Origin of the sequence: Salinicoccus albus DSM 19776, from assembly GCF_000385175.1 — a bacterium.
GTDB lineage: Bacteria > Bacillota > Bacilli > Staphylococcales > Salinicoccaceae > Salinicoccus > Salinicoccus albus.
The window spans coordinates 115,343-168,471 of the sequence record NZ_ARQJ01000029.1 but is presented as its reverse complement, the minus strand read 5'-3'; the positions used below and the strand labels follow the sequence as shown (position 1 = coordinate 168,471).

56 protein-coding genes, 1 tRNA gene, 1 other RNA gene, 1 pseudogene and 1 riboswitch (1 of these 60 cut by a window edge) are annotated in these 53,129 nt (G+C 46.0%); of the genes and pseudogenes, 49 read left to right on the top strand and 10 right to left on the bottom strand.

Annotation, left to right across the window (positions count from 1 at the left end; translation table 11 throughout):
* The 6 genes from G343_RS15580 to G343_RS0109385 all read left to right on the top strand — a co-directional run.
* The coding region (locus tag G343_RS15580) for a hypothetical protein (RefSeq protein ID WP_020007890.1) at nt 1-525 on the top strand (525 nt) is incomplete at its 5' end.
* A gap of 64 nt (nt 526-589) precedes the next feature.
* Entirely contained in the window at nt 590-1,534 is a 945-nt protein-coding gene (trxB, locus tag G343_RS0109410) for a thioredoxin-disulfide reductase (RefSeq protein WP_020007889.1), read from the top strand.
* A 211-nt stretch (nt 1,535-1,745) separates the two neighbouring features.
* Nucleotides 1,746-2,630 carry an RNase adapter RapZ gene (gene rapZ / locus G343_RS0109400; RefSeq protein ID WP_020007887.1) on the top strand — a complete coding sequence of 295 codons (885 nt, stop codon included), beginning with the start codon at nt 1,746-1,748 and terminating at the stop codon, nt 2,628-2,630.
* Nucleotides 2,617-3,609, top strand: coding sequence for a gluconeogenesis factor YvcK family protein (locus tag G343_RS0109395; protein WP_020007886.1), 993 nt, complete (start codon nt 2,617-2,619; stop codon nt 3,607-3,609). The genes rapZ and G343_RS0109395 overlap by 14 nt, the downstream gene beginning before the upstream one ends.
* Before the next feature lie 23 nt (nt 3,610-3,632).
* Nucleotides 3,633-4,580 carry a DNA-binding protein WhiA gene (gene whiA, locus G343_RS0109390; protein ID WP_020007885.1) on the top strand — a complete coding sequence of 316 codons (948 nt, stop codon included), beginning with the start codon at nt 3,633-3,635 and terminating at the stop codon, nt 4,578-4,580.
* A gap of 322 nt (nt 4,581-4,902) precedes the next feature.
* Nucleotides 4,903-6,180 (top strand): hypothetical protein, encoded by a 1,278-nt coding sequence (locus tag G343_RS0109385; RefSeq protein ID WP_020007884.1) that lies wholly within the window; start codon nt 4,903-4,905, stop codon nt 6,178-6,180.
* Nucleotides 6,181-6,358: 178 nt separating this feature from the next.
* Here the strand turns inward: G343_RS0109385 and G343_RS0109380 are convergent, their stop codons facing one another.
* Nucleotides 6,359-7,282 (bottom strand): TIGR01777 family oxidoreductase, encoded by a 924-nt coding sequence (locus G343_RS0109380; protein ID WP_020007883.1) that lies wholly within the window; start codon nt 7,280-7,282, stop codon nt 6,359-6,361.
* 128 nt (nt 7,283-7,410) lie between these two features.
* On the bottom strand, nt 7,411-8,007 hold the full coding sequence (gene clpP, locus G343_RS0109375) for an ATP-dependent Clp endopeptidase proteolytic subunit ClpP (RefSeq protein ID WP_020007882.1): 597 nt from the start codon (nt 8,005-8,007) through the stop codon (nt 7,411-7,413).
* 169 nt (nt 8,008-8,176) lie between these two features.
* Between clpP and G343_RS0109370 the strand changes: the two genes are divergently transcribed.
* From G343_RS0109370 to G343_RS0109300, 16 genes are all read left to right on the top strand, one after another.
* A tRNA-Arg gene (locus tag G343_RS0109370) sits at nt 8,177-8,248 on the top strand.
* A gap of 21 nt (nt 8,249-8,269) precedes the next feature.
* On the top strand, nt 8,270-9,055 hold the full coding sequence (locus G343_RS0109365) for a threonine/serine exporter family protein (RefSeq protein WP_169336673.1): 786 nt from the start codon (nt 8,270-8,272) through the stop codon (nt 9,053-9,055).
* Between the two features lie 12 nt (nt 9,056-9,067).
* Nucleotides 9,068-9,520 carry a threonine/serine exporter family protein gene (locus G343_RS0109360; protein WP_020007881.1) on the top strand — a complete coding sequence of 151 codons (453 nt, stop codon included), beginning with the start codon at nt 9,068-9,070 and terminating at the stop codon, nt 9,518-9,520.
* A gap of 2 nt (nt 9,521-9,522) precedes the next feature.
* Entirely contained in the window at nt 9,523-9,786 is a 264-nt protein-coding gene (locus tag G343_RS0109355; RefSeq protein ID WP_020007880.1) for a glutaredoxin family protein, read from the top strand.
* Nucleotides 9,787-9,902: 116 nt separating this feature from the next.
* The gene (locus G343_RS0109350) at nt 9,903-10,928 is read left to right on the top strand and encodes a sugar-binding transcriptional regulator (protein WP_026366347.1); all 1,026 of its coding nucleotides are present in this window, start codon (nt 9,903-9,905) and stop codon (nt 10,926-10,928) included.
* A gap of 31 nt (nt 10,929-10,959) precedes the next feature.
* On the top strand, nt 10,960-11,961 hold the full coding sequence (gene gap / locus G343_RS0109345; RefSeq protein WP_020007878.1) for a type I glyceraldehyde-3-phosphate dehydrogenase: 1,002 nt from the start codon (nt 10,960-10,962) through the stop codon (nt 11,959-11,961).
* Nucleotides 11,962-12,061: 100 nt separating this feature from the next.
* Nucleotides 12,062-13,249 carry a phosphoglycerate kinase gene (locus G343_RS0109340; protein WP_020007877.1) on the top strand — a complete coding sequence of 396 codons (1,188 nt, stop codon included), beginning with the start codon at nt 12,062-12,064 and terminating at the stop codon, nt 13,247-13,249.
* Between the two features lie 41 nt (nt 13,250-13,290).
* On the top strand, nt 13,291-14,046 hold the full coding sequence (tpiA, locus tag G343_RS0109335) for a triose-phosphate isomerase (protein WP_020007876.1): 756 nt from the start codon (nt 13,291-13,293) through the stop codon (nt 14,044-14,046).
* The gene (gpmI, locus tag G343_RS0109330) at nt 14,043-15,578 is read left to right on the top strand and encodes a 2,3-bisphosphoglycerate-independent phosphoglycerate mutase (RefSeq protein WP_020007875.1); all 1,536 of its coding nucleotides are present in this window, start codon (nt 14,043-14,045) and stop codon (nt 15,576-15,578) included. The genes tpiA and gpmI overlap by 4 nt, the downstream gene beginning before the upstream one ends.
* Before the next feature lie 51 nt (nt 15,579-15,629).
* Entirely contained in the window at nt 15,630-16,931 is a 1,302-nt protein-coding gene (eno, locus tag G343_RS0109325; RefSeq protein WP_026366346.1) for a phosphopyruvate hydratase, read from the top strand.
* A gap of 187 nt (nt 16,932-17,118) precedes the next feature.
* The gene (gene secG / locus G343_RS0109320) at nt 17,119-17,349 is read left to right on the top strand and encodes a preprotein translocase subunit SecG (RefSeq protein WP_020007873.1); all 231 of its coding nucleotides are present in this window, start codon (nt 17,119-17,121) and stop codon (nt 17,347-17,349) included.
* A gap of 95 nt (nt 17,350-17,444) precedes the next feature.
* Nucleotides 17,445-18,188: an alpha/beta hydrolase gene (locus G343_RS0109315; RefSeq protein ID WP_020007872.1), complete on the top strand. Its 744-nt coding sequence runs from the start codon at nt 17,445-17,447 to the stop codon at nt 18,186-18,188.
* Between the two features lie 16 nt (nt 18,189-18,204).
* Nucleotides 18,205-20,529, top strand: a complete 2,325-nt coding sequence (gene rnr / locus G343_RS0109310; RefSeq protein ID WP_020007871.1) for a ribonuclease R — start codon at nt 18,205-18,207, stop codon at nt 20,527-20,529.
* Between the two features lie 6 nt (nt 20,530-20,535).
* A complete protein-coding gene (smpB, locus tag G343_RS0109305; RefSeq protein WP_020007870.1) occupies nt 20,536-21,000 on the top strand; it encodes an SsrA-binding protein SmpB in 465 nt (154 codons plus the stop codon).
* 75 nt (nt 21,001-21,075) lie between these two features.
* Nucleotides 21,076-21,438, top strand: a transfer-messenger RNA (tmRNA) gene (gene ssrA / locus G343_RS15195).
* Nucleotides 21,439-21,645: 207 nt separating this feature from the next.
* Nucleotides 21,646-22,515, top strand: a complete 870-nt coding sequence (locus G343_RS0109300; RefSeq protein ID WP_425413872.1) for a cation diffusion facilitator family transporter — start codon at nt 21,646-21,648, stop codon at nt 22,513-22,515.
* Between the two features lies 1 nt (nt 22,516).
* Here G343_RS0109300 and G343_RS0109295 read toward each other — a convergent pair whose 3' ends face one another.
* Entirely contained in the window at nt 22,517-22,870 is a 354-nt protein-coding gene (locus G343_RS0109295) for a DUF488 domain-containing protein (RefSeq protein ID WP_020007868.1), read from the bottom strand.
* 232 nt (nt 22,871-23,102) lie between these two features.
* Here G343_RS0109295 and G343_RS0109290 point away from each other — a divergent pair, with 232 nt between their 5' ends.
* Nucleotides 23,103-24,317: a NupC/NupG family nucleoside CNT transporter gene (locus G343_RS0109290; protein WP_020007867.1), complete on the top strand. Its 1,215-nt coding sequence runs from the start codon at nt 23,103-23,105 to the stop codon at nt 24,315-24,317.
* 137 nt (nt 24,318-24,454) lie between these two features.
* Nucleotides 24,455-25,204, top strand: coding sequence for a type I 3-dehydroquinate dehydratase (gene aroD, locus G343_RS0109285; protein WP_020007866.1), 750 nt, complete (start codon nt 24,455-24,457; stop codon nt 25,202-25,204).
* A 90-nt stretch (nt 25,205-25,294) separates the two neighbouring features.
* Here aroD and G343_RS0109280 read toward each other — a convergent pair whose 3' ends face one another.
* Nucleotides 25,295-25,612 (bottom strand): thioredoxin family protein, encoded by a 318-nt coding sequence (locus tag G343_RS0109280; RefSeq protein ID WP_026366345.1) that lies wholly within the window; start codon nt 25,610-25,612, stop codon nt 25,295-25,297.
* Nucleotides 25,613-25,771: 159 nt separating this feature from the next.
* Here G343_RS0109280 and G343_RS0109275 point away from each other — a divergent pair, with 159 nt between their 5' ends.
* The 10 genes from G343_RS0109275 (at nt 25,772) to sufB (ending at nt 33,203) form a co-directional block, all read left to right on the top strand.
* A complete protein-coding gene (locus G343_RS0109275) occupies nt 25,772-26,128 on the top strand; it encodes a Spx/MgsR family RNA polymerase-binding regulatory protein (protein WP_020007864.1) in 357 nt (118 codons plus the stop codon).
* A 68-nt stretch (nt 26,129-26,196) separates the two neighbouring features.
* Nucleotides 26,197-26,577 (top strand): glycine cleavage system protein GcvH, encoded by a 381-nt coding sequence (gene gcvH, locus G343_RS0109270; RefSeq protein ID WP_020007863.1) that lies wholly within the window; start codon nt 26,197-26,199, stop codon nt 26,575-26,577.
* A 65-nt stretch (nt 26,578-26,642) separates the two neighbouring features.
* Nucleotides 26,643-27,053, top strand: coding sequence for a toprim domain-containing protein (locus tag G343_RS0109265; RefSeq protein WP_020007862.1), 411 nt, complete (start codon nt 26,643-26,645; stop codon nt 27,051-27,053).
* Nucleotides 27,004-27,324: a thioredoxin family protein gene (locus tag G343_RS15015; protein ID WP_083931379.1), complete on the top strand. Its 321-nt coding sequence runs from the start codon at nt 27,004-27,006 to the stop codon at nt 27,322-27,324. The genes G343_RS0109265 and G343_RS15015 overlap by 50 nt, the downstream gene beginning before the upstream one ends.
* Nucleotides 27,325-27,450: 126 nt before the next feature.
* Entirely contained in the window at nt 27,451-27,786 is a 336-nt protein-coding gene (locus G343_RS0109255) for a DUF4870 domain-containing protein (RefSeq protein WP_020007860.1), read from the top strand.
* 214 nt (nt 27,787-28,000) lie between these two features.
* Nucleotides 28,001-28,780 carry a Fe-S cluster assembly ATPase SufC gene (sufC, locus tag G343_RS0109250; protein WP_020007859.1) on the top strand — a complete coding sequence of 260 codons (780 nt, stop codon included), beginning with the start codon at nt 28,001-28,003 and terminating at the stop codon, nt 28,778-28,780.
* 15 nt (nt 28,781-28,795) lie between these two features.
* A complete protein-coding gene (gene sufD, locus G343_RS0109245) occupies nt 28,796-30,112 on the top strand; it encodes a Fe-S cluster assembly protein SufD (protein WP_020007858.1) in 1,317 nt (438 codons plus the stop codon).
* A gap of 21 nt (nt 30,113-30,133) precedes the next feature.
* Nucleotides 30,134-31,354, top strand: a complete 1,221-nt coding sequence (locus tag G343_RS0109240; RefSeq protein ID WP_020007857.1) for a cysteine desulfurase — start codon at nt 30,134-30,136, stop codon at nt 31,352-31,354.
* Complete coding sequence (gene sufU / locus G343_RS0109235; RefSeq protein WP_020007856.1) at nt 31,344-31,784, top strand: Fe-S cluster assembly sulfur transfer protein SufU; 441 nt, start codon at nt 31,344-31,346, stop codon at nt 31,782-31,784. The genes G343_RS0109240 and sufU overlap by 11 nt, the downstream gene beginning before the upstream one ends.
* A gap of 21 nt (nt 31,785-31,805) precedes the next feature.
* Nucleotides 31,806-33,203 (top strand): Fe-S cluster assembly protein SufB, encoded by a 1,398-nt coding sequence (sufB, locus tag G343_RS0109230; protein WP_020007855.1) that lies wholly within the window; start codon nt 31,806-31,808, stop codon nt 33,201-33,203.
* A gap of 169 nt (nt 33,204-33,372) precedes the next feature.
* Here sufB and cyoE read toward each other — a convergent pair whose 3' ends face one another.
* Nucleotides 33,373-34,314 (bottom strand): heme o synthase, encoded by a 942-nt coding sequence (cyoE, locus tag G343_RS0109225; protein ID WP_020007854.1) that lies wholly within the window; start codon nt 34,312-34,314, stop codon nt 33,373-33,375.
* 330 nt (nt 34,315-34,644) lie between these two features.
* Between cyoE and G343_RS0109220 the strand changes: the two genes are divergently transcribed.
* Complete coding sequence (locus G343_RS0109220; protein WP_020007853.1) at nt 34,645-35,424, top strand: VLRF1 family aeRF1-type release factor; 780 nt, start codon at nt 34,645-34,647, stop codon at nt 35,422-35,424.
* 138 nt (nt 35,425-35,562) lie between these two features.
* The gene (locus tag G343_RS0109215) at nt 35,563-36,861 is read left to right on the top strand and encodes a D-serine ammonia-lyase (protein WP_020007852.1); all 1,299 of its coding nucleotides are present in this window, start codon (nt 35,563-35,565) and stop codon (nt 36,859-36,861) included.
* A gap of 45 nt (nt 36,862-36,906) precedes the next feature.
* Here G343_RS0109215 and G343_RS0109210 read toward each other — a convergent pair whose 3' ends face one another.
* A complete protein-coding gene (locus G343_RS0109210) occupies nt 36,907-37,440 on the bottom strand; it encodes a M15 family metallopeptidase (protein ID WP_020007851.1) in 534 nt (177 codons plus the stop codon).
* A gap of 356 nt (nt 37,441-37,796) precedes the next feature.
* On the opposite strand from G343_RS0109210, the gene G343_RS0109205 reads away from it, so the two are divergent.
* From G343_RS0109205 to G343_RS0109185, 5 genes are all read left to right on the top strand, one after another.
* The gene (locus G343_RS0109205) at nt 37,797-38,450 is read left to right on the top strand and encodes a helix-turn-helix transcriptional regulator (RefSeq protein WP_020007850.1); all 654 of its coding nucleotides are present in this window, start codon (nt 37,797-37,799) and stop codon (nt 38,448-38,450) included.
* Between the two features lie 12 nt (nt 38,451-38,462).
* Nucleotides 38,463-39,569, top strand: a complete 1,107-nt coding sequence (locus tag G343_RS0109200) for an alanine racemase (RefSeq protein ID WP_020007849.1) — start codon at nt 38,463-38,465, stop codon at nt 39,567-39,569.
* A gap of 14 nt (nt 39,570-39,583) precedes the next feature.
* Nucleotides 39,584-40,684 carry a threonine synthase gene (locus G343_RS0109195; protein ID WP_020007848.1) on the top strand — a complete coding sequence of 367 codons (1,101 nt, stop codon included), beginning with the start codon at nt 39,584-39,586 and terminating at the stop codon, nt 40,682-40,684.
* Nucleotides 40,685-40,752: 68 nt separating this feature from the next.
* Nucleotides 40,753-41,088, top strand: coding sequence for a PH domain-containing protein (locus G343_RS0109190; protein WP_020007847.1), 336 nt, complete (start codon nt 40,753-40,755; stop codon nt 41,086-41,088).
* A 39-nt stretch (nt 41,089-41,127) separates the two neighbouring features.
* Nucleotides 41,128-41,688 (top strand): thioredoxin family protein, encoded by a 561-nt coding sequence (locus G343_RS0109185; protein ID WP_020007846.1) that lies wholly within the window; start codon nt 41,128-41,130, stop codon nt 41,686-41,688.
* A 151-nt stretch (nt 41,689-41,839) separates the two neighbouring features.
* Here G343_RS0109185 and G343_RS0109175 read toward each other — a convergent pair whose 3' ends face one another.
* The 4 genes from G343_RS0109175 to G343_RS0109160 form a co-directional block, all read right to left on the bottom strand.
* Nucleotides 41,840-42,496, bottom strand: coding sequence for a hypothetical protein (locus G343_RS0109175; RefSeq protein WP_020007844.1), 657 nt, complete (start codon nt 42,494-42,496; stop codon nt 41,840-41,842).
* Nucleotides 42,497-42,642: 146 nt separating this feature from the next.
* Nucleotides 42,643-43,131, bottom strand: coding sequence for a hypothetical protein (locus G343_RS0109170; RefSeq protein ID WP_020007843.1), 489 nt, complete (start codon nt 43,129-43,131; stop codon nt 42,643-42,645).
* The gene (locus G343_RS0109165) at nt 43,124-43,882 is read right to left on the bottom strand and encodes an ABC transporter permease (RefSeq protein WP_020007842.1); all 759 of its coding nucleotides are present in this window, start codon (nt 43,880-43,882) and stop codon (nt 43,124-43,126) included. Before G343_RS0109165 ends, G343_RS0109170 begins: the two co-directional genes overlap by 8 nt.
* Nucleotides 43,879-44,583 carry an ABC transporter ATP-binding protein gene (locus tag G343_RS0109160; RefSeq protein WP_020007841.1) on the bottom strand — a complete coding sequence of 235 codons (705 nt, stop codon included), beginning with the start codon at nt 44,581-44,583 and terminating at the stop codon, nt 43,879-43,881. Before G343_RS0109160 ends, G343_RS0109165 begins: the two co-directional genes overlap by 4 nt.
* Nucleotides 44,584-44,633: 50 nt before the next feature.
* Here G343_RS0109160 and G343_RS0109155 point away from each other — a divergent pair, with 50 nt between their 5' ends.
* From G343_RS0109155 to G343_RS0109120, 8 genes and pseudogenes are all read left to right on the top strand, one after another.
* A complete protein-coding gene (locus G343_RS0109155) occupies nt 44,634-45,482 on the top strand; it encodes a DUF72 domain-containing protein (protein ID WP_020007840.1) in 849 nt (282 codons plus the stop codon).
* A gap of 90 nt (nt 45,483-45,572) precedes the next feature.
* A complete protein-coding gene (locus tag G343_RS0109150; protein WP_020007839.1) occupies nt 45,573-46,394 on the top strand; it encodes a sulfite exporter TauE/SafE family protein in 822 nt (273 codons plus the stop codon).
* A 10-nt stretch (nt 46,395-46,404) separates the two neighbouring features.
* Entirely contained in the window at nt 46,405-47,712 is a 1,308-nt protein-coding gene (locus G343_RS0109145; RefSeq protein ID WP_020007838.1) for a bifunctional metallophosphatase/5'-nucleotidase, read from the top strand.
* A gap of 215 nt (nt 47,713-47,927) precedes the next feature.
* Nucleotides 47,928-49,235, top strand: coding sequence for an L-lactate MFS transporter (locus G343_RS0109140; RefSeq protein ID WP_020007837.1), 1,308 nt, complete (start codon nt 47,928-47,930; stop codon nt 49,233-49,235).
* Nucleotides 49,236-49,302: 67 nt separating this feature from the next.
* Nucleotides 49,303-49,469, top strand: a riboswitch (Lysine riboswitch).
* Nucleotides 49,470-49,552: 83 nt separating this feature from the next.
* Entirely contained in the window at nt 49,553-51,136 is a 1,584-nt protein-coding gene (locus G343_RS0109135; RefSeq protein ID WP_020007836.1) for a Na+/H+ antiporter NhaC family protein, read from the top strand.
* Nucleotides 51,137-51,351: 215 nt separating this feature from the next.
* Nucleotides 51,352-51,631 (top strand): annotated as a pseudogene (locus tag G343_RS15955) (YutD family protein); the annotation flags it as partial.
* 346 nt (nt 51,632-51,977) lie between these two features.
* On the top strand, nt 51,978-52,409 hold the full coding sequence (locus G343_RS0109125) for a DUF86 domain-containing protein (RefSeq protein ID WP_020007834.1): 432 nt from the start codon (nt 51,978-51,980) through the stop codon (nt 52,407-52,409).
* Nucleotides 52,399-53,129, top strand: the 5' portion of a protein-coding gene (locus tag G343_RS0109120; protein ID WP_020007833.1) for a TIGR01457 family HAD-type hydrolase. The gene runs 34 nt beyond the window's last position; only the first 731 of its 765 coding nucleotides appear in the window; the start codon lies at nt 52,399-52,401; its stop codon lies off the right edge, out of view. The genes G343_RS0109125 and G343_RS0109120 overlap by 11 nt, the downstream gene beginning before the upstream one ends.

The following is a 53,129-nucleotide window of genomic DNA, read 5'->3' as shown; positions in this document are numbered from 1 at the left end:
TGGAACAAAATGCAGACATTTCACAGAGTCAGCGAAGCATACAGTCCATGGAAAAAGGATGAAGCAGCACAGAAAATTACAGATCTTGAACTTGAGTATTTAACAGATGATGATGCCTACAGGCGCCTTCTCGGCATATACAGAATATATAATGTGTTTCCCCGCGATGCGATACTCGGGCATGCGGTGTGGGACACGATTGAATCTCTGGATGACTATGAGAAGCTGTACATTTCATTTTTATTCCAAGGATTGAAACTCGTGCGGCTCGGGCGCATGCATCAGGGGCTCGAAGCGATGAAAAAGGCGGGGTACATTGCAGAAGAAGATCAGCTGGCATGGATTGAAACATTCCACGATCTCTACGAGGCGAAAGAGGACGTTGAAGATGTGACCGCACTGGCAGCAGCAACGATGCATTTTCACCAGAGAAACAGGCGTATGACGAAAAAATCACTGGTTGAAGATTTTAAAACGAGTACTTATCGTTTGAACAAGGCAATCGACAGGATCAAGCATATTTGATGAAAGATTGTAATATTCCATTTATAATATTATAAATGAGAGAGTAAAAAAGGAGTTATTTATAATGACTGAAGAAAATGTTTATGATGTAGTCATTGTCGGAGCGGGACCGGCAGGCATGACAGCAGCACTATATGCATCCCGTGCGAACTTAAAAACAGTGATGCTTGAACGCGGCATGCCCGGCGGCCAGGTCGCGAACACCGAAGAAGTGGAAAACTTCCCGGCATTCGATTTCATTACAGGACCGGACCTGTCCACAAAAATGTTCGAGCATTCACAGAAGTTTGGCGCTGAATATAAATATGGTGATATCAAATCTGTAACAGTTGAAGGGGATATTAAAGTTCTTAAAACAAGCTCAGAAGATATCCGGACGAAAACTGTCATCATCGCTACAGGCGCAGAGTACAAAAAAGTCGGTGTAGACGGGGAAGATGCACTGGGCGGACGCGGTGTCAGCTACTGTGCCGTTTGTGACGGTGCTTTCTTCAAGGAAAAGGAACTTGTTGTTATCGGCGGCGGAGACTCCGCAGTTGAAGAAGGTGTCTTCCTGACTAAGTTTGCAGATAAAGTTACAATCGTCCACCGGAGAGATGATCTGCGCGCTCAGAAAATCATTCAGGACCGGGCATTCAAAAATGATAAAATTGATTTCATCTGGGATACACAAATTCAATCGATCAATGGTGAAAACCGCGTGGAAAGTGTCACTCTGATGAATAAGAAAGATGGTTCAATCTATGATTTCAAAGCAGATGGTGTATTCGTATATGTCGGCATGAAGCCGCTCACCGACCCGTTTGAAGATTTAGGCATTCTTAATGAAGAGGGCTATGTCGATGCCAATGAAGAGATGGAAACATCCATTCCGGGAATATTTGCAGCAGGCGATGTCCGCGTGAAAACACTGCGCCAGATTGTCACAGCAACGGGTGACGGCAGTATTGCCGCACAAAATGCAGAAAGTTATATTGAAAAGCTTGCAGATATGCAGGAAGTAAAATAGATATTGATGCTGTCAAATGTGAACCGGTGTTCTTTGGGAAGAGCACCGGTTTTTCAGGGTTTTGCGTTCGGGGTGCCGGACAGTATCGCTGAAACAGGCAATGAGAATGGAATGAACTGATCCAAACAGTATTATTTTTTATTGGCAAACTTTTTGAAACGTCAATTATAATGTAAAGTAGTCATTAGAATGACAGGAGGAGGCGGGGTATTTGAAAGAGCTTAAAATTTTAACCGGTATGAGTGGTGCAGGTAAGTCCGTAGCGATTCAGGCACTTGAGGACATGGGCTATTTCTGCATCGATAACCTGCCGCCGATTCTGCTGCCGAAAGTTGTGGAACTGATGCGCACAACAGACGGGCAGATGGGACGTGTAGCGCTTGGCATCGACCTGAGAGGCAAGGAATTATTTGAAGATCTTGTCAAAGAGGTGGAAATTTTGAGGGAGAACAATGATATTGTGCTTGAAATCATCTTCCTCGATGCTTCTGATGAAGTATTGGTCAGCCGCTACAAGGAAACACGCCGTGTACATCCGATTGATAACGAGATGAATCTGCTTGATGCGATAAGGACAGAGCGGGAACTCCTGTCTGAACTCAAGGGACGTGCAAATGATATTGTGGACACTACGAACACAACTGAAAAATCGCTTAGGAAACACCTGTTAGAAAAGAGTTCCGGAGCCAATGAGCGGCCTTTCAACGTGAACATCATGAGCTTTGGCTTCAAGCACGGTCTGCCGATTGATGCCGACCTTGTATTCGATGTCCGCTTTCTCCCAAACCCGCATTACGTTGATAATCTAAGACCAATGAACGGGATGGATCAGCCGGTTTTTGACTATGTCATGAAATGGCAGGAAACCCGCACCTTTTATGAAAAGTTACTTGATTTATTAAAATACACCATTCCGCAGTTCATGAAGGAAGGGAAATCCCAGCTGGTCATTGCCATCGGCTGCACCGGGGGACAGCACCGTTCTGTCACACTTGCCGAAAAACTTGCCGCAGACCTGTCTGACAGCCTTGACTTCAAAATGAAAGCAATGCATCGGGATGCAGAAATCGAGAGCCGTGTTAATGAAGAAAATTAAGGTTACACTCGTCGGCGGCGGTACGGGTCTCAGTGTTTTGGCAAGGGGGCTGAGGCGTTACCCGGTGGATATTTCAGCAATCGTATCTGTCGCCGATGACGGTGGTTCAACAGGGTTGGTTCGTGATCAGATTGACATGCCGGCACCCGGTGATATCAGAAATGTGATGAGTTCACTCAGTGATGTTGAATCGAAACTGGAGAATCTTTTCGTATACAGATTTAAGAAGGACAGGTTTGGCGGTCATGCGCTCGGCAACCTGATGCTCGCGGCAATGTATGATATGACAGGGGATTTTGCGATGGCGGTCAAAGAGCTCAGCAAAATTTTAAACGTCAAGGGAACTGTCATTCCCTCCACAAACTTCAGCCCGAAACTGGCGGCACGGATGGATGACAATTCAATCATCGTCGGGGAGAGCTATATTCCCGAAGTGAAACAGAAGATAGAAGAAGTGTATCTGCTTCCGAATGATACGGTGGCCACGGCTGAAGCCGTCCAGGCGATAGAGGATTCGGATGTGATTGTATTCGGACCGGGAAGCCTCTATACGAGTGTGATTCCCAACCTTCTGCCCGGCGGTATCAAAGATGCCATACTTGGTTCACAAGGGATTAAAGTATATGTCTCCAACATCATGACCCAGGTTGGAGAGACACTGGGGTATACCGCGGCAGATCATCTGGAAGCGATCGATTTTCACCTGGGTCAGAAAACAGGCAGGAGCATCATGGATTTTATTATTCTTAATGAACAGGATATTCAGGGTCAGATCTCTGAATACTACAGCCGGAACCACATGTCGATAGTCAGCAGTGATAAACAGCGCATCAGGGAAATGGGTGTGGAAATTGCCACGGATCACCGGCTGGTTTCAATCGATGATCAGGGTGCGGTGAGACATAATAATAAAGTGCTGGCTGAAAAGATCTATGACATTGCACTCAGGGAAATCAGCACATTGCAGTATAAGAAATAACATAATGATAAGGGCGTGATTGCATGTCATTTGCTTCCGATATGAAGAACGAACTGACCAGGATCGAAGTGGATACGTGCTGCATGAAAAGCGAACTCTCCGCACTCATTAAAATGAACGGTGCGCTCAGCCATTTCAATGGCGGGTGGATTTTAAACATACAGACTGAAAATGCCGCGATTGCCAGAAGGATTTTTACGCTGATAAAAAAGGTGTACGGGGTTGAGATCGAACTGCTGGTGCGCAGGAAGATGAAACTTAAGAAAAATAATGTGTATATTTGTCGTATTAAGGATGACAGCAGACTCGTACTTGAGGATCTTGAGATTTTGGAAGACGGGGAGCTGTCTGACAGGATCAATGATAAGGTAAAAGAGAAAGAGTGCTGTATCCGCAGTTATCTGCGCGGAGCTTTCCTGGCAGGCGGTTCAGTGAATAATCCCGAGACTTCCGCCTATCATCTGGAAATCCATTCCTTACAAGAAGCACATGTCAGGAATCTGACAGAGCTGATGAATGGCTACGAACTGAATGCAAAAGTGATAGAACGAAAACGCGGCTTCATCGCTTATTTGAAAGAAGCGGAGAAAATCGCAGAATTTTTGAGTCTGATCGGCGGATATCAGGCACTGCTTAAATTCGAGGATGTCAGAATCGTACGGGATATGCGGAACTCGGTGAACCGGCTCGTCAACTGTGAGACTGCCAATCTGAATAAGACCATCGGCGCCGCCATGAGACAGGTGGAAAATATCCAGTTCATTGATGAAGAAATCGGTCTGGATGAACTGCCCGAGCGACTGAGCGAAATCGCAAAACTGAGGGTGGAACATCAGGAGGTTTCTTTAAAAGAGCTGGGTGAGATGATGTCAACAGGTGCTGTTTCAAAGTCAGGTATCAATCACCGTTTGAGAAAACTGGATAAAATCGCAGAGAAGCTGAAAAGCGGGGAAGAACTCGTTTTAAAATGACATTCAGTATGTGAAGATGCGGAAACTGCAGACAAAATCGTGAAAGCGGTATGTCTGCAGTTTTTATATGCGGATTGCTGGTTTATGCATGGTGCCCTGCGGTCCATAAAATATCTCAACGCCCATAGAATGAACGAGACGTGATCTAAGGTAAAGACTGATAAAAAAGAGAAAAATTTTTGGGATATATATTAGCTTTAATTCAGAAGGGTATAAGATGTTCAGATAATTTTTTATAATAAGTCCCCTGCATATTAATGATAGAAAAAAAGGCAGATGCATAAGGGTGTTCAAAAATGGATCGACCGAAAGGTAAGTTTAAATGCTTTATCAATTTATAGTATACGCAAAGAAAGAAAATTTAATGTTGTTTGATGTCAGTGGTGAAGAATGGAATTTTCCTCATTTTTACGCTTTACCCTTTCATATTGCAGATATCAAAAAAATAAATGAATATTTCAACAAACAGTATAATCTGTTTACAAATGTACTAAAATGCTGGAAAAAAGAAGATTCGAGGCTGATATATGAAGTGGAAGTCCTGGATACTGATCATTTGCCTGCTTATAAATATTCCGATTGGGCAGCCCCCTCCAGTGCTAATATTTTTAACGCTATTTCGGTAAAAGAAAAATGGATTCTTCAGCAATGGAAAGAGGGAAGTGATTATCAAATGCCATGGTTCCAGTATGGTTTTAGAGAGAAGACTGAAGAATGGGTAGAAAGCAAATTGTTGGGCAGATTCTGCTTGGTGGAACAGGTAAGAACTTGGGAAAAGGGGTTATTATTAAAGATTCATGGTTTTAACAATAACTATTATGTTAAAACGGTACCGCCAATTTTTGGTCACGAACCGTTTGTTCATCAAAGTATGACAAAGTATGCACCTGAAGTTATTTCAATCGACGAAAAAAGAAAAACATATATGATGAGAGAAATTAACGGAGAACTTCTTGGATATTCAGAGGACATTCAACAATGGAAAATGACTGTTAGGAGAATTGCTGAGCTACAGAAAAAATACATTCAAGGTGAACTGAAGATAAATAGAACTATACCGATAAGACCTGTGCACACAATAATTAATGAAGAACGGCTGCATAAAACGATAAGTGCATTAGAAAATTACATATCAAATACTTCCTATCAAAATTTATTCAAGAGTATACCTGATGTTCTGTCATTAGTACAAACACTGAAATTTAAAACGTTGCTATCTGTGGATCATGGTGACTTATTTGGTGGTAATGTAATAGTGGAGGGCGGTGAGCCATTAATTTATGACTGGTCTGATAGCTCGCTCACCCATCCATTTCTAAGTATTGTCCATCTGACAGAGGAAGTGGAGACATTCTTTTCCCCCACATTAAGTGAAGAGGTGTTAAGCGCTTATATAGACGAATGGGAAGGTTACGGACAAAAAGATGAGTTAATTTCTGAATTTTTAATAGTTCAATTACTTCAGCCAATCTATTATATTATAGTCTACTTGTTAATTATATCTCCTTCACTTCATGATAATATTGATAAAGAAGAGGTTATAGATGGTTACATCACTAAATGGATCGACAATATAAGTGAAATCAGTGGCCAAACCTAATCGGGTTGTGATTATTTTCAAATAAGCGGATATATTTTCAGCTTTAAGAATAACTTTACTAATGCCGGCTATTAACTGTCTCACAATGTCCGGTAATATCGCGGCACTGCCAGCTCAGCCCAAAAAGCGGAGGCGCCGACATTAAGGGCACCTCCGCTTTAGATATTCATGACGCCAGCTAATCTGTTTCTTTATCAAACAAATCTTCCAGTGCAATGTCAAGCGTCGGGAAGATAAACTTGAAATCGTTTTCCATCAGCACTTCTGGAAATACGTACTGTCCCTTCACTATCATGATGGACTGTTCTCCGATCACACTGCTGAACAGGAATGCCGGAGTTGTGAAGAAATTGGGTTTGCCGAGGACCGCGCTGAGATAAGCTGAAAATTGTTTCTGTCTGTTTGGTGTCGGCGCTGTCAAATTCACGGGTCCGGAAATTTCATCGTGAGCAGCTGTGAATAAAAGGGTATTCAGCAGATCATCAATATGAATCCAGCTGTACCATTGCTCGCCGCTGCCGATTTTGCCGCCTGCGCCGAATTTATAGGGCAGCGATATTAAGGGCAATACGCCGTTTTCCTTATCCAGAACCAGACCGAATCTTGCAGTCACTACCCTGACGCCAAGTGTTTCGAATTTTCTTGCTTCGTTTTCCCACGAAGCGGTCACATAGGAGAGGAAATTATGCGGCGCAAATGTATGACTTTCATCAAAGTATGTGCTCTCACTGGTTGGATAGTAACCGACAGCGCTGGCATTGACCAGTACGCCGGGCTTGATTTCACTCTGCTCCGCCCATCTTTTGAGCATCCGTGTCACATTGATTCTTGAATGCAGTATTTCCGCTTTGTGTGACTCTGTCCATATTTTCTGCAGCGAAGCACCGGCGAGGTTATAGATGATGTCAATTTTCTTTGGCATATTTTCCATCCAGCCTTCATTTTCCGGATGATCGGGGTCGTATTGTATATAGTGAATGTACGGATGTTCTGAATAGTGACTGCCCCGGCTCAAAATATACACATGATCCTGTTCTTCCACTAATGTATCTGTAAGTCTGGCACCGACGAATCCTGTCCCGCCTGTTATAAGCACGTTCATATTATATGCCTCCTTGTATACTAATTATATCCCTATCAGCAGCTGATTAATCCAATTTTTATTAAAAAATTAAATAAAAAAGAGACAGCGCATCATCATTTAATGGCTGTCTCATAAATAGAAATGAATTATTTGTTATCCAGTGCTTCCGGTTCCATCACTTCGTCGACCAGGCCGTACTCTTTAGCTTCGTCTGCAGTCATGAAGAAATCACGGTCAGTGTCCTTCTGGATCTTTTCAATCGGCTGACCGGTACGTTCTGCCAGGATGGCATTGAGTTTTTCGCGCGTTCTGATGATGTGTTTTGCAGCGATCTCAATTTCCGTGGCCTGACCCTGGGCTCCGCCGAGCGGCTGGTGGATCATCACTTCAGCATTCGGCAGCGCGAAGCGTTTGCCTTTTGCACCGGCTGCCAGCAGGAATGACCCCATGGAAGCTGCAATACCAAGGGAAATGGTCTGAACATCCGGTTTGATATGCTGGATGGTGTCGTAGATTGCCATACCTGAAGTCACGCTGCCGCCCGGAGAGTTAATATAAAGGAAAATATCTTTCTCGGAATCCTGCGCCTGCAGGAAAAGCAGCTGGCTGACCACTGAATTGGCCACGTTATCATCGATCGGCGTGCCAATCATGATGATTCTGTCTTTTAACAGCCTGGAGAATATATCATATGCACGTTCTCCTCGGTTGGTCTGTTCGATTACTGTAGGAATTAAATTCATATTACTGCCTCCTGATAATGTACTGTTCTATATTGCACTAATTAAGTTATACCACATTAGTCAAATAAGGTCAAAAGAAGATGCTCACATAAAATGAGTAATTTTAACTCTTTTCATCATTATTAATTATTGGTATACTGAATATGTTTTCAAACTATAATAATAACTTACCCCCGTGGTGTAATGGACAACACGTAAGATTCCGGTTCTTGAGATGGGAGTTCGATCCTCTCCGGGGGTGTTCCGAATCGAGGTGGGCCGTGTGAGTGGCGAACTTGAGGCTATTGACGCTCCTGACAGAGTGCTGAGTGATGGCTTTGTCCGAGACGTATTTTATATTGCTTTAAACTGCGGTAAAATACTGCTCGAAAATGGGGCCGAGACTTACCGTATTGAAGATACGATGGCACGTATCGCAGACAATTACGGTATCGATAATACTCAGGTTTTCGTTACTCCCACGGTCATTATTTTTTCTATGAATGATTACGCACTGACACAGACAGTGCGTATTGATGAAAGAGCGAACAATCTTGAAAAGATAGACAGCATCAATAATCTGTCCCGCAGGATTGCAGGCGGACTGCCGCTCAGGCAGGCAATCGACCAGCTGGGAACCATCCACGATACGCGGATATTTCCTTTCTGGATGGTCGTTCTGTCCGGTGCGATTATCGGCGTCAGTTTTCTCATGCTGTTTGAAGGCGTGACCGTCGATATTCCGGCAGCTGTCATCGCTGGTGCCGGCGGTGTGTTCATCATGGAGGGCATCCAGCGGTATACGAAGATCAAGTTCTTCACTGAATTTTTTGCCGCAGTGTTCATTGCAATGGCTGCGATTCTCTATGCAGAATACGGCCCCGGACAGATGCTGGATACAATCGTCATCTCAAGCGTCATGCCGCTGGTCCCGGGAGTGCTCATTACGAATGCCATACGGGAAATGATTCGCGGCCATCTGCTGGCAGGTGTGATCAAAGGGGCGGAAGCGGCACTGACTGCCATTGCGATCGGTGCCGGTGTCGCTCTTGTTTACATGCTGTTGTAGGAGGAGATGGGGATGATAATTGTATTTCAGCTGATATTCAGTTTCTTAGCCTCAGCGGGTTTCGGCATCCTCTTCAATGCACCGCGGCGTGCACTGGTGAATTGCGGACTGACCGGGGCTGCGGGCTGGATTCTCTATTATTTCCTCAGAGAAGGCGGTACAGATCTGATCCTTGCCGCTTATACAGGAGCTATCGGATTGACAGTGATGGCAATTTTTTTCTCAAGATGGATGAAGATGCCGATCATCATATTCATTACTTGCGGCATCATACCTCTGGTGCCCGGCGGTACAGCTTATGATACGATGCGCCATGTCGTTATGAAGGAGTATACACTCGCCCAGGTATATGCGTTTGAAGTGATGCTGACGGCCGGCGCCATTGCCCTCGGTATCATAAGTGCAGAAATGGCTTATCAGGTTTACCAGACGATTAGAGGAAAAGTGAAAAGGAATGAGGTATAATCATGCTTGAGATGGTCTACTATACGAGGGATAACTGTCAATTATGTAATGAAGGTCTTGAACAGGTGAGGGTCGCCATCAATGAACTGAGGTACAGTGATGTGAGATTAACTATGGTTGATATTGATTCTGAGGAGGGACTTCAGGAGAAATATATGATCAGGGTGCCAGTGCTCGAACATGACAACAAAGTTGTCCAGGAAGGGATCATTGATTTTGCACAGGTTTATGATTATTTAAAAGACTATAGGGGTAATTCCAGATAAAGACGTTGAAATGAAATAATTGCATTATTTAATATATATGGTATATTAAATGTGCAGTTATTTTTTGTCCCTGGTGGGACATATTCAGTCTCATGTTGGCGGGAGGTGTTGATGCCGTGTGGCAGAGATTATTGAGTATTCAAAGACGCATCGCCCCGGAAGCCATAGACGAGCTTCTGAAACGCTTTGAGATATTAAAGCGCATAGAGGCGAATCAGCCCATTGGCAGGCGGACACTGGCCAGGAAGATGGGCTGGACTGAAAGGATTTTGCGTAAGGAAGTCGACAGACTGCATCATTTAGGTTTGATATTAATTGATAAAAGAGGCATAGCTGTCTCCCAGTCGGGTAATGAGATAATGGAGGAACTCTCCCCATATATTACAACACTTGACAGGCGGGCGGATCTTGCCCGCAGCTTGAGGGAAAAATACGGACTGCGGGACTTTTTCATCATCCGCGGAGATGCAGACAGCAGTGAGGAACTGCAGCATGAACTGTCCAAGCTGATGGCGGAGAAACTTCAAAAAATGTTTTTTGACGGGGCGGTTATCTCGGCAGCTGGGGGCTCGACCATGGCCAGCGTCAGCAATTTCCTGTCTCCGACAGATGATAATCTGTTGTTCGTACCCGCCCGCGGCGGCCTCGGCGAGGAAGTTTACTATCAGGCAAACTCCATTGTCAGCCGTCTGGCAGCTGCAACCGGCAGTGGGCATAAGGTGCTTCATGCCCCGGATAATGTCGGGGAGACGGTGCTCGAACCGCTGAAAAATGAACCGGCTGTCAAGGAAGTGACCCGTCTTAATCAACAATCAGACTATGTCATCCACGGCATCGGCGAAGCGATGAAGATGGCGGACCGCCGGGACGTACAGCAGGAAGTTATCGATCGGTTGAGAGAGAAGGGTGCAGTCGGGGAAACATTCGGTTATTACTTTGACCGTAACGGCGATATTTTAAAGAAAGTGAAAACCATCGGGTTACAGCTTGAAGACCTGGCAAGTAAAAAGGCAATTTTTGCAGTTGCAGGCGGCAGCAGCAAGAAAGAAGCGGTCAGCGCATACATGAAAATCGCACCGGAGAATACACTGCTTTTCATCGACGAAACAATCGCAGAATATTTACTGAACAGCGATCATTAATCACTGAAAATAATCAAGGAGGCCATAAACAATGGTAAAAGTAGCAATTAATGGATTTGGACGTATTGGCAGACTGGCAGCGAGAGAAATTCAAAACTATGACGATATTGAATTAGTAGCGGTAAACGATTTGACTGATGATGATTTCCTGGCGCATCTCTTCAAGTATGATACGACCCAGGGCCGTTTTGAAGGTGAACTGGAACAGTTCGACGGCGGTTTTAAAATCAACGGCAGCGAAGTGAAATCCTACAACATTAAAGAGCCGGCTGAATTACCATGGTCAGATCTTGATATCGATATTGTGCTTGAGTGTACCGGTTTATTCACCCATGCTGAAGGGGCTCGAAAACACATCACCGCAGGTGCCAAAAAGGTACTTCTGTCAGCGCCCGGCAAAGATGACATGAGGACGATTGTTTACGGTGTCAACGAAGATTTTATTGACGGCAGTGAGGAAATTGTATCTGCCGCGTCCTGTACGACAAACTGCCTGGCGCCGGTAGTGAATGTGCTGAATAACGAATTTGGCATCAACCACGGACTGATGACGACCATCCATGCATATACCGGAGATCAGAACACACTGGACGCACCGCATCCAAAAGGAGATTACCGACGTGCTCGCGCAGCAGCGATGAACGTGGTTCCAAACTCTACCGGTGCTGCCAAAGCAATCGGCAAGGTCATCCCTGAACTTGACGGCAAACTTAATGGCGGCGCCCAGCGCGTACCGGTCGCGACAGGTTCATTGACTGAAGTGACCGTTGTCCTCAATGAAAATGTAACAGCCGAAGACGTTAACGCAGCCATGAAAGCAGCAGTCAATCCGTCATTTGGATATACGGACGATGAAATCGTTTCTTCAGATGTTATCGGCATCAAGGAAGGTTCATTGTTCGACGCTACCCAGACGCATGTCATGGAAGTGGACGGAAAACAGATGGTCCGTGCGGTCGCATGGTATGATAATGAAATGTCGTATGCTTCCCAGCTGGTCAGAACGCTCGAGCACATGGCGGTTAAACAGTAACAACTTATCAGACGGGCGGGAGACCGCCCGTTTTTATTTTATTTAGATTCGGATAATGGGTATAATGGAAGTGACCATTAATTGTACAGGAGGCACAGCAATGAAGAAAACTGTAGAAGATGCAGATCTCAGCGGCAAGAAAGTGCTGCTCCGCGCTGATCTTAACGTACCGATGACAGACGGGGAAATTACGAATGACAACCGGATTGTCCAGGCGCTGCCGACCATCGAATATGTGCTTGAACAAGGTGGCAGAGTGATTTTATTCTCCCACCTCGGCAAAGTGAAGACTGAAGAAGATAAGCAAGATAAAACACTCCAGCCGGTGGCAGCCGCTCTGACAGACAAACTGGGCAGAGAGGTAGTTTTCGTCCCGCATACAAGAGGGAGGTCGCTCGAACAAGCGGTGTCAGCACTTGAGGATGGCGAAATTCTTTTATTTGAAAACACACGTTTTGAAGATATTGAAGACAAAAAAGAAAGCGGAAACGATGCAGAGCTCGGCAGATACTGGGCCTCTTTAGGGGACATCTTTGTCAACGATGCATTCGGGACAGCACACCGTAAGCATGCTTCAAATGTCGGCATTGGTTCTAACATTGAAACAGTATCCGGGTTTCTGATGCAAAAGGAAATCGACTTCATCGGCGGTGCCATCGAGGAACCGAAACGACCGTTTGTGGCAATTTTAGGCGGTGCGAAAGTCTCCGATAAAATTGGCGTGATTGAGAACCTTCTGCCGCGGGCGGATAAAGTCATTATCGGCGGCGGTATGGCATATACTTTCCTGAAATCACTGGGATATGAAATTGGAGGATCCCTGCTGGAGGCAGACAGGGTGGAACTTGCGAAATCCCTCCTCGATAAAGCGGGTGATAAAATCGTACTCCCGAAAGATGTTGTCGCTGCAGAAGAGTTTGCTGAAGATGCCAGCCATAAAACAGTGCCGGTTGATGAAATTCCGGCAGATATGGAAGGTCTGGATATTGGACAGGGCACAGTCAAAGCATTTGAGGCAGAATTGCAAGGTGCCGGAACAGTCATCTGGAACGGCCCAATGGGTGTATTTGAAATGGAAGCATTTGCCCAAGGGACGATTGGTGTGTGTCAGTCAATCGCAGCGCTGGATGATGCAGTGACGATTATCGGCGGCGGGGATTCTGCAGCAGCAGCCATGGATCTGGGATATGCAGATGATTTCTCCCATATTTCAACAGGCGGCGGGGCCTCCCTGGAATATCTGGAAGGCAGGGAGCTGCCCGGCTTGACGGCCATAGACGACAAGTGAGATCTGTATGAGGAATATTAATGATATCTAGGAGGATGTTTATGAGAACACCATTTATAGCAGGCAACTGGAAGATGAATAAAACGATCACAGAAGGTGAGCAGTTTATCGACGCGTTAAGCCAGCTCCCTAAAAATGATGAAGTGGAAAGTGCAATCTGTGCACCGTTCATCCATCTGCCTTCACTGGTTGCCGGGGCAAAGGATCTTGAGCTGGGTATTGGCGCTGAAAACAGTCATTTTGAGGACAGCGGCGCATTTACCGGAGAGGTGTCGCCTGCAATGCTTGAAGCCCTCGGTGTGGATTATGTCATCATCGGTCATTCGGAACGGCGGGAGCACTTTAATGAGACGGATGATTCTGTCAACAAAAAGGTGCATGCGCTGCATGCCAAAGGGCTTGTACCGATTATCTGCTGCGGTGAATCCGATGCAGAACGCGAGGGCGGCCAGGCAGAATCCCGTGTGAAAGATCAGGTGTCAAAAGCGCTGGATGGTCTGTCCGCTGAACAGGTGCGTCTCTCTGTCATTGCATACGAACCGATCTGGGCCATCGGTACAGGTAAATCTGCCACAAGCAGTGATGCGAATGAAATGTGCGGTATCATCCGCGAGCAGATCAGGACGCTCTATGACGCGGACACAGCCGAAGCCATCCGCATTCAGTATGGAGGTTCCGTGAAACCTGCAAATATCAAAGAATATATGGCACAGGAACATATCGACGGCGCTTTGGCCGGCGGCGCTTCCCTGGATCCTGAAAACTTTATTCAACTGCTGGAAGGTGCTAAAAAATGACCAATCCGGCAGCCTTGATCATTCTGGATGGTTTTGCCAACAGGACAGAAACGTACGGGAATGCGGTTAAAGCGGCGCATAAACCGAACTTTGACCGTTTCTACAGCCAGTATCCGCACAATGAACTCAGCGCTTGCGGCCTTGACGTGGGGCTGCCCGAAGGACAGATGGGGAATTCTGAAGTGGGCCATCTGAATATTGGGGCCGGACGTATTGTGCATCAGAGCCTCACACGGATCAGTAAATCCATCGAAGACGGAGATTTTTTCAAAAATTCCGTGCTTAATGGTGCGATGGAGCATGCGCTTAAAAACGACAGTGCCCTCCATGTGATGGGACTCCTTTCTGATGGCGGTGTACATTCGCACTATGCCCATATGTTCGCCGTTCTTGAACTGGCAAAGGAACGAGGGCTTAAACAGGTTTACGTTCACGCATTTTTAGACGGCCGTGACGTTGCGCAGGATTCTGCGCTTGCATACGTCCGCGAAGCTGAAAAACGGTTTAAGGAAATTGGAATCGGTGAGTTTGCCACCGTCAGCGGTCGCTATTACGCAATGGACCGCGATAAAAGATGGGAGCGCGAAGAAATGGCTTACCAGGCGATTTCAAACGGTGCTGCCCCGCGTTATCAGACAGCGGAGGAAGGTATACAGGCAAGCTATGATGCGGGCATCTATGATGAATTTGTCCGGCCGTTCGTCGTCTATGACCAGGCCGGCGATTATGATCACGGCGTGAAGGACGACGATGCAGTCATTTTCTATAATTTCCGTCCGGACCGGGCGGCACAGCTTTCTGAAGTCTATACGAATGAAGAATTCATGGGCTTTGAAATCGATAAAAAATATGACGACCTTAAATTCGTCACTTTTACAAAGTACAGCGATAATGTCCATGCGGATGTGGTATTTGAAAAAGAGGATCTCATCAACACCATCGGTGAAGTCACTGAAAAGGCAGGAAAAAAACAGCTGCGCATTGCGGAGACTGAAAAATATCCGCATGTCACGTATTTCATGAGCGGCGGCCGCCATGAGGAATTCGAGGGCGAACGCAGAGCACTTGTCAATTCACCTAAGGTCGCAACCTACGATCTGCAGCCGGAGATGAGCGCATATGAAGTGAAGGACAGATGTCTGGAAGAACTGTCGAAAAAAGACCTGGATCTGATCATCCTGAACTTTGCCAATCCGGACATGGTCGGACACAGCGGTAAACTTGAACCGACGGTAAAAGCGATTGAAGCCGTTGATGAATGTCTGGGACCGATTGTCGATGAAATAATCGCCCAGGGCGGTTCTGCAGTCATTACTGCGGACCATGGGAACTCTGACGAAGTGACAATGGCTGACGGAGAACCGATGACAGCCCATACGACGAATCCGGTGCCTGTCATCGTGACAAAAGCCGGTGTTGAAGTGAGAAGCGGCGGCCGGCTTGCCGACTTGTCGCCGACACTTCTTGAGTTGATGGGCGTGGACCAGCCTGCAGAGATGACCGGAGAGACACTGATAAACGACTCATTGTAAAAACAAATGGTCTTCCGGATAAAGAAAACAAACAAAAAAGGAGCGATTGATATGCCATTAATTACAGATGTTTACGCACGTGAAGTACTTGACTCCCGCGGCAATCCGACAATCGAAGTGGAAGTATTAACAGAAAGCGGCGCATTCGGACGCGCACTTGTACCTTCCGGCGCCTCTACCGGGGAATACGAAGCCGTTGAACTTCGTGATGCCGATGGGTTCCGCTATCTTGGCAAGGGTGTAGAAAAGGCAGTGGAAAATGTCAATGAAACAATTGGACCTGAACTTGCAGACGGTGATTTCAGTGTGCTTGAACAGGTGTCCATCGATAAGATGATGATTGCTCTGGATGGCACTGAGAATAAAGGCAGCCTGGGTGCCAATGCAATTCTTGGTGTATCAATGGCAGTCGCTAAAGCGGCTGCGGATCTGCTCGGACAACCGCTCTACAAGTATCTTGGCGGCTTCAACGCCGTGCAGCTGCCGGTGCCGATGATGAACATCATCAATGGCGGAGAGCACGCAGACAACAATGTGGACATACAGGAATTCATGATCATGCCGGTGGGGGCCGGTTCATTCAAAGAAGGACTCAGAATGGGTGCGGAAATTTTCCATAACCTTAAGAAAGTGCTGAACGAAAAAGGGTATAATACAGGTGTGGGCGATGAAGGCGGATTTGCGCCAAACCTCGGTTCAAATGAAGAGGCACTGTCCACGATCATTGAAGCGGTTGAAAAAGCGGGCTACAAGCCAGGAGAACAAGTCCGTCTCGCAATGGATGCCGCTTCAAGTGAATTCTACGATGCCGGCACAGACAGATATGAACTTAAGGGCGAAGGCAAGTCCTATACAGCACAGGAAATGGTGAACTGGTACAGCGACATGATCGAAAAGTATCCAATCATCTCGATTGAAGACGGGCTGGATGAAAACGATTGGGAAGGGACAAAACTCCTGACCGAACAGCTCGGTGCCAAAGTGCAGCTCGTCGGCGACGACCTGTTCGTCACGAATACTAAAAAGCTTGCGCGTGCTATTGAGCAGGGCGTCGGTAACTCCATTCTGGTCAAAGTGAATCAGATCGGTACACTGACAGAAACATTTGAAGCCATCGAAATGGCGAAACGCGCTGGGTATACCGCCGTCATCTCTCACCGTTCAGGAGAGACAGAAGACACGACCATTGCGGATATAGCGGTGGCCATCAATGCCGGTCAGATAAAGACAGGTGCACCGTCGCGCACGGACCGCGTGGCTAAATACAATCAGCTGCTCCGCATCGAAGATGAGCTCTTCGAAACAGCAAAATTCGAGGGCATAGAGTCATTCTATAATCTGGAAGAAAGATAAAGATCTGAAGGATCGCCGCCTGATCAGGCGGCGATCCTTCAGTGTGTTTGGCTGCTGTCGCTTGTTATGTACCGGGAACGCTGGAATAATGCAGTTTAAATTAAGTGTAAAAACACCACATCTGTTTGCATTCACTCTATGTTTTTGATAATATTCTTAGTGTTAATATTTTTGGAGGGATTACCACATGCAAACGCTGCTCATTGTGCTATTGATTATAGTTTGTATATCTTTAATTGCAGTGGTATTGCTACAGTCAGGGAAAAGCGCCGGTCTGTCAGGTGCGATCGGTGGCGGTGCAGAGCAATTATTCGGTAAACAAAAAACTCGCGGTATGGATTTGGTGCTGCATAGAGCGACTGTTATTCTGGCGCTTCTGTTTTTCTTGATTATGCTGTTGCTGACATATTTAGGTTAATTGTTATCACCCCCTGATGCCAGGGGGGTTTTATTTTATATAATGATCATATAACGTACAATAAAGATAAAGCACTCGAAAGCAGGGAGCAGACTATGAAGGTACAATTACCAAAACCATTTTTCTTTGAAACGGGTGAAAAGGCGGTGCTTTTACTCCATGGATTCACTGGTAATTCATCGGATGTCAGGCAGCTGGGACGCTATCTTCAAAAGCAGGGGATTACTTCCTATGCCCCGCATTATGAAGGTCATGCTGAGCCGCCTGAAAACATTCTCAAGTCGAGTCCTTATGTGTGGTGGGCACAGGTACTTGATGCATATGATTTCTTGAGAGACAAGGGCTATGACAATATTTTTGTTGCCGGAATTTCCCTGGGCGGTGTCTTTGCATTGAGACTGGCGATTGAACGCGAGGTTTTAGGGGTATGCACAATATGCAGCCCGATGTATATGAAGGACAAGGAAAAGATGTTTAACAGTTTCCTGGAATATGCCAGAGGTTTCAAGTCAATGGAAGGCAGAGATGAAGAAACGATCGAGAAGGAAATGAAAGATCTTGAACCGACCGATATGCTGGATGAAATTAGTGATATGATCAGCCTGGTGAACAGCAGGCTGGATGATGTGTTCGATCCTCTGTTCGTTGCGCAGTCCGGGAAGGATGAAGTGATCAGCCCGGATTCGGCGAACATTATTTATAACGATACTTCGACGGATGAAGAAGACAAAAAACTGAAATGGTATCCAGAATCGGGGCACGTGCTTACGATAGATATTGAAAAGCAGCAGTTATTTGAAGACTTGTATAAATTTAAGAACCAGTTGGACTGGAACTAAAACAGGAGGCGATTCCATGGGTGACTATAGAGAGAGAATATTAGAAATTATCGAATCGGAAAATTATAAACCGATGACGATGAGCCAATTCCAAAAAGAGCTTTCTGCGGATGAATCGGATGACTTCAAGGAAATGGTTAAAACATTGGTTGCCCTTGAGGAATCCGGTATCGTTTTTCGTACGAAGAAAGACAAATTCATGAAAACGAGCGAAACGGACCTTGTCAAAGGAAATCTGTCTATGCATAAGCGGGGATTTGGTTTCCTGCGCCCCGAAGATACTGAACTTGAAGATGTTTTCATCCCGCCGAATGCAATTAACAGTGCACTGGACGGGGATACGGTGCTGGTCAAGATTGGAAAGTCCGCCAAAGGCGGGGAAGATGAGAAGTATGAAGGTGAAATCACAAGTATTCTGAAGCGCGGCATCACCCGGGTGGTTGGTGAATACCAGCCGAACAAGCATTTCGGTTTTGTTGTGCCGGATTCCAAGAAAATCGTCGATGACATCTTCATACCGAAAGGCCAGAACCTTGGAGCGATCGAAGGGCATAAGGTGCTTGTTGAGATTACCAGATACGGTGACGGTAATGATAATGCGGAAGGTCACGTGATCCAGCTGCTCGGGCACAAGAATGACCCGGGCGTTGATATCATGTCCATCATTTATCAGCATGGGATCGAGATTGACTTTCCGGAAGAAGTGTTGAAAGAAGCGGAACATGTCCCGGATCACATCGACAGATTTGAACTGGACGGCCGCAGGGATCTGCGCGATGAACTGACCATTACTATCGATGGCGCGGACGCCAAGGATCTTGATGATGCGATTGCCGTCAGCAAACTTGATAACGGTAACTTTGAACTGACTGTCAGCATCGCTGATGTGAGTTACTATGTTACAGAAAACTCTGAGATGAACAAAGAAGCCTACGACCGGGCAACGAGTGTCTACCTTGTAGACCGGGTCATTCCGATGATCCCGCATCGCCTGTCAAACGGTATCTGTTCCCTTAACCCGGATGTCGACCGCCTGACGATGAGCTGCCGCATGGAAATTGACAGCAACGGTAAGCTGGTCAATCATGAAATCTTCCAGAGTGTCATTCATTCAAACCGCAGGATGACATATGACGCTGTCAATAAAATGCTGGATGAGGACGATCAGGCGCTGATCCACGAGTACAGAGATGTTTACCCGATGCTTCAGGAAGCAGAGGCGCTTGCAAAAGTATTAAGAAACCGGCGGGATGCCCGCGGCGCGATTGACTTCGACTTCAATGAAGCGCAGGTTATTGTCGGCGCGGACGGCGCTCCGGAAGATGTTGTTTTAAGGACACGCTCTGTTGGTGAGAAGATGATCGAAGAGTTCATGCTCGCTGCCAACGAAACAGTGGCGGAACATTTTCACTGGATGGATGTGCCTTTCCTCTATCGGATCCACGAAGATCCAAAAGAGGAAAAACTGAGACAGTTCTTTGAATTCATCACAAATTTCGGTATCGTCGTCAAAGGCAAAGGCAACGAAATTCATCCAAAAGCACTGCAAGAGATCACTGAAGAAATCCAGGGACGCCCGGAAGAAATGGTGATCAGCACATTGATGCTCCGATCCTTGCAGCAGGCAAGGTATTCTGAGGAAAATGCCGGGCACTTCGGTCTGGCTGCTGAATTTTATACACACTTCACGTCCCCGATCAGACGTTATCCCGACCTGATCGTCCACAGACTGATCAGAGAATACCTGATCGACGGGCATACCGGGCAAAAAACAATTGATAAAAATGCTGAATTTTTGCCGGACGCCGCCCAGCATACTTCAGACAGGGAACGCCGCGCACAGGATGCAGAACGCGATACGGATGATCTGAAAAAAGCCGAATTTATGCTTGAACATATCGGGGAAACCCACGAAGGCGTCATTTCAGGCATTATGAACTTCGGCATGTTCGTCGAGCTGCCAAATACGATCGAAGGTCTTGTCCATGTCTCCATGATGACGGATGATCATTACCAATATCATGAAAGACAGATGTCGATGATCGGCGACCGCACCGGCAATGTATACCGTATCGGCGATCCGGTCGAAATTGAAGTGGCTGATGTCAAACTTTCAGAAAAGCTTATCGATTTTAAGATTACAGGGATGCCTGAACGCGCCCCGAGAGAAAAAAGAGACAAGCCGGTGGAGATCAAAGCAAAGTCCAAAAAGGACGACAGCAGTAATAAAAGCCGGTCCCGCCAAAAGAATGATAAAGGCTCAGATAATGGCAATACGAATAAAAAACCATTCTACAAAGGTGCGAAGAAGGCGGCCAAAAAAAGGAACAGAAAGAAGTAATGACATATGAAGAAAACTCATGACCGACCGCTTGCCCAAAACCGTAAAGCAAGACATGACTATCAGATAGAAGAAACGATAGAAGCGGGTATAGAATTGAAGGGGACTGAAATCAAATCCATCCGCCGCGGTTCAGCCAACCTGAAAGATGCCTACGCCAAAGTCTTCAGGGGGGAGATGTATGTGTATAACATGCACATCGCCCCTTATGAGGAAGGCAACAGGTATAATCATGACCCGCTCAGGAACCGGAAACTGCTCCTAAAGAAAAAAGAAATCGATAAACTAAACGGACAGATACAGCAAACGGGCTATGCACTCATTCCGCTGAAACTCTATATCAAAAGCGGCTACTGCAAAGTTTTGCTCGGTCTTGCCCGCGGAAAGAAGAAATATGATAAGCGTGAAGATATGAAACGCAAACAGATGAAACGGGACATGGACCGGGCCATCAAAACCTATAACCAGTAGGGTCGCTTGAAAAAATGACCGTTTTATGGTAAAATATGCTGTACAAAAGATACAGAATCACCGCTTTATAAATCCGGGGACGTTCCGGATTCGACAGGGGCTGTTTGAGCATCTTAAGCGTGCCGGAGGTTTCGGCTCCGTAAAAACGATACTCAGTTTATAATAACTGGCAAACAAAACAACTTCGCAGTAGCTGCGTAATAGCACTCTGCATCATCCCTTGACGTTTTCTGTGCGTCCTGATCGGATGATTCAACTTTAGCAGGATACGCAACCGTTCTTCCGTCTGGAGAACGGCTGAAGAGATCAATCAGACTAGCATGGTGCTGAGGCACGTTCATTGCCGCAGACCATGCGAAATTAAACAATGAACTACGCACGTAGAAAGAGATGTGGCAAAGTCTCTGGACGCGGGTTCAACTCCCGCCGTCTCCATTGTAAAGTCTTTAATCAAAGATGATTGAAGGCTTTTTTTATTGTCCGGAATGTTTATATAGCCGTCTTCGGGGCTACAAGTACTTAAATTGAATTTTAAATGACCAGAAAGCATCAGCCCTCCTCGGGGCTGATGCTTTCTGCGGCAGTGATTTGGTATGTTATTTGGAGCGGGTATAGTATAATGGTGTTTCATTTCAGACGGGAGGTATATTTATGGATGGTAAACTGAAACTGGCTCAAAGAGGGGCTTACTTAAGTATATTCGCATATATCTTTCTGTCTGCTGCAAAATTGTTTACCGGACTGCAGTATAGTTCTGCAGCACTGCGGGCGGACGCGTTCAATAACATGACGGACATACTGGTTTCTGTTGCTGTTTTGATCGGCTTGAAACTCTCATTGAAACCGGCGGACAGGAACCATCCGTATGGTCATATGAAATCAGAGAATATTTCTACATTACTTGTGTCTTTCATCATCATGTTCGTCGGTCTGCAGGTAGTCTCTGACGGTATACAGAAGTTGACAGGCGGCGCATTTACAGCACCCAGTCCGGTGACGATATGGGTGAGTTTGATCAGCGGGTTCATTATGCTGGCGGTCTATATCTACAATCGCCGCCTTTCCAGAATTACACGGAGCAGCTCTTTGAAGTCAGCGGCGGCAGATAATTTATCAGACGGACTGGTCAGCTTCGGCACAGGCTTCGGGCTGATATTTACACAGATCGGTTTCCCGGTCGTCGATCCGATACTTGCGATTCTCCTCGGGGCGCTCATCACTTACACAGGTTTTAATATATGCAAGCAGGCGGTATTTACCCTGAGTGACGGATTTCATGAAGAAGACCTGGAATTCTATTACCAGGATGTCATGAAAGTTGAAGGGGTCAAAGGTGTTTCTTCGGTCAAGGGCCGGTATCACGGCAACAGTGTGTTCCTTGATATCACCATATACGTGGATAAGCACATCACCTTGGATGAAGCACATGAAATCTGCGATCAGGTAGAAAAATCACTCAGTGAAGAAGATGTCTACTCTGCCTATGTCCACCCGGAACCTTATGAGGAAGTATAAATCAGAGGGGCTGCAGTGCCCCGATATACGCTTTTATGGCTGCAGCTTGATTATACGCCTCATCTTTGGCGCTGTATAATAATGTGACATTATGACCGTCGCTGTCCGCCTTGATTTCTTTGAGCAGATCCCTGTGCGCATCCAGTTCTTGAAAATAGCTTTTTTTGAATGTTTCCCACTTTTTTGGGTCATGATTGAACCATTTGCGCAATTCACTCGAGGGTGCAAGCGCTTTATACCATTCATCATGGGCGAGCGCCGACTTCTTAATTCCCCGCGGCCATACGCCGTCTACAAGATATCTTTTGCCATCCTGTTTCGAGACATCTTCATATACTCTTTTTATTTTCAGCATTTTATTCACCCCCGGTTATTATATGCCCGATCATACAAAAGCCAAACAATGTTTTAAAGGTCTGATAAAAAATAACAGCATTTGACAAAAATGAGTACTTTACTATAATAGGATTGAATAATAAAGAAAGCGATACCATTTGTAATTCAATGAATAATGGGCATGGAACCCAATGTTGAACTATGGTTTTATAGAGAAAGAATAATAAACGGGTATGGGAGCGTGGACATCAATGGAATTATTGGGAAATATTGCTTGGGGCCTTGTGGCGATGGTTGTTTTGATGGGATTGGCGTACCTGCTTTCGGTCGACAGGAAAAATATCAACTTTCGGACCGTCTTAGGCGCTTTGGCCATCCAGCTGGCGGTAGGCATCCTGTTTTTGGGCTGGGGCGTAGGTGAAGAAGTCCTTTCGTTACTCAGTCAGTTTGTGACTGGTGTGCTGGGTGCTGCAGATGCCGGCATTGAATTTGTGTTCGGTGAACAGTTAATGCAGTACGATGGTGCTTTCTTCATTCAAGTTTTATCTGTTATCGTATTCTTCGCGGCGCTGATGAGCATACTCTTTTACATCGGCTTTATGCCCTGGATCATAAAGGTTCTGGGCGGTTTCATTTCAAAGGTTCTGGGAACGAGTAAAGTTGAATCGATTGCGGCAACGGCCAATATTTTCGTGGGCATCACTGAGTCACCATTGACGATTAAACCTTATTTGAGCAACATGACACGGTCGGAATTCTTTACGGTCATGACCGTTGGTCTCGGCACCGTGGCCGGCTCGATTCTCGGGGGGCTGGTCGCCATGGGTGCGCGGGTCGACTTTCTGATCGTTGCAAGTTTCATGGCTGCGCCGGCAGGCCTTGTAATGTCAAAGATCGTCGTCCCGGAAACAGAACACGACAAGACGACGGATGATGTCGAATTGGAACGGGATAAGGATACAAAGAATGTGATCGATGCTGCAGCAAAGGGGACGACGGACGGTTTGTCGCTGGCTTTGAATGTTGGGGCCATGGTGCTGGCATTTGTCTCCCTCGTAGCGCTCATCGATGTCGGCCTGGGGGTCTTCAGCGGTTTGACCGTCGCAGATATAATGGGCTTTGTATTTGCGCCGCTGGCCTTTTTAATCGGCATCCCCTGGGAAAATGCCATGGTGGTCGGACAGATGATCGCGGAGAAAACGATTATCAACGAATTCGTCGGCTTTGGCACACTCATTGAAGCCATCGATTCCGGAGAGATCACGGATCCCAGAACGATTGCCATTGCAACGTTCGCCCTCTGCGGTTTCGCCAATATCGGCACGATTGCGATCATGATCGGCGGTCTTGGCGCACTGGCGCCGGAGCGCCGGCAGGAAATTGCCCAATTCGGACCGCGTGCACTGGTTGCAGCCATCCTGGGCAATCTGATGAATGGCGCCATTGCAGGCATGCTGATATTATAATATTTAATAATACTAATTATTTCACACGTCCATCCCGGACGTGTGTTTTTTTAGCGGGTGAAATATTTGAATCATCGATTGAAATTTCTGTTGAAATTCTATAATGTATATTAATAAAAAGATAGAGGAGGCGCTGCATGAAAATTAAAAATGTAAACTTGGGGCAAGGGCAGCCGAAAGTGGTCATATCATTTGCCGGACAATCATTTGGAGCCATAACATCTGAAATCAGAGAAGCGAAAAATAAGCATGATAAATTTGATATTGTAGAAATCCGCAGCGACTCTTTCGATGCATTGAATCATGAGGATCACTTCAACCTGGTGGATCATATCGTTGAGGAGATGCATATGTATCCGATCATCTACACATACCGTACGAATTCAGAAGGCGGTAAAGGTACGAAAACGGCAGCAGAATACCGCTCTCTCGTCAGTGAAGTGATAGAAAAATGCAATATCGATATTGTGGATATTGAGTTTTTCATGTACGAAGATATCGTTGATCAGCTCATTGGGAAAGCAAAAGACAGAGGCGTCGCAGTTATATTAAGCCGGCATGATTTTCAGTCGGCCCCGCACTTTGATGAAATGATGGCGACATACAAAGATATGTACACGCGCGGCGGGGATATCTTAAAAATCGCCTATAAACCTGAAAATGGGCGGGATGTACTGAGTGTGCTGAGCGCGGTCTATGATGCCAGACAGCAATTCGACTGCCAGGTGGTGGGCATTGCCATGGGAGAAGCCGGCAAAATAACAAGAGTTGCCGGCGGTGTATTCGGCTCATGCCTGACCTATGGACACCTTGTCAATCAAGCCGCCCCGGGCCAGATTCATGCAGAGACACTTAAAGAACATTTGAAGATATTTGATGACGATTAGTTTTTGTATCATGTGTTTATTCGAAAAAAATAGCACCTGCTCCATGACTGAAGCGGGTGCTAAGCGTTTATATCAAGTAATTTCGCGGATTCAGACGTTTTCCCTGAGGAATGCCGTGACGGATTCCGGTGTTTTGGCATCTGCTGAATGCAGGTGGGCAAGTTTTTCACCGTTTTGGAATACGAGCAGACTCGGTATGCCCATCACTTCATTTTCATCTGCAGCTTCCGGGACATCGTCGCGGTTCAGCTCGTACCAGTTTATATGTTTGTATTCTTCCAGGATTGGATCGATGAACATGTTCATGCGGGTACAGTCGGGACACCATCCTGCGAAGAATTTAACGATGACTTTATCATCGTTCTGGATCTTTTCTTTATACTCGCCATACTGGTTAATTGGTTCCATTGCCATATGAAAACTCCTCTCCCTTCTATAAGAATCAACGATATTCTACCATCTTTACAGTGCGATATAAAATTAACCGCTTGGTGGAGTTTACAGTATTTGCAATACCATACACATTAAAGGTATATTAAATGTAACATGCAATATGGAGGATATCTGATGATCACATTTTATGAATACTCGAGGTGCACGACATGCCGTAAGGCACGGAAGTTTCTTGATGATAACGGTGCCGAATTTGAAAGACACGATATGGTCCGGCAGCCGCCGGAACCTTCTGTTCTGAGAAAGATCATTTCACAATCTGATCAACCGGTCGATGATTTCTTTAATAAGCGCGGTAAAAAGTTCCGGGATCTGGACTTGAAAAACCGGCTGGAGACCATGGATGATGAGGAAAAGATTGAATTGCTGTCCAGTGACGGCCTGCTGATTAAGCGCCCGCTTGCCTGGGACGGTGAAAACGTTATACTCGGCTTTGAGGAAAGTGATTATGAAGAAGCTTTTCTGGATTAGATTTATCTTGCCTAAATGGTACAAACTGTGAGATTATAGAGATGCATAAGATAAAGGAGGTTATGATCGTGTCAGTACCCAAAGATTTGAAATACTCAGAGGATCACGAGTGGGTCAGAGTTGAGGATGGAAAAGTCACAATCGGTATCACAGAATTCGCTCAATCTGAGCTTGGCGATATTGTATTTGTGGAACTTCCGTCAGAAGGCGATGAGATTGAGACAGGCGAGACTTTCGGCAGTGTAGAATCCGTTAAAACAGTATCTGAACTCTATGCACCACTCAATGGTACTGTAGTGGAAGTAAACGAGGAACTTGAAGACAGTCCAGAGCTTGTCAATGAATCCCCGTTTGAAAAAGCATGGATGGTTGTTGTAGAACTATCTGATGAATCACAACTCGATAACCTGATGGATGCAGCTGCTTATGAAGAAATGGTGGATGCATAATTAACTGACTCTGGACAATTGTCTGGAGTTTTTTTAAAAACAAATATATCCCAAGGGTGATGTAAATGTATTTTTCCGATAAAGTGCTCATTGTTGAAGGTAAAACAGATAAGCGTAGAATCGAAGAAGTATTGATTGAACCCGTACAGATTATTTGCACATATGGGACTATGGGCGTCTCAAAATTGGATGAGATTCTGGACCAGCTGAACGGTTCCGATATTTATATTTTATCCGATGCTGATAAAGAGGGGCGGAAGATCAGAAAATGGTTCAAGAAACATCTGAGTGAAAGCACACACATTTATATCGATCCGAAATTTGGGGAAGTCGGCCGCTGCCCAAGAGATTATCTGGCAAATCTGCTCATGAGACATGGTTTCTATGTCGATACTAGCTTAATAATGAAAGGTAAGTTTGGTGAAAATGAAAGAAGAAATAAGTTCGCTGGATATTACCAGTCATATTCAGTCTGAAGATAAATTTATACTGTTCTGTTATGCGCCGATGTGCATGAATTGCACGGTTGGAGAACGCATGCTGAACATTGTGTCCGAGATGAAGGATTTTTCTTATACGTCAATAGACTTGAATTATCATAAAGATCTGATAGAAAGCTATGAAATCAGATCGACACCGGCCCTCCTGCTTTTTAAATCAGGAGAACTGGCTGATGAAATATATGCATTTCATGATGTGACTTATCTGTCGGAGGTATTCGATGAGTTCCTGTCGACGGATGAGTGATGAAGTGCTCCTGCATTGGATTTCAACAACTGAATGACATTAATTAATATGAAAATAGGAGTTATTGTTGTATCATGAAAGGGTAATAGTATAACAAAGCAGATTTTAATGTCTGGAGGTTACGAAATGGATGAGAAAAATATCAAAGGTTTTGACAAATCGCTGGTAATGGTTTCGTACATCATTTCTGCTTTTACAGTTGTCATTGGCCCTTTGCTTATCTGGGTGCTCAAGAAAGATGATAACACTGCGACTGCTGAAGCATTGAGACACGTCGCCAATTTCGGCTTGTCCTACACAATTTATATGTTTATCGCCTGGTTGACTTCAGCGATTCTCATTGGATTTGTCATCGGTCCGATCATCACGGCTGCATTCTATATCTTCCTTATCATTGGTGCGGTCAAAGCCAACAATGGTGAAGTATACAAGGCACCGTTTACTTTGGATATCATCAAATAGCCCATTTTCATTTACCCTATGCTGTTATCAGTCGTAGGGTTTATTTTTATTTTAATTACGTGGATAAAGCGGTTCGAAAGGTTTAAAGTGTACCGCTTTTCATGTATAATATAGACGTAATTGGACCGCTATACTAAACTTTGACTATTGTTTATAATTATTATAAACTGGTGTAGTAGAAATTTATCCAAAAATCTCAGTTGGAGGGTTATAAATGGCTTCTGTTTTAGAAATTAAAGAGCTACATGTCGAAATAGACGGCAAAGAAATTTTAAAGGGTGTAAACCTTACGATCAAGCAGGGTGAAATACACGCAGTAATGGGACCGAATGGTACCGGTAAGTCTACACTTGCCCAGGCAATCATGGGTCATCCGAGATACGAAGTGACGCAAGGTGAGGTTTACCTTGACGGGGAAGATGTACTGGAAATGGAAGTGGACGAGCGTGCACAGGCCGGCCTTTTCCTCGGCATGCAGTATCCGTCTGAAATCTCAGGCGTGACAAACTCGGATTTCCTGCGTTCTTCCATCAACGCCCAGCGTGAAGAGGGCGATGAAATCAACCTTATGCAGTTCATCAAGCAGCTGGATAAGAGCATGGAAGAGCTTGAAATGGATACGGACATGTCAACACGGTACCTCAATGAAGGCTTTTCCGGCGGTGAGAAAAAACGTAACGAGATCCTCCAGCTTATGATGCTTGAACCTGCATTCGGTATCCTTGATGAAATTGACTCCGGCCTTGACATCGACGCATTGAAAGTTGTTGCCAAGGGCATCAATCATTTGCGCGGCGATGACTTCGGTGCATTGATCATCACTCACTATCAGCGCCTGCTCAACTACATCACACCTGATAACGTACACGTGATGATGCAGGGCAGAATCGTCAAATCCGGCGATAAGGAATTAGCTGAACGCCTGGAAGCGGAAGGTTATGACTGGATCAAGGAAGAACTTGGTATCGAAGACGAAACAATTGGCGCAGAATAAGACAGGAGGATGACAATGGCTACTGATTTAAATGAATTTGTAATCAATCGTGATGAAATTATCTCGGCTGCCAAAGCGCGCGGAGAGTCTGATCTGATGATCAGAAAAAAAGAAGCGGCATTGGATAAGATCGACAGTCTGGAAATGCCGAAACCGGATAAGACTAAAATCACCAGATGGGATTTCTTCTCCGTTTCCAATCCTGTGACTGAAGGCACAATCTACGACAGCCTGGATGACCTGCCTGATTCAGTTCAGGAACTGCTCGATAGAGAACAAACCAGAAACATTTACGTTCAGCATAATAATACGCCTGCTTTCCTGAGAGTTTCCGAGGAGCTTAAGGATAAGGGGGTAATCATAGAAAGTATTGCAGAGGCAAGTGAAAACCATCCGGAGCTTGTCGAAAAGTACTTCATGACTGAAGGCGTCAAAATGGATGAGCACAAGCTTACCGCTTATCACGCGGCAATGCTTAACGGCGGAATCTTCGTCTATGTTCCTAAAAACGTCAAGATTGAAGATCCTGTGCAGATGGTACTGCTGCATGATGATGAGAAAGCTTCGTTGTTCAATCACGTACTGATTGTTGCGGATGAAGGTTCCGAGCTGACATACGTAGAGAACTATCTGTCCAGTGTCGAGGAATCCAGTGAACAGATCAACATCATTTCCGAAGTGATTGCTAAAGACAATGCCAAGGTGACTTACGGTGCTGTTGACTTCCTTGCTGAAGGGTTCACCGGCTATGTGAGCCACCGCGGTGTGGCCGGCAGAGATGCCACTGTGGACTGGGCCTTAGGTTTGATGAACGATTCCAACGCCATCTACGACAACACAACCTACCTGATGGGCGACAATTCCTCCAGCAACCTGAAAACAGTTGTCGTCGGCCGCGGATCCCAGACGCAGAACTTTACAACTGAAATTGTACAGTACGGTCAGGATACGGTCGGACACATACTGAAACATGGTGTGATGAGAGATGCAGCAACGGGTATTTTCAACGGCATCGGGCATATCAAGGATGGCGGAACCCGCAGTGATGCCCAGCAGGAATCCCGTGTCCTCATGCTGAGTGAAAAGGCGCGCGGAGATGCCAACCCGATTCTCCTCATTGATGAAGATGATGTCACAGCAGGTCACGCAGCATCCGTCGGCCGTGTCGATCCGATTCAGATGTTCTATCTGATGAGTCGCGGCATCTCCAGAAAAGAAGCTGAAAGACTTGTGATACACGGTTTCCTGGCACCGGTTGTAAAAGCTCTTCCGGTTGAATCTGTGAAGAACCAGCTCAGGGATATCATTGAACTGAAGGTTCTTGCAAAATAAGTATAGAAGGGGTTTTCCCGCATGAATGCAATTGATATCAGAAGTGACTTTCCAATCCTGAACCAGAAGGTAAACGGGAAGGACCTCATATATTTTGATACTTCCGCAACAAGCCAGACCCCCTCACCAGTCATCGAAGCGATGGATGAATACTATAAAGAGTATAACTCCAACGTACACCGCGGCGTGCACACGCTCAGCACAAAAGCAACGGACAGTTATGAAAAAACACGCATGAAAGTGAAGAACTTCATCAATGCACAGTATTTTGAGGAAGTTGTTTTCACGCGGGGCACCACTGCAGCAATTAATCTTGTTGCAAGAAGCTTTGGTGACATGATTGTGGAAGCAGGTGATGAGATTGTTGTCACAGAAATGGAACACCATGCAAACATCGTTCCATGGCAGCAGCTCGCCAAGCGCAAAGGTGCGAATCTCGTGTTTGTACCGATGGAAGAAGACGGCACAATCACGAGAGAAAGTATAGAATCCGTCGTTGGTGAGCGGACTAAAATCGTTGCGATCACCCATGTATCAAATGTTTTAGGTACGATAAATGACATCAAAGAGATTGCAGAAATCGCGCACAGCAATGACGCATACATCTCAGTTGACGGTGCACAGGCAGTGCCGCATATGCGTGTCGATGTTCAGGATCTGGATGTTGATTTCTACGCGTTCAGCGGACATAAAATGCTTGGCCCCACCGGTATTGGTGTGCTCTATGGTAAAAGCGAATTACTTGAAAGAATGGAGCCGATTGAATACGGTGGAGATATGATAGACTTCGTGGATTTGAGAGATGCAACATGGACGGATGTCCCTGTGAAATTTGAAGCAGGCACGCCGATGATTGCGGAAACAGTCGGTCTCTCAGCTGCTATAGATTACATCGAAGAGATAGGTCCGGAAAACATTTTGGACTTTGAGCAGGAGCTGGTAAACTACGCATATGACCGCATGAACGAGGTTGAAGGCATCGAGATATACGGACCGAGAAGCCGTGCAGGACTCATCACATTCAACATGGAGGATGTCCATCCGCATGATCTGGCGACAGTACTCGATACCGAAGGCATAGCAGTTCGTGCCGGGCATCACTGTGCGCAGCCGCTGATGAAATGGCTGGACGTTTCATCGACGGCCCGGGCAAGTTTTTACGTATACAACAACAAAGAAGAAATAGACAGCTTCATAGAGAGTCTTAAGCGTACGAAGGAGTTTTTCTCTTATGAATTTTAACAATCTTGACCAGCTCTACCGTTCAGTGATTATGGACCATTATAAAAACCCAAGAAACAAAGGGGTTATTGAAGATGGTACACTGACTGTAGACATGAACAACCCAACATGCGGCGACCGCATCCGGCTGACTTTGGATGTAGCGGATGGGATCGTTGAAGATGTTAAATTCGAAGGAGAAGGCTGCTCGATCTCAATGGCAAGCGCTTCTATGATGACAGAAGCGATTACTGGAGAGAAAGTTGACAAAGCCCTCTCCATGGGTGATGAGTTTAGTAAGATGATGCTGGGGGAAGATCATGATATCACCGACGATATGGGTGATATCGAAGCGCTGGCCGGTGTGAGTCAGTTCCCTGCCCGGATCAAGTGTGCAACCCTTTCATGGAAAGCACTTGAAAAAGGCTTTAAAGAAGCCGGCAGCAAATAATATAAAAGGAGTGACTGTATTATGGTTAAAAACGCACCAGAAATCGGCGATTACAAATACGGTTTCCACGATGAAGACGTATCGATTTTCCGTTCTGACAGAGGTCTGACCGAAGATATAGTACGTGAAATTTCCAAGATGAAAGAAGAGCCGCAGTGGATGCTGGATTTCCGTCTGAAATCATTGGAGCATTTCTATAAAATGCCGACACCTATGTGGGGCGGCGATTTGTCAGAACTGGATTTTGACGAGATCACCTATTACGTTAAACCTTCAGAAGCCACTGAACGTTCATGGGACGAAGTGCCTGAAGAAATCAAAAATACCTTTGACAAGCTTGGTATTCCTGAAGCAGAGCAGAAATACCTTTCAGGTGTTTCCGCACAGTATGAATCAGAAGTGGTTTATCACAACATGGAAGAGGACCTTGAAGAGAAAGGTGTTATCTTCAAGGACACAGACTCAGCACTGCGTGAAAACGAAGAACTGTTCAGAGAAAACTGGGCGACAGTCGTTCCGCCGACTGACAACAAGTTCGCTGCGCTCAACTCTGCAGTATGGTCCGGCGGATCATTCATCTATTGCCCGCCCGGTGTTAAACTGGATACACCGCTTCAGGCGTATTTCCGCATTAACTCCGAGAACATGGGTCAGTTCGAACGTACACTCATCATCTGTGATGAAGGCTCCAGTGTCCATTATGTCGAAGGTTGTACAGCACCTGTTTATACAACCAACTCCCTGCATTCAGCAGTCGTTGAGATTGTAGTTAAAAAAGACGCTTATTGCCGTTACACTACAATCCAAAACTGGGCAAACAACGTTTACAACCTTGTAACTAAACGTACATTCGTAGATGCAAATGGCACAATGGAATGGGTAGACGGTAACCTTGGTTCCAAGATTACGATGAAGTATCCTTCCATATTCCTCAAAGGTGAAGGTGCACGCGGAATGACATTGTCCATCGCTCTTGCAGGTAATGGACAGCTTCAGGATGCCGGTGCGAAAATGATTCACCTTGCACCGAATACTTCATCTACGATCGTATCGAAATCCATCGCTAAAAATGGCGGTAAAGTCTCCTATCGCGGTCAGGTTCACTTCGGCAGAAAAGCGACTAATGCACGTTCAAACATTGAATGTGATACGCTCATCATGGATAAAGAATCGACTTCAGATACGATCCCTTACAATGAGATTCTGAACGATAACATCTCACTTGAACACGAGGCGAAAGTATCCAAAGTTTCTGAAGAACAGCTCTTCTATCTCATGAGCCGTGGAATCGGCGAAGAAGAAGCGACAGAAATGATCGTCATGGGCTTCATCGAGCCATTCACGAAAGAGCTGCCAATGGAATATGCAGTTGAGATGAACCGTCTCATCTCCTTTGAAATGGAAGGTTCCATCGGTTAAGTAATTATTTCAACCCCTGATCACACTAAACACGTGTGATCAGGGGTTTTTTAATAGTGGACAATGATGATTCCAAAATTAATAAAGAGGGTGTACCGCAAGCATGTTAACACGCTTGCGGTACACCCTGTGTGTTTCTGCTGGCATTCACTGATTTGTGACTTACGGATCAGACCATAATCGGTGAAGTCAGTATAATCATCGCAAATGACAGCAGAACTAAGTAGATCAGTGAGTAGCGAAGATTCATCTGCGCCCATTTTTTCACGTCTTTTGCCCGCAGTCCATATATTGCCAGGATTACCCACCCGAGGGTAAGCACAAAGGCGAAGATAAAGAAAATTCCGCCCATGGCATTGACCAGCATGAAAGGGAAGGGCAGCAGTGCGAGAACATAAATCATGCTTTGCCTGATAGTGGTATTGATGCCGGCAATAACCGGAAGCATCGGTATACCAGCACGTTTGTAATCTTCCAGTCGTTTTATCGCAATTGCCAGCGTATGCGGCACCTGCCAGATGAACAGTATGAGAAACATGACGAGGGGGACGATATGATTGACGGGGGCGATTACCGCCCAGCCGATCAGCGGTGTAAATGCACCTGAAACACTGCCTATGATCGTATTCCAAGTATATCTGCGTTTCGACCACACCGTGTAAAGCACGACATAGATGAACCAGCCCAGGAATGAGCAGAGCGCTGCTTCAAGCGTTGTGAACAGCATCATGCCCAAACCAATAATTGAAGTAATGATACCCGTCCAAAGAACGGTGTTCAGAGAAAAAGCGCCGGTGACTGTCGGTCTGTTCTGAGTACGGTCCATCTTCCTGTCCAGATCGACTTCATACCAGTTATTAAGGATCAGCGCCCCGGAAATGACAACTGTACTGCCGATCATCGTCAACAGGAAAAGCCCCCAGTGATCCGTAAAATTCTCCCCGTTAAAGTAAAGCGCCAGCCAGTAAGCGGTAAACACAGGGAGGACATTGGCTATGAGCACCTTGCCTTTTAAAAGGGATCTGATATTGCTGATCAGTCCAGAAAATTTGGCGGCGCCTCCCCCGGTTGTTTTATGTTCAGAATGAGACAGCAGCTCTCCGTTTTGCACAAATATCGCCTCTTTTATACTGCATTGATGTAACAGAATTCAAAATTACAAAAGTTTTTACTATGTATTTAATGATACTGAGATTTTATAATGTCTGTTTTCAGCAGGATAAATCACTTCAGACAAACACCTATACTAAATTATATAGAGGACGAAAGTAATTTTCAATTGCGCCTCAATGAAATCTTTGTGACTGTACACTGCAAAAATCGGGATTTGGCATGTTTCCATAGACTGTACAAGGGTAAAACAAGACAGAAGATACTTTTTAGATTTGAATCGAATTGTATGATACTTGCAAATATTGCTTGACGAGGAGGAAGTACGAAAATGAGTCTAGCTAAAGAGATTGAAAACATCAAAGCCAAAACAGATGACACTGGTGTAGTAACGATTTATCTGAACACGGATGTGGGGGCTGCGACCCAGTCCAGTGATAAATGGAGAATTCAGCTGAAGAACGGGTTGAACGATCTGGATGATCGTGCTAAGAATTTTGAATACAAAAAAATGAAAGAGCTGCTCAAAGAAATAGAGTCCCGCATTGACGATCTGCAGAAAGATCTGCAGAGAAGTCTGATTCTGATCGCTTCAGCAGACGGTGAGTTATGGGAAGAGAGAATATTGCAGGTGCCGGTAACGACTTCGTTCCATCTGGAAAACACGGCGAATACCAGAGAGCTTGAACGATTGGAACAGAATTATCCGGAAGAAGCGATCATCGTCGTGCAGAAAACGGATATCAAATTCCTGGACGTGGCACTCGGCGCTATCCGGGAGGAGATAAACTACACCTGGGACGTGGACAGTGAAGATTGGGAAGACTTGCATAATCAATCACCGCCGTCCGCCACGGATACAACTAAGAATAAAGCGGAGAAGCGCTTTGAGGAAAACAAATACCGCTGGTATAAAGATCTGGTGCCGCGCCTCTCCAAAGAAATTAAGAACCGCAATCTGACAGGCGCATATCTCATCGGGGAAAAGGGTTCTGTTTCTGAACTGGAAGCAAATATGAGTGATTCACACCTCAAAGGTGTCATTAACAAGAACTTGGGGTCAAAACCTTCAGATGAAATCCTGACTGAAGTATACGAAGCAAAAGTATAATAGAAAAGGAATCAACTCATCACACCGGTGCTGCTCAGCATTGGTGTGATTTTACATTATATCCAGGCCGCTGGTATTATCCATTTTATCCACGTTTGGTAAAATAAAGGTAAGAATATTGGGAGAGGACGGATCCATATGATCGCAGGCAGATCTCTGGCTCAATGGAAATCTGATTTTCCATTGATTGATGACTTGAGCAGGTATAAAGAAGTCAATTGGCAAAATGAGAGAATAATGAATACGGCTGATGCCCTGGAAGACCTGGAGCTGACAAAAGCGGATGTACACGATGCTGAGGCGCGTTTGAAACGGTTCGAGCCGTATATTGAAACGGTCTTTCCTGAAACGGCCGCAAGTGCTGGAGAGATAGAATCTCCGCTGACTGAAATGGCAGAGATGAAAAGTGCGCTTAAGGAACTATACGGGACTCCGATTGATGGGGAACTGTACGTGAAGGCGGATAATCAGCTTGCAATTTCGGGTTCGATTAAAGCGCGCGGCGGTATTTATGAGGTTCTGAATCATGCTGAAAAACTAGCGCTTGAAGCGGGGATGATCACCGAAGATGATAACTATAAAAAGTTTGACAGCAAGGCATTTAAAGCATATTTTTCACAGTTTTCCGTCGTCTGCGGTTCGACGGGCAACCTCGGTTTGAGCATCGGTATCATGAGCACGGTCCTCGGTTTTAATGTGACCATCCATATGTCGAGTGACGCAAGACAGTGGAAGAAGGATATGCTCCGGTCTAAAGGGGCCGATGTGGTAGAACATAGCGAAGATTACAGCAAAGCAGTGGCGGAAGGGCGTAATGGCAGCCTGAGGGACCCGAAAAGCCATTTTGTGGATGACGAGAATTCCAAAACGCTGTTTTTAGGCTATGCCGTTGCCGCCTTCCGATTAAAAAGACAGCTTGAAGCTTCCGGTATCACTGTGGATGAAACACACCCATTGAATGTGTATCTGCCGTGCGGTGTCGGTGGCGGGCCGGGCGGTATCGCTTTCGGTCTTAAGGTTGTTTTTGGAGATGATGTGAACTGCTATTTTGCCGAACCGACCCATGCGCCATGTATGTTTCTGGGTATGATGACTGATTATCATGACGCATTATCAGTCGGTGACTTTGGTATTGATAACAAAACAGCGGCCGACGGGCTGGCCGTCGGCAGAGCATCGGGCTTTGTCGGCAGACTGCTGCGGGAAATGATATCAGGCGCCTATACAGTCAGCGACGAAACACTGTTTAAACTGCTGGCATTAATATACGACAGGGAAAATATTAAACTGGAGCCGTCTGCACTGGCTGGCCTCCCGGGGCCGTTATTGACGGAAAACAAAAAAGGTACTCATATTGCCTGGAGTACAGGCGGAGATATGGTGCCCGATGAAGTATGGCAGGAGTATTATGACATCGGGAAAAAGATGATGACATAAAAATCCCCCCAATCAGTATGTAGCGTGTCTGATTGGGGGATTATATTAATTTGCGGACTGCAAGTCATCTAAACTGTGGCCAAAATCCATTTGCAGGTGCGGATAGTCTTTGAAATATTTCCAGTCTCCGCCCCATGTGAATCCAAGGTTTTTACCGATCTGTGCCACTTCAAACCAGTCGGATTTACTGTTGCCGTTACCGTCGTATTCAGTGTCCCAGATCACTTGTCCATTATCCAGTTCCAGTGCATAATCAACTGCTAAACCATAGTTATGATAAGATTCTCCGCCTTCAGCATTCGTGACGATGAGGCCGGGGTCCGTTCTGCCCTGTGCGTACAGCTCATCCTGTTCACTAAAAGAACGATAGTCATCAGTGATGCGTACAACGATGCCTTTATCTGCAGCTCTCTGTACCAGTTCTGCTGCCTGTTTGGCTACGTACGGCTGAAGTCCTTTCTCTTCTAAAGCGTCCTGTGAATAATCGTTCGCGGCTGCAGTGTGACTGCCTGTAAATATCAATGCTGTAAAAACTGCCAAACCTAAAAATGCTGCTGAAAATTTCCTGAGTTGGTTCATAAACGATTAATCGACTCCTTTTTAATTGTGATAAAATTGTTACACGAACACAATAACATTGGGAGTATCTTAAATATATAGAATATTACATAGGAAAAGGAAATTTAATTTATTTGTAATGAAATATTAATAATTTAATAGAATTTTCATACATATTTATCGATTGATCCGGGATGGTCTGCGCCTGTGGCTTGTTTGACTCCAAACAGACCGGGTAATGTCATGTATCTCACGTGAGAATACTTACGTGAGTTGATTTTCAATCAATAAATATAAAATATTATATAATCTTTTATATTTATATAAATAATTATATAATGGAATTGAGAATTATAATAAGAGGCCGGTGATCTCAAATGTCTGATACCAGGAAAATTTTAAGCAGCTACATTCCTCTGGCGAAAACGATTGCCGAGATGTTTGGCGAAGCGTGCGAAGTGGTCATTCATGATCTGACGACACCGCGGTCGTCTGTTATTTTCATGATAAACAACCATGTGACCGGCAGAGAAGCGGAGCACTCATACGATCATTTATTCAAGGAAGTTTTGACGGCAGACAGTTTTGAGGGCGAATATCTGGCGGGGTATGAAATCATCACTGATGACCACCGTTCGATCAAATCTTCTGCAACACTGATACGCGACGCTCAGCAGCAGGTGATCGGTGCTTTCTGCATCAACTATGACCTCAGTGTAATGAATCAGATGCATGAAATGTTAAATTCAATGATTCCGCAGCACGCCCGTAAAGAACCCTCGGAAACCAAACAGGGAAACGTTCAAAATGTTGAGGAAATAGCGGATCAGCTCATTACACAGATTGTCGGAGATAAAGCGCATCTGCTCCATAACAGGCAGGAAAAAATAAGGATGATCCAGTTCATGGATGATAAAGGGGTGTTTTTAATGAAAGGGGCGGTGGAGAAGGTCGCCGCCGCGCTCGGTATTTCCAAAGTCACAGTCTACAGTTATCTGGATGAAGTGAAAAAACATACTCACGAATATTGAGGGAGGACCAATATGCATTATACAGAAATCGACACCCCGGCACTGGTGATTGACAGATCGGTGCTTGAAAATAATATCAAAGATGTTCAGCACATCGCAGATAATAATCATGTGGCGCTCAGGCCGCATGCGAAGACCCATAAGATGTCCCGCCTGGCACGCATGCAGACGGAGGGCGGTGCTTCCGGCATCACTGTTGCCAAAGTCGGAGAAGCGGAGGTCATGGCTGGAAATGGTCTCGATGATATCTTCATTGCCAATCAAATTGTTGGGAGAACCAAGCTCAGAAGAATTAGAAAATTAGCAGAGACCATTGATATTTCCTTCGGTATTGACGCTCTCCAGCATGTGGACGAGATAGAAAGCGTGTTTGAAGGCTCGGATAAAAAAGCACAGGTACTCGTCGAGATAGAGGTCGGTGAAAACCGTTCCGGTGTGATTGAGGAAGACGACTTCAAAACCTTGCTGAGAGCCATGAAAAACAGTGATAACGTTGAATTCAAAGGTGTGTTTTCCCATGACGGTCATACTTATAAGGCAGCAGATACAAGTGAATTGAAGCGGTTGTATGAGGAGAGTGCAAATCGGACAGTACATTTCAGCCAGCTTGCCGGGGAATTGGGAATGACGGCTGACATCGTCAGCATCGGTTCAACACCGCCGGTCATGATGGGTCTTGAAATTCCGCAGGGGGTGACTGAGATCCGTCCGGGGACTTATATATTGATGGATGCCGGTCAATCGGGAGTCATCGGCACATTTGACCGTGTGGCCGGAACCATTTTAACAACCATCATCAGTCAGCCCACCGCAGCACGGGTCATCACAGATGTCGGTGCAAAAGGTATTACGAAGGAAACGAGAGATAAAGGGATCACTGCGACCACAGGTCTCGGCTTGATCAAAGGGTATGACGGTGTATTTATTGACAGCGTGTTTGATGAACATGCAATCATATACGATGCAGATTTCAGCCGGCAGGTTGAAATTGGGGATAATGTGAGGATCATCCCGAACCACATCTGTCCGGTCTCCAACCTGCACGAAAAAGCATATATCGTTGACAACGACGAAGTGGTCGAAGAAGTTGAAATTGACTGCAGGGCAAAGCTCAAATAGAGGGGGGATGGGCGATGGAACAATACATATGCAATGCATGCGGCAGGAAATATGAAGTTACGCGCTCCAGATGGAAGTGTGAGTGCGGCGGCATGCTTGATTTGGACAAAGCAGCTGTAACAGTGCGTCCGGAAACATGGACGAAATTTCCAAACTCAATGTTCAGATATGCAGATTCGATGCCTTTTGAGTGTTCCGGCATATGGCAGCAGGTGACGATGGGTGAAGGCCTTACACCGCTGCTCCCGCTGGACGGTACAACGCCAGACGTTTACGTCAAAGTGGATTATATGATGCCGACACTGTCGTTTAAAGACAGGGGTGCGGCAGTGCTGATCGCCAAAGCAAAAGCACTCGGCGCTGCGAAGGTCATTGCCGACAGCAGCGGCAATGCCGGCACTTCAATCGCATCGTATTCGGCCCGCGCCGGCATTGAATGTGATGTTTATCTCAGTGATACGACCTCGCAGAAAAAAATGGCGCAGGTTAAAGCACATGGTGCGAATGTCAGGGAAATTCCCGGTTCGCGTGAAGCGGTTGCCGCGGCAGCTCAGCAGGCGGTGGCGGACGAAGGAGTGTTCTATGCCAGCCATGTGTATAATCCGTATTTTTATGAGGGGACCAAAACATATGCTTATGAAATCTTTGAAGCCTGCGGAGGCGCACCGGACACGCTGATTATTCCCGCAGGCAACGGGACGCTGCTGCTCGGTGCCTATTACAGTTTCAAGGAGCTTTTGGACAGCCGGCTCATAGACCGGCTGCCGCGCATCATCGCTGTACAGGCTGCGAATGTGGCACCGCTGGCACTGGCTTTTGAAAAAGGGGACAAAGCAGCGACCCCCGTTGAGGGTAAAGGTACCCTGGCTGAAGGGATTGCGATCGCCGCGCCGGCAAGATCAAAGCAGATTTTAGAAGCGGTCAGGGAAACGAACGGTGAATTTATCACGATTGAGGAACATGAAATTCATTCTGCCAGAACCGCCCTGGCTGCGAAAGGGTATTATGTTGAAGTGACATCCGCAGCAAACTATGCCGCCCATCTCAAATATGACCGGGCACCTGGAGAAACGGTTGTCATTCCGTTGTGCGGTGCCGGCATGAAGTCAGACTGACGTTTTATTTTCAAGGATAATCTGTATAATGTTTGGTGAGAAAATTTATACAGGCGGAGGCATATGCTATGGAGGAAAAAGTTTTGAAAAATGGCAACGGTAATCTGTGGAAGGGCTCCAGGCCGATCCAGGGGAAATTATTTCTGACGAATCAGAAGCTGCACCACAGACCGAATCTAACTGCAATGCACCGCAAAGAAAGAAACGTGATGCTCAGTGAAATCAAGGCTGTGGAAATCGGCAATACGATGGCCTACGGATTCATTCCGCTGCCGAATGAATTGAAAGTCATCCTCCATGATGGCGAAGAATTGAAGTATATCGTCAATCGGCGGAGGAAATGGCAGGAAGCGATCGAACAGGCAGTCAAAGAATATGCAGGTGACGCAGAGGGGCGCAGGTGAATATGGTGCATAGGATACAATATTGAGAGGATGGATAAAATGACTGAATTAGACCAGTGGTTCGACAAGGCGATGAGTGCTGAGCAATATATTAATGACATGGAAGCGCACAGGGAAAATCTGCAGAAGGTCTGCGACAATTTCGAATTGCCTGAAGACGAAGATTTCTTTAGTCATCTGAAAAGGAAAAATTTAAGAGCCATCGTCATTACAGAAGACTGGTGCGGAGATGCGATGGTGAACACACCCGTCCTGCTCCATCTCGCAGAAAAAAGCGATATGGAAGTCCGCATGATTTTAAGGGACTCCAACCTGGAGCTCATGGATCAGTATTTAACAAACGGCAAATCAAGATCCATCCCGATCATCATCTTCATCGATGCGTATGGAGCGGAAGTTACACACTGGGGACCGCGTTCAGAAGAAAACCAGAGGCAGGTAGATGCACTCATGGCCGGACTGCCGGACAAAGAAGCCGACAACTATAAAGAAAAATTCAGGGAAAAGATCGGCGAGCTGACAAAACGATTCACCACAGAAGAGGAAATGTGGCAATCCGCCTATCAGAGCATGAAAGCGAAACTTGAAGCGAATATATAAACAAGAGCACCAGGGGCAAGTCCCCGGTGCTCTTGTTTAAAATTCAGGAAGCGTTCTGAAGATATGAGTGAATATCATAAAGATCATATTTATCTGTCATTATCGGTCATGTCACCTTTGATCGTTGTCATTGTGTTAATAGTGATGACATTTACTTGATACGTGAAGCCATTTCCGCCACGTCTTCATCATTCCCGGGTTCTACATAAACCGTTTCAGTATTATTAATGATCTCCCGGGTTGTTTCTTCCATGACACTGGAATCATTATTGTAGGTTTCCGGGTTTTCCCAGCGTTTCGGCACATTATATATGTTAATTGTGCCGTCCCCATTGCTGCTGTAGGTAACTGCACCATCAACCAGTCTGGAACCGGAGAGGTGAACAACATCTTCAGGATAATTCAGGCTGCCCTCGTCCAAAGGATTCATTTGAGTGCCTTCTGGGATATGTTCTGCATATAATTCTTCAATGTCCGGGTTGGGGCCGAATTGTAAATAAATACGTGCATATTCAATTTCTTCCGTGGAATAAGCTTCAAGCGGATTTGTGGCTTCTGCCGGTTCATCCGAAGATTCAACTGAATCATTTGTGTCAGTATCTTCATTTGAATCATTGGTTCCGGAATGATCAGCTGGATGTTTATTCTCTGTTTCTGCAGTATTTTCTGAAGGAGCGCTTTCATCTGACTCTGATGTCGTTTCCTCAGTGGCGGTATTGTCAGCGGCGTTTGGATCGTCTTGACTCGTACAACCGGCAGCCAGAAAAATTAAGGCAGTTAAAGATATCTTTTGAATGGTTTTCAGCATCAGATCACGGCTCCTTGAAATGTCATAAAAACAGTATAGAAATCTATTAAACAATGTCCGTCAATGGTTGTTGCTGGACGCCGCGTCCCCCCTCGGGCCAATCTTCGGCACCGGACTGGTGCATGCACCAGGACACCACATCAGCATTACAATTTTTCTCCTGAAGCATAGATTTCGAGCGATTCGAAGTCGACTGCCTCTGTCTGCACGAAGAATGTGCTCGGGATGGCGATCTCTGAACAGGCCACGTCCTGTGGATCTTCGCCTTCTTCGACGACGGGCGTGAGCTCGAACATGAATTTGAGGAGACCCCCGTCATTTTCTACATTTTCCAGCAGATAGCCGCAGCCGTTTTCTGTAACTGAGATCTGGAAAACATGGGATTCATCAAAATTCACTGAATCGATATCTACATCAGCGCCGCTCTCCTGAACGGCTGTCTGCAGCATTTCCTGGTCGGTGATATGATTGATGCCATTTGTAAATGTGCCCGTGTCTCCGGATTCAGTTTTGCCGATGATTTCATAGCTGATGCCGGTTTCTTCCTCGTTTTCTGCTCCGAAACTGCAGGCTGTAAATACCGGTACAACCAGTATAAGTATGGCGGATAAAATGCCGCGTTTGATGTTAGTCATATTTCAGCCCCACAAACTGTAGTTTTTGATTGAAAAGTTTTGGATATGACATGTATCCGACGATGACAGAACACAGGGTTGCATTGGTCAGGATGAGGAACAGTATCAACAACTGGTACATGACGGCTTCCATCGGATCGGCGCCGCCGATGATCAGACCGCTCATCATGCCCGGAAGCTGAACGAGTCCCATTGTTTTCTGTGCTTCGATGGTGGGAATCATGCTGGTCCGGATGGCGGATTTCAAACTTCTGTCGACAGCCATCTTCGGCTGTCCGCCCATCGACAGGATGAGTTCTATCGTCTCATCACTTCTTTCGATTTCATCTTTGAATTTATCAAGGAATAACAGTGAAAGCACCATGCAGTTCCCGATTACCATGCCGCTGATGGGAATGACTTCTTCGGGTTCAAATGGAATGATGTTCAGGCTGAGCATAATACCCATGGATAAAACTTCCACAAATACGAGTGTGGAGACGATGATGACCTTTATCCCCGGTATTCCCGACCCTTTTTTAAAGATATTTTGTGAAGCGGCCGCAATCATCAGAGCAATCATGAGAATGATGTAGACAGGCTGATCGCTTTCAAACACGAATGTAAGTATGTAACCGATGATGAGCAGCTGGATGGTTGATCTTACTGTTGCGATAATAACATCTTTTTTTAGGCCGAGCTTCAATATTATGGTCAGTCCAAGCGGTATGGCAACGAATACCAATGCGGTTGCGAGCTGTATGAACGTCATAATTCTTCCCCCTCCACAAATCTCCGGATGATTGTATTATCTGAATCGTCAAGCAGGGAGATATCACCGTAGTCAATCAGTTCCCCCTCTCTTAAAAACCAGATATCTTCACTGACCCGCCGGGCCTGGTCCAGGTCATGGGTGATCCAGATGACTGTGACATTCTCCGCTCTCTGCAAACGGACGATCAGTCGTTCAATTTCCTTGACCATGCGGTAATCAAGACCGGAGGTGATTTCATCCAACAGCAGCACATGCGGTTGATTGACCAGTGTCCTGGCGATTGAAACCCTGCTTTTTTCTCCGCCGGACAGCTCCTTGATATTTCTTTGGAGCGAAATGTGATCCAGATCCACCCGTTCGAGGAGTGAATTTGCGCGGGCCTCAGCAAGGGTATCATTGAAAATCGCCCGCGGCAGGTTTAAGTTATCGAAAATGGTACCTTCAATCATCGGTGCGCTCTGAAAAGCCATCCCCATTTCTTTTCTGAGTTCTATCATGTCGATGTTTTTAACATTTTCGCCCTTGTAATAAATATCACCTGTCTCTGGTGAAAGCAAGCCGTTGATATGTTTCATACATGTTGTTTTACCCGCACCGCTGGGACCGACAAACGCAGTTATATTATTTTCTTTAAACGTTCCGGTGATATTATGCAGTATGTCCTGATGGCTGACATTTTCGAATTCTATGATATGCATTGGAAGTGTCCTCCTGTAAAATTGTGTTACAATAAATTAAGGTGATTTTTATGATTTATGCAGGGTTAACGGGCTGGGGAGATCACGATGATCTCTACACCGGCATTACGAATAAAAAAGATAAACTCGTTACATATTCGTCCCATTTTCCGATAGTGGAATTGGACGCCACTTATTATGCCATACAACGGACTTCAACTATAGAAAAATGGTGCAGCGAAACGCCGAAGCAGTTCCGCTTTGTTGTAAAAGCGCATCAGTTTATGACCGGACACAGTGATTACCGGGAGTATTATGACTCGATCAAAGATGTTTTCTCGGCGTTCCGCGATATGCTCCGCCCGATGGCAGCGGCGGGGAAGCTTGGTTTCGTATTGCTGCAGTTCCCGCCGTGGTTTGATTGTAACCATAAGAATATCAGATATATCAAATATGCCAAAACCCAGCTGGAACCTTATAAGGTTGCTGTTGAATTCAGAAACAGCACATGGTTTCAGCCTGACTACAAAGAAGAGACGCTGTCGTTTTTATACAATAATAATATGATTCACAGTATTTGCGATGAGCCTCAAGCGGGTATAGGAAGTATACCATTTGTCAACAGAGTGACCGACCAGACAGCATTCATCCGGATGCACGGCAGGAATGTTCATGGATGGACACAAAAGGACCGCTCGAGTGAAGAGTGGCGTAACGTCAGGTATCTATATGATTATAACAAATCTGAACTGGAATGGTTAAAGCGGCAGGTGGAAATTCTGAGCCATAAGACAAAAGATACATTTATCGTGTTCAACAACAACTCAGGCGGTCATGCAGCAAATAACGCCATGGATTTTCTGAAACTGATGGGGATCCAATATGAAGGGCTTTCACCCAGGCAATTGAGATTGTTTTAAGCAGGAAAGTTCAGCTTTCTGCGCTATAAGTGCAAGTCCGGTTCCGGATTAAAGGCAAATGATGATTGGACTTCAAAAGGGGATACGCTTATGGAATATCTCATACTCATATTGATCGGGCTTTCTGCAGCTGCGCTCGGTTCATTGATCGGTATTGGCGGCGGTGTCATCATCGTCCCGCTGCTTGTCTTTTTCGGCATTGATGCAGGTATTCTGGAACGTGTGACACCGCAGAGCGCCGTGGGTACTTCTGCCTTAATACTGATTATCATCGGATTATCAGCCATGATGTCCTATGGCAGGAGCAACCAGGTGGATAAAAAGAACGGGGCATTATTTCTGTTTGGCATCATGCCGGGGGCTTTCATCGGATCTTATGTCAGCCGATTCTTTACAGCAGACAGTTTTAATTTATATTTCGGGCTGTTTCTCATATTTTTAAGCACACTGCTTCTCATAAGAAACAGGATAAAGCCCATTACAATCTTTCAGGACGAACGCTATGTCAAACCGCATGTTGACAATATGGGGCAGACGCATCATTATGGTTTCGCCCCCTACGTCGCAATCATTTCCACGTTTGTCGTCGGATTCTTCACGGGACTTTTTGGTATCGGCGGCGGTGCACTGATGACTCCGCTTATGCTGATAGCCTTCCGGATGCCGGCTTCCATTGCCATTGGAACAAGTATGATGATGGTTTTCTTCTCAGGACTCTCCGCTGCATTCGGCCACATCATCCAGGGCAACGTGGATTACTGGTACGCTCTGTTCATCCTCCCGGCAGCTTTTGTCGGTGCGAAGATCGGGGTATCAGTCAATCGTCAGTTCAATTCCGATGCCCTGGTTGTCGTGCTCCGCTCGGTACTGTTCCTGTTAGGTGTTTATATGATTCTACAGACAATCCTTTAGAGGTGATCCGATGGAGATAAAACTCTTCCATACCAATGATATACACAGCCATTTATATAACTACTTAAAAATAATGTCATTTTTAAAGAATAAAAAGACCCAGTACCATGACCGTATGTTCTACCTGGAGCTTGGCGACCATATTGACCGGGCCCATCCCTATACAGAAGCGACGCTCGGCAGAGGCAATGTGGGAATGCTCAATGAAGCCGGCGTTGATGTGGCGACGATCGGCAACAACGAAGGCATTACACTCCAGAAGGAAGAATTGAAGCACCTGTACGATGATGCAGCATTCGATGTCATCTGTGCTAATCTCCGTGAAGTGGGGAGTACCGATCCATTTTTCAAACCCTACACGATCAAAGAGATAGAGGGCATCAAGTTCGGATTTATCGCAGCCACAGTGGAATTCACGCCTTTCTACAAAGCGCTTGGCTGGGAAGTTTCCGAAGCGTTTGACTGGATTCTCCGCGCCATCCGGGAGATTAATACAGAAGTGGACTGCATCATCATGATGAGTCATCTCGGCAGATATGACGACGAATCACTGGCGATGATGTTCCCTGAAATCGATGTGATTCTAAGTTCCCATACCCACCATTATTTCACCGAAGGCAGCTGGGTCGGGGACACACTGCTGGCAGCGGCCGGCAGATTCGGCGATTTCGTCGGCGAGGTGACGCTGACATTTGAAGACAGGAAAATTACCAGGAAACGGGCGGAATTGTATGAAGCGGATCTGTTGGCCGGTGTGGATGATAACTATTATGAAGCCGGCAAAGAAATGCTTCAGACAGTTGTCAAAGAAGGTCTCGAGCCGATCGACCGGCGGCTTTATTCCGCCAGCAGATTCGTCACTTTCCTGGCCTGGATGGTTCAGAAATTCACCGGCAGCGACGCCGGGCTGGTCCATACCGGTCTGATTGCCAAACCGTTTGACGGCGGTTCGATGACGGAGTACGACCTTCATAAAGTGCTGCCGCATGCCATCAATACGGTTCAGATAGAGCTGACGGGCCGGGAGTTGAAAGAAGTGATCAACCAGGCCTCCAAGCATGAACATAAAAATGAAGTGATACGCGGACTCGGTTTCCGGGGAGACATATTCGGCTGTTTCGTGACCTATGACATCGGCTATATCCAGTCGGAAAGAGAGTATTTCATCGGCGGGGAAACGATTGATGATAAAGGCAAATATACATTGGGCACACTGGATATGTATACCTTCGGCCGGATTTTCCCGCAGTTCAGGTATTCGAAGAAAAGTTATTTCATGCCTGAGTTCCTGAGGGACATATTTAAAAAGTATATTTGACACGGGAATCCGGCCCAAATGAATCACTTTTACATTTCTGATATCCATCATTAATCCAAGCTGTACACGATAGGGAAACTGCCTTACGTGTACAGCTTTTTCTTTGTAAAGTGTTATTGTAAAAATGCAATATAATAATTATAATGGTATTATCATATATTATACAGCGCTTTCATTTTAATCTGTATAGTAGATTTTTTTAAGGGGGTATGATTTTGGAAGTTAACAAGAATCGCTGGTTAATTGCGCTGTCTGGGGTGGGCATACATATTTCAATCGGTTCCGTCTATGCCTGGAGCGTATTCACCGGACCGTTGCAGGAAGAAATTGGCTGGTCATTATCCGACGTATCATTCACATTCAGCCTGGCCATTTTATTCCTTGGGCTTTCAGCGGCATTTATGGGGCATTTCGTTGAGAAATATGGTCCGCGAGTGTCCGGAGTTGTATCGACAATATTCTTCGCTGCCGGGATGGCGGTTGCAGGCTATGCAGTTTCAATCGAAAGTTTATGGCTGTTATATTTAGGATATGGGGTGCTCGGCGGTATTGGTCTCGGCATCGGTTATATCACGCCCGTGTCCACGCTCGTCAAATGGTTCCCGGATAGAAGAGGGATGGCAACAGGTCTTGCGATTATGGGGTTTGGCTTTGCTGCCATGATTGCCAGTCCAGTGATGGAATATCTGATGGTGACATTGAGCATTCCTGCCACGTTTTACATACTGGCGGCCGCCTATCTGCTCATTATGCTTATATCCAGTCTGTATCTGGAAAAGCCGCCTGAAGGCTATTCCCCTAAAAGCGGCAGTCAGTCCGACAGCCAGTCAACAGACACTCAGGCGGCACCAGCCGAAGACCTTGTCCAGCTGACAGCGAATGAAGCGGTGAAAACGAAAAGGTTTTATTTCTTATGGCTGATGCTGTTCATTAACGTGACCTGTGGCATCGCCATATTAAACGTAGCCAGCCCGATGGCCCAGGAAATTACGGGTGTAACAGCTGCAGCAGCAGCGTTGATTGTGGGTGTGATGGGTGTCTTTAACGGCAGCGGCCGGCTCATCTGGGCATCTATTTCCGATTATATCGGTCGTCCGAACTTATATACTGCATTTTTTGTGATTCAAATCGCAGTTTTTGGATTACTGCCGGTTGTTACAAATGAATATTTGTTCTCAATCCTGCTGTTCATCATGATTTCATGTTACGGCGGCGGATTTGCTGCGATACCTGCGTATATTGGTGATATCTTTGGCACGAAACAGCTCGGCGCCATCCATGGCTATATATTAACAGCCTGGGCAGCTGCAGGGCTGGCCGGTCCGTTTATCGTATCGACGATCTATGAGGCCACGTCCAGCTATACATTGACACTATATATCTTTACAGCGATGTTTGTTCTGGCACTGATTATTTCCCTGCTGATCCGCACCGACATTCGCAAATTGAACGCAGCTGCAGATCGGCAGGAACCCAGCGATGCCAGATCAGAGGGTACAGGTTCTTTTGTGAATGATAATTAAGACTATATTGAATCGACGCATTTTATCATGCGGATTTCTATGGTATAATATGAATGTTAATTGAAGAACGGAAGGTAGAGGCTGCGATTTTCATCAGTATCCACAACGAGCGGACGTGCATTGAACTGTGGAGAAAGGGAAGATCGCCGAAGTCCGGGTCTGCGGTGGCAGACCGGGCTGGGGCCCGATTTAACAGATCGGGTGCTGTCATTACGATGATGCGCTACACTTAGTGATCGGACGTCACAGTGGCTAATTCTGTAATGCTGCTGTGGCGTTCTTTATTCATATTGAAAATCTGGGTGGAGGTAACATAGATGGAAAGCATTTTAAACTGGGAATATATATCGCTTGTGCCGCCGCTTCTGACGCTCCTGCTCGTTGTGGTTACACGCAGGGTGGGTATCAGTCTCGGTGTCGGCATCCTGACGTCTGCATTTGTTGTTGCAGGCGGCAGTGTCATGGAGACGCTCGGGCTCATATGGGATTCATTCGCTATGATATTCGTTTCAGAGGGCGCGATCAACACATGGAATGCATTTATCCTCATATTCCTGACATTGCTTGGCATGATGACGGCATTCATGAATATGTCGGGGGGCGCCAAAGCATTTACAGCATGGGCGCTGACAAAAGTGAAGTCCAGGCGCGGGTCCAGTCTGGCCACCGCATGCTTGGGCATCATCGTATTCATCGATGATTATTTCAGTGCTTTGATTGTCGGTCAGGTGGCAAAACCCCTGACGGATAAGTATAGTGTCTCAAGAGCTAAACTCGCCTATCTGATCGATACGACAGCTTCACCTATATCGGTGATTGCACCGATATCCAGCTGGGGTGCGGGTATCATGGGGCTGGTCGCCCCGCTGCTTGCCGCGGGGGGCCTTGTTGCTGTGACACCGTTCCAGGCATTTATCTATATGATCCCGATGAATCTTTACGTGCTCACGGCACTTGCCATGATGTTCATCGTTATCATCACACGTTTTGATATCGGAGCGATGCGCAAACACGAGGAGCGTGCCATCAATGAAGGTCAGCTTGCAGATACAGGCAGGGACACCCCGGGGGACGGGGATGAAGGTCTGCCAATACATGAACAGGGCTCAGCCAGGGCGTTGATCGTGCCGATTCTGGCACTCGCTGTCACCGTTGTCATCGCGATGATCATTACCGGTGCAAATACCGGGGGGTCCTGGAACCTGCTGTCAATATTCGAAAACACGCTCGTGACACATTCATTGCTTGCAGGCGGGGCTGCCGGTCTGATTGTCGCATTGTTCTATTATTTCAAATATACCAGGCAGGATAATAATTTTGGCAGGACAGAAATCTGGCTTGGTGTGAAAACCGGTTTCATGGCGATGTTTCCCGCCATAATGGTATTGACGCTTGCGTGGATGATCGGCGAGCTCATCTCGGCACTCGGTACAGGAGAATTGCTCGGTGCAATGGTTGAACAATCCAATCTGCCGACAGGCATGCTGCTGGCAGTGGTATTTGCGATTGCATGTCTGATGGCAGTGGCCACGGGGACGAGCTGGGGCTCATTCGGCATACTCATTCCGATTACCGGTGAAATTATGATTTCACTCGGCGCGACTGATCTGCTCCTGCCGGGCATAGCAGCAGTACTCGCGGGGGCGGTTTTCGGTGACCACTGTTCACCGATATCAGACTCCACCATCCTTTCCTCTACGGGAGCGGGGAGCAATCACATTTCACATGTGATTACACAGTTGCCTTATGCACTGATTTCTGCTGGAATTGCACTTGTCGGCTATGTTGTACTCGGACTGACCACCAGTGTATGGCTGTCGCTGGTGACAATTGCGATTCTGCTCGCAGTCGTCACTGTCATTTCAAGATTCGTGTATTCACCCATCGTTAAAAAGGCGTAATCGGTACGCACACTCCGGATATCATTCTGTTCGGGGTTGCGTATAAGATGGGTGTATTGTGTCATATTTGTCTGAATAATAATTATTTATACTCTCATAAAATGAATTAAGTATGCTACGATATAGGTAACCTTTCTTAGCTGACGAGCAGGTCAATGCTGCAGAAAAAGTCAAACATGCGAAAGGTGAGGAATTACTGAAGGGTGAGTAAATCTATGATTACGATAAATCATATGTATTTTGAGCTGATAGAGGACTACAGAGATGCTTTTGATGAAGAGCAGTTTGTCGATAAGTACAGTGAAGTCCTCAACAAATATGATTATGTCGTCGGAGATATCGGCTATGAAAAGCTGCGGCTGGCCGGCTTCTTCAGAGATAGTAAGACTAAGGCGGAGAGAGATAAGAAATTCAGTGCCATACAGGATTACCTGTATGAGTACTGCAATTTCGGATGTGCCTATTTTGTTGTAAGAAAATTGAGCAAGTCCGAAATCAGGGAAAAACAGGAGCAAGGTGAGCTGCCTGACCCAAAAATGGGTCAGGCAGCTGATGCGGATGAAATATCAGCGGCCTCAGACGCAAGGGACCAGGAACATCAGAGCTCCGGTGGAAAGCGGCATCAGAAAGCCGAATCAGCCTCTGGAAACAAGACACTCGCCCAGCATGAATCGGCGGGTAAAAATTAAAAAAGAGATGAAACAGCCCAAAATCCGCATGGGATTTTGGGCATTCTTCATATTCAGAACGAAGTCTGTCAAAGAGAGCTGGAACCTGCCGGTTCAGTTTAATTTAAATTATGCTATCATATAATAGGAACGATACAAAAGGAGTGTCTGCAATGTATTTTGTTGATAAAGATGATCTCATCCGCCGTCTTGACTATATTGAAGATCTGACGGCTCAGTTTGAACAGGCAGAGGGGATGGCCCTGGAACGGATCTGTCATATGCTGATCGAGTCATCTGTGGATGTCGGCAATATGATTATCGATGCCTTTATCCTGCGGGACCCGGGGAGCTATCAGGATGTCATGGATATCATGGAAAATGAAGGTGTGATTCCTGCGGAGGATAACAGGAGATTTGGAGAGACCTTCAAATGGCGTAACGAACTGACCCGCAAATATATGAATCTCGACCGTTCTGAAATGAAGAATGCTTTTAATCGAAACCTTTCTGCCTACAGAGACTATAAACAGAATGTCTATAACTTCTTTGAAAATGAGGGGCAGGCAATTACAGCATTCAAAGGAGGCCAGCATGACGTATAAAGGTTACCTGGTCGATCTTGATGGCACGATGTACAGCGGCAGTGCCCTGATTGACGGAGCGATTGATTTTATTGACCGGTTGAATAAAGCGCAGATTCCGTATGTCTTTCTGACGAACAATGCGACGAAGACGCAGGCGGAAGCGGCTCAGAAACTCATCGATATGGGGTTTGATATTAAACCCGAAACGCTTTATACATCATCGATGGCCACGGCAGCCTATCTTAAAGAAACGGATCCTGAAGGGAGAGCATACGTCATCGGCACAGATTCTCTGAAACAAACACTTGAAGATTCAGGGATAAGGGTTACAGAAACAGATGCGGATTATATCGTGATGGGGCTGGATACTGACATCACTTATGAGAAATTATCCAATGCTGCCCTTCTTATCGGCAAGGGTGCCAAACTGATTGCCACGAACCCCGATAAGAAATTCCCGACTGAAAGGGGGTTCGTACCCGGCGCCGGGGCACTGATCTCCGTGCTCACCACGACGACGGGCGCAGAACCCATTGTCATCGGCAAGCCGCAGGGGATCATATTGGATGCCGCCGTGGACACCCTCAATCTTCCAAAAGAGGAGGTGCTGCTGGTGGGTGACAATTATGATACAGATATATTGACAGGGATCAACGGGGGCGTGGATACTTTACATGTAAACACCGGTGTGAGCTCACGGGAAGTCGTTGAAGCTAAGGAAAAGCAGCCAACATATAT

Excerpts from the sequence above, each read along its gene's own strand:
- trxB (WP_020007889.1), top strand. The coding sequence starts at position 590 with ATGACTGAAGAAAATGTTTATGATGTAGTCATTGTCGGAGCGGGACCG.
- G343_RS0109395 (WP_020007886.1), top strand. The coding sequence starts at position 2,617 with ATGAAGAAAATTAAGGTTACACTCGTCGGCGGCGGTACGGGTCTCAGT.
- whiA (WP_020007885.1), top strand. The coding sequence starts at position 3,633 with ATGTCATTTGCTTCCGATATGAAGAACGAACTGACCAGGATCGAAGTG.
- G343_RS0109385 (WP_020007884.1), top strand. The coding sequence starts at position 4,903 with ATGCTTTATCAATTTATAGTATACGCAAAGAAAGAAAATTTAATGTTG.
- G343_RS0109380 (WP_020007883.1), bottom strand. The coding sequence starts at position 7,282 with ATGAACGTGCTTATAACAGGCGGGACAGGATTCGTCGGTGCCAGACTT.
- clpP (WP_020007882.1), bottom strand. The coding sequence starts at position 8,007 with ATGAATTTAATTCCTACAGTAATCGAACAGACCAACCGAGGAGAACGT.
- G343_RS0109360 (WP_020007881.1), top strand. The coding sequence starts at position 9,068 with ATGATAATTGTATTTCAGCTGATATTCAGTTTCTTAGCCTCAGCGGGT.
- G343_RS0109355 (WP_020007880.1), top strand. The coding sequence starts at position 9,523 with ATGCTTGAGATGGTCTACTATACGAGGGATAACTGTCAATTATGTAAT.
- gap (WP_020007878.1), top strand. The coding sequence starts at position 10,960 with ATGGTAAAAGTAGCAATTAATGGATTTGGACGTATTGGCAGACTGGCA.
- G343_RS0109340 (WP_020007877.1), top strand. The coding sequence starts at position 12,062 with ATGAAGAAAACTGTAGAAGATGCAGATCTCAGCGGCAAGAAAGTGCTG.
- tpiA (WP_020007876.1), top strand. The coding sequence starts at position 13,291 with ATGAGAACACCATTTATAGCAGGCAACTGGAAGATGAATAAAACGATC.
- gpmI (WP_020007875.1), top strand. The coding sequence starts at position 14,043 with ATGACCAATCCGGCAGCCTTGATCATTCTGGATGGTTTTGCCAACAGG.
- eno (WP_026366346.1), top strand. The coding sequence starts at position 15,630 with ATGCCATTAATTACAGATGTTTACGCACGTGAAGTACTTGACTCCCGC.
- secG (WP_020007873.1), top strand. The coding sequence starts at position 17,119 with ATGCAAACGCTGCTCATTGTGCTATTGATTATAGTTTGTATATCTTTA.
- G343_RS0109315 (WP_020007872.1), top strand. The coding sequence starts at position 17,445 with ATGAAGGTACAATTACCAAAACCATTTTTCTTTGAAACGGGTGAAAAG.
- rnr (WP_020007871.1), top strand. The coding sequence starts at position 18,205 with ATGGGTGACTATAGAGAGAGAATATTAGAAATTATCGAATCGGAAAAT.
- smpB (WP_020007870.1), top strand. The coding sequence starts at position 20,536 with ATGAAGAAAACTCATGACCGACCGCTTGCCCAAAACCGTAAAGCAAGA.
- G343_RS0109295 (WP_020007868.1), bottom strand. The coding sequence starts at position 22,870 with ATGCTGAAAATAAAAAGAGTATATGAAGATGTCTCGAAACAGGATGGC.
- G343_RS0109290 (WP_020007867.1), top strand. The coding sequence starts at position 23,103 with ATGGAATTATTGGGAAATATTGCTTGGGGCCTTGTGGCGATGGTTGTT.
- aroD (WP_020007866.1), top strand. The coding sequence starts at position 24,455 with ATGAAAATTAAAAATGTAAACTTGGGGCAAGGGCAGCCGAAAGTGGTC.
- G343_RS0109280 (WP_026366345.1), bottom strand. The coding sequence starts at position 25,612 with ATGGAACCAATTAACCAGTATGGCGAGTATAAAGAAAAGATCCAGAAC.
- G343_RS0109275 (WP_020007864.1), top strand. The coding sequence starts at position 25,772 with ATGATCACATTTTATGAATACTCGAGGTGCACGACATGCCGTAAGGCA.
- G343_RS0109265 (WP_020007862.1), top strand. The coding sequence starts at position 26,643 with ATGTATTTTTCCGATAAAGTGCTCATTGTTGAAGGTAAAACAGATAAG.
- G343_RS15015 (WP_083931379.1), top strand. The coding sequence starts at position 27,004 with ATGAAAGAAGAAATAAGTTCGCTGGATATTACCAGTCATATTCAGTCT.
- G343_RS0109255 (WP_020007860.1), top strand. The coding sequence starts at position 27,451 with ATGGATGAGAAAAATATCAAAGGTTTTGACAAATCGCTGGTAATGGTT.
- sufC (WP_020007859.1), top strand. The coding sequence starts at position 28,001 with ATGGCTTCTGTTTTAGAAATTAAAGAGCTACATGTCGAAATAGACGGC.
- sufD (WP_020007858.1), top strand. The coding sequence starts at position 28,796 with ATGGCTACTGATTTAAATGAATTTGTAATCAATCGTGATGAAATTATC.
- G343_RS0109240 (WP_020007857.1), top strand. The coding sequence starts at position 30,134 with ATGAATGCAATTGATATCAGAAGTGACTTTCCAATCCTGAACCAGAAG.
- sufU (WP_020007856.1), top strand. The coding sequence starts at position 31,344 with ATGAATTTTAACAATCTTGACCAGCTCTACCGTTCAGTGATTATGGAC.
- sufB (WP_020007855.1), top strand. The coding sequence starts at position 31,806 with ATGGTTAAAAACGCACCAGAAATCGGCGATTACAAATACGGTTTCCAC.
- G343_RS0109220 (WP_020007853.1), top strand. The coding sequence starts at position 34,645 with ATGAGTCTAGCTAAAGAGATTGAAAACATCAAAGCCAAAACAGATGAC.
- G343_RS0109215 (WP_020007852.1), top strand. The coding sequence starts at position 35,563 with ATGATCGCAGGCAGATCTCTGGCTCAATGGAAATCTGATTTTCCATTG.
- G343_RS0109210 (WP_020007851.1), bottom strand. The coding sequence starts at position 37,440 with ATGAACCAACTCAGGAAATTTTCAGCAGCATTTTTAGGTTTGGCAGTT.
- G343_RS0109205 (WP_020007850.1), top strand. The coding sequence starts at position 37,797 with ATGTCTGATACCAGGAAAATTTTAAGCAGCTACATTCCTCTGGCGAAA.
- G343_RS0109200 (WP_020007849.1), top strand. The coding sequence starts at position 38,463 with ATGCATTATACAGAAATCGACACCCCGGCACTGGTGATTGACAGATCG.
- G343_RS0109195 (WP_020007848.1), top strand. The coding sequence starts at position 39,584 with ATGGAACAATACATATGCAATGCATGCGGCAGGAAATATGAAGTTACG.
- G343_RS0109190 (WP_020007847.1), top strand. The coding sequence starts at position 40,753 with ATGGAGGAAAAAGTTTTGAAAAATGGCAACGGTAATCTGTGGAAGGGC.
- G343_RS0109185 (WP_020007846.1), top strand. The coding sequence starts at position 41,128 with ATGACTGAATTAGACCAGTGGTTCGACAAGGCGATGAGTGCTGAGCAA.
- G343_RS0109175 (WP_020007844.1), bottom strand. The coding sequence starts at position 42,496 with ATGCTGAAAACCATTCAAAAGATATCTTTAACTGCCTTAATTTTTCTG.
- G343_RS0109170 (WP_020007843.1), bottom strand. The coding sequence starts at position 43,131 with ATGACTAACATCAAACGCGGCATTTTATCCGCCATACTTATACTGGTT.
- G343_RS0109165 (WP_020007842.1), bottom strand. The coding sequence starts at position 43,882 with ATGACGTTCATACAGCTCGCAACCGCATTGGTATTCGTTGCCATACCG.
- G343_RS0109160 (WP_020007841.1), bottom strand. The coding sequence starts at position 44,583 with ATGCATATCATAGAATTCGAAAATGTCAGCCATCAGGACATACTGCAT.
- G343_RS0109155 (WP_020007840.1), top strand. The coding sequence starts at position 44,634 with ATGATTTATGCAGGGTTAACGGGCTGGGGAGATCACGATGATCTCTAC.
- G343_RS0109150 (WP_020007839.1), top strand. The coding sequence starts at position 45,573 with ATGGAATATCTCATACTCATATTGATCGGGCTTTCTGCAGCTGCGCTC.
- G343_RS0109145 (WP_020007838.1), top strand. The coding sequence starts at position 46,405 with ATGGAGATAAAACTCTTCCATACCAATGATATACACAGCCATTTATAT.
- G343_RS0109135 (WP_020007836.1), top strand. The coding sequence starts at position 49,553 with ATGGAAAGCATTTTAAACTGGGAATATATATCGCTTGTGCCGCCGCTT.
- G343_RS0109125 (WP_020007834.1), top strand. The coding sequence starts at position 51,978 with ATGTATTTTGTTGATAAAGATGATCTCATCCGCCGTCTTGACTATATT.